The 51,965-nt window shown below is 60.5% G+C and carries 67 protein-coding genes and 2 pseudogenes (2 of these 69 only partly in view); 40 read left to right on the forward strand and 29 right to left on the reverse strand.

What is annotated here, in order from left to right; genetic code table 11:
• The 9 genes in view from ACP7DW_RS07400 to ACP7DW_RS07440 are tightly spaced (at most 56 nt apart) and all read left to right on the forward strand, a layout consistent with a single transcriptional unit that may run on beyond the window.
• Positions 1 to 937, forward strand: partial view of a phage tail protein gene (locus ACP7DW_RS07400; RefSeq protein WP_426054712.1) — the 3' portion only. The gene continues 692 nt to the left of window position 1, outside the view; the window shows 937 of its 1,629 coding nt (coding positions 693-1,629); its start codon lies off the left edge, out of view; the stop codon is at positions 935 to 937.
• Between the two features lies 1 nt (position 938).
• The gene (locus ACP7DW_RS07405) at positions 939 to 1,454 is read left to right on the forward strand and encodes a hypothetical protein (RefSeq protein WP_426054711.1); all 516 of its coding nucleotides are present in this window, start codon (positions 939 to 941) and stop codon (positions 1,452 to 1,454) included.
• A gap of 33 nt (positions 1,455 to 1,487) precedes the next feature.
• A complete protein-coding gene (locus ACP7DW_RS07410) occupies positions 1,488 to 2,663 on the forward strand; it encodes a phage tail sheath protein (RefSeq protein ID WP_426054710.1) in 1,176 nt (391 codons plus the stop codon).
• A 56-nt stretch (positions 2,664 to 2,719) separates the two neighbouring features.
• The gene (locus ACP7DW_RS07415) at positions 2,720 to 3,229 is read left to right on the forward strand and encodes a phage major tail tube protein (protein ID WP_426054709.1); all 510 of its coding nucleotides are present in this window, start codon (positions 2,720 to 2,722) and stop codon (positions 3,227 to 3,229) included.
• A gap of 39 nt (positions 3,230 to 3,268) precedes the next feature.
• Positions 3,269 to 3,577, forward strand: coding sequence for a phage tail assembly protein (locus ACP7DW_RS07420; protein WP_426054708.1), 309 nt, complete (start codon positions 3,269 to 3,271; stop codon positions 3,575 to 3,577).
• 8 nt (positions 3,578 to 3,585) lie between these two features.
• The gene (locus ACP7DW_RS07425) at positions 3,586 to 3,699 is read left to right on the forward strand and encodes a GpE family phage tail protein (protein ID WP_071650284.1); all 114 of its coding nucleotides are present in this window, start codon (positions 3,586 to 3,588) and stop codon (positions 3,697 to 3,699) included.
• Positions 3,700 to 6,570, forward strand: coding sequence for a phage tail tape measure protein (locus ACP7DW_RS07430; RefSeq protein WP_426054707.1), 2,871 nt, complete (start codon positions 3,700 to 3,702; stop codon positions 6,568 to 6,570). It begins immediately after the preceding gene.
• 17 nt (positions 6,571 to 6,587) lie between these two features.
• Positions 6,588 to 7,196 carry a phage tail protein gene (locus ACP7DW_RS07435; RefSeq protein WP_426054706.1) on the forward strand — a complete coding sequence of 203 codons (609 nt, stop codon included), beginning with the start codon at positions 6,588 to 6,590 and terminating at the stop codon, positions 7,194 to 7,196.
• On the forward strand, positions 7,193 to 8,428 hold the full coding sequence (locus tag ACP7DW_RS07440; RefSeq protein ID WP_426054705.1) for a phage late control D family protein: 1,236 nt from the start codon (positions 7,193 to 7,195) through the stop codon (positions 8,426 to 8,428). The genes ACP7DW_RS07435 and ACP7DW_RS07440 overlap by 4 nt, the downstream gene beginning before the upstream one ends.
• Before the next feature lie 144 nt (positions 8,429 to 8,572).
• On the opposite strand, the gene ACP7DW_RS07445 is transcribed toward ACP7DW_RS07440, so the two are convergent.
• From ACP7DW_RS07445 to ACP7DW_RS07455, 3 genes are all read right to left on the reverse strand, one after another.
• Positions 8,573 to 9,226, reverse strand: coding sequence for a hypothetical protein (locus ACP7DW_RS07445; protein WP_426054704.1), 654 nt, complete (start codon positions 9,224 to 9,226; stop codon positions 8,573 to 8,575).
• 220 nt (positions 9,227 to 9,446) lie between these two features.
• Positions 9,447 to 11,621 (reverse strand): KAP family P-loop NTPase fold protein, encoded by a 2,175-nt coding sequence (locus ACP7DW_RS07450; RefSeq protein WP_426054703.1) that lies wholly within the window; start codon positions 11,619 to 11,621, stop codon positions 9,447 to 9,449.
• Positions 11,622 to 12,216: 595 nt separating this feature from the next.
• Positions 12,217 to 12,660 carry a helix-turn-helix domain-containing protein gene (locus tag ACP7DW_RS07455; RefSeq protein ID WP_426054702.1) on the reverse strand — a complete coding sequence of 148 codons (444 nt, stop codon included), beginning with the start codon at positions 12,658 to 12,660 and terminating at the stop codon, positions 12,217 to 12,219.
• A gap of 73 nt (positions 12,661 to 12,733) precedes the next feature.
• On the opposite strand from ACP7DW_RS07455, the gene ACP7DW_RS07460 reads away from it, so the two are divergent.
• From ACP7DW_RS07460 to ACP7DW_RS07520, 13 genes and pseudogenes are all read left to right on the forward strand, one after another.
• Positions 12,734 to 12,937: a hypothetical protein gene (locus ACP7DW_RS07460; RefSeq protein ID WP_426054701.1), complete on the forward strand. Its 204-nt coding sequence runs from the start codon at positions 12,734 to 12,736 to the stop codon at positions 12,935 to 12,937.
• Between the two features lie 10 nt (positions 12,938 to 12,947).
• A complete protein-coding gene (locus tag ACP7DW_RS07465; RefSeq protein WP_035820909.1) occupies positions 12,948 to 13,151 on the forward strand; it encodes a hypothetical protein in 204 nt (67 codons plus the stop codon).
• Between the two features lie 37 nt (positions 13,152 to 13,188).
• The gene (locus ACP7DW_RS07470; protein WP_035820911.1) at positions 13,189 to 13,377 is read left to right on the forward strand and encodes a hypothetical protein; all 189 of its coding nucleotides are present in this window, start codon (positions 13,189 to 13,191) and stop codon (positions 13,375 to 13,377) included.
• A complete protein-coding gene (locus ACP7DW_RS07475; protein WP_071079002.1) occupies positions 13,374 to 13,637 on the forward strand; it encodes an ogr/Delta-like zinc finger family protein in 264 nt (87 codons plus the stop codon). The genes ACP7DW_RS07470 and ACP7DW_RS07475 overlap by 4 nt, the downstream gene beginning before the upstream one ends.
• A 120-nt stretch (positions 13,638 to 13,757) precedes the next feature.
• Entirely contained in the window at positions 13,758 to 14,159 is a 402-nt protein-coding gene (locus tag ACP7DW_RS07480) for a hypothetical protein (RefSeq protein ID WP_426054700.1), read from the forward strand.
• A 101-nt stretch (positions 14,160 to 14,260) separates the two neighbouring features.
• On the forward strand, positions 14,261 to 14,614 hold the full coding sequence (locus ACP7DW_RS07485) for a hypothetical protein (protein WP_034745810.1): 354 nt from the start codon (positions 14,261 to 14,263) through the stop codon (positions 14,612 to 14,614).
• On the forward strand, positions 14,604 to 16,442 hold the full coding sequence (locus tag ACP7DW_RS07490) for a replication endonuclease (RefSeq protein WP_426054699.1): 1,839 nt from the start codon (positions 14,604 to 14,606) through the stop codon (positions 16,440 to 16,442). The genes ACP7DW_RS07485 and ACP7DW_RS07490 overlap by 11 nt, the downstream gene beginning before the upstream one ends.
• The gene (locus tag ACP7DW_RS07495) at positions 16,439 to 16,591 is read left to right on the forward strand and encodes a hypothetical protein (RefSeq protein ID WP_426054698.1); all 153 of its coding nucleotides are present in this window, start codon (positions 16,439 to 16,441) and stop codon (positions 16,589 to 16,591) included. Before ACP7DW_RS07490 ends, ACP7DW_RS07495 begins: the two co-directional genes overlap by 4 nt.
• Positions 16,585 to 16,806: a hypothetical protein gene (locus tag ACP7DW_RS07500; protein WP_426054697.1), complete on the forward strand. Its 222-nt coding sequence runs from the start codon at positions 16,585 to 16,587 to the stop codon at positions 16,804 to 16,806. Before ACP7DW_RS07495 ends, ACP7DW_RS07500 begins: the two co-directional genes overlap by 7 nt.
• A gap of 9 nt (positions 16,807 to 16,815) precedes the next feature.
• Complete coding sequence (locus ACP7DW_RS07505) at positions 16,816 to 17,094, forward strand: excisionase (protein ID WP_426054695.1); 279 nt, start codon at positions 16,816 to 16,818, stop codon at positions 17,092 to 17,094.
• Complete coding sequence (locus ACP7DW_RS07510; protein ID WP_426054694.1) at positions 17,034 to 18,119, forward strand: tyrosine-type recombinase/integrase; 1,086 nt, start codon at positions 17,034 to 17,036, stop codon at positions 18,117 to 18,119. The genes ACP7DW_RS07505 and ACP7DW_RS07510 overlap by 61 nt, the downstream gene beginning before the upstream one ends.
• Positions 18,120 to 18,268: 149 nt before the next feature.
• Entirely contained in the window at positions 18,269 to 19,270 is a 1,002-nt protein-coding gene (locus tag ACP7DW_RS07515) for a hypothetical protein (protein ID WP_426054693.1), read from the forward strand.
• A 484-nt stretch (positions 19,271 to 19,754) separates the two neighbouring features.
• Positions 19,755 to 19,961, forward strand: a pseudogene (locus tag ACP7DW_RS07520) (site-specific integrase); the annotation flags it as partial.
• 9 nt (positions 19,962 to 19,970) lie between these two features.
• Here ACP7DW_RS07520 and ACP7DW_RS07525 read toward each other — a convergent pair.
• On the reverse strand, positions 19,971 to 21,257 hold the full coding sequence (locus ACP7DW_RS07525; RefSeq protein WP_426054692.1) for a hypothetical protein: 1,287 nt from the start codon (positions 21,255 to 21,257) through the stop codon (positions 19,971 to 19,973).
• Positions 21,258 to 21,712: 455 nt separating this feature from the next.
• Here ACP7DW_RS07525 and ACP7DW_RS07530 point away from each other — a divergent pair.
• Positions 21,713 to 22,111, forward strand: a pseudogene (locus tag ACP7DW_RS07530) (IS66 family transposase); the annotation flags it as partial.
• A 95-nt stretch (positions 22,112 to 22,206) separates the two neighbouring features.
• Here the strand turns inward: ACP7DW_RS07530 and ACP7DW_RS07535 are convergent.
• Complete coding sequence (locus ACP7DW_RS07535) at positions 22,207 to 22,563, reverse strand: hypothetical protein (RefSeq protein WP_426054691.1); 357 nt, start codon at positions 22,561 to 22,563, stop codon at positions 22,207 to 22,209.
• A gap of 107 nt (positions 22,564 to 22,670) precedes the next feature.
• Here ACP7DW_RS07535 and ACP7DW_RS07540 point away from each other — a divergent pair, with 107 nt between their 5' ends.
• Positions 22,671 to 22,928, forward strand: a complete 258-nt coding sequence (locus tag ACP7DW_RS07540; RefSeq protein ID WP_426054690.1) for a hypothetical protein — start codon at positions 22,671 to 22,673, stop codon at positions 22,926 to 22,928.
• Between the two features lie 72 nt (positions 22,929 to 23,000).
• On the opposite strand, the gene ACP7DW_RS07545 is transcribed toward ACP7DW_RS07540, so the two are convergent.
• Together ACP7DW_RS07545 and ACP7DW_RS07550 are read right to left on the reverse strand one after the other, a co-directional pair.
• A complete protein-coding gene (locus tag ACP7DW_RS07545) occupies positions 23,001 to 23,387 on the reverse strand; it encodes a hypothetical protein (RefSeq protein ID WP_426054689.1) in 387 nt (128 codons plus the stop codon).
• A complete protein-coding gene (locus ACP7DW_RS07550; RefSeq protein ID WP_426054688.1) occupies positions 23,381 to 23,749 on the reverse strand; it encodes a hypothetical protein in 369 nt (122 codons plus the stop codon). The genes ACP7DW_RS07545 and ACP7DW_RS07550 overlap by 7 nt, the downstream gene beginning before the upstream one ends.
• 229 nt (positions 23,750 to 23,978) lie before the next feature.
• On the opposite strand from ACP7DW_RS07550, the gene ACP7DW_RS07555 reads away from it, so the two are divergent.
• Positions 23,979 to 24,305: a hypothetical protein gene (locus ACP7DW_RS07555; protein ID WP_426054687.1), complete on the forward strand. Its 327-nt coding sequence runs from the start codon at positions 23,979 to 23,981 to the stop codon at positions 24,303 to 24,305.
• A 17-nt stretch (positions 24,306 to 24,322) separates the two neighbouring features.
• On the opposite strand, the gene ACP7DW_RS07560 is transcribed toward ACP7DW_RS07555, so the two are convergent.
• Complete coding sequence (locus ACP7DW_RS07560; protein WP_426054686.1) at positions 24,323 to 24,577, reverse strand: hypothetical protein; 255 nt, start codon at positions 24,575 to 24,577, stop codon at positions 24,323 to 24,325.
• A gap of 17 nt (positions 24,578 to 24,594) precedes the next feature.
• The gene (locus ACP7DW_RS07565) at positions 24,595 to 25,434 is read right to left on the reverse strand and encodes a hypothetical protein (RefSeq protein WP_426054685.1); all 840 of its coding nucleotides are present in this window, start codon (positions 25,432 to 25,434) and stop codon (positions 24,595 to 24,597) included.
• 206 nt (positions 25,435 to 25,640) lie between these two features.
• Between ACP7DW_RS07565 and ACP7DW_RS07570 the strand changes: the two genes are divergently transcribed.
• Together ACP7DW_RS07570 and ACP7DW_RS07575 are read left to right on the forward strand one after the other, a co-directional pair.
• On the forward strand, positions 25,641 to 26,105 hold the full coding sequence (locus ACP7DW_RS07570) for a hypothetical protein (protein ID WP_426054684.1): 465 nt from the start codon (positions 25,641 to 25,643) through the stop codon (positions 26,103 to 26,105).
• A gap of 1 nt (position 26,106) precedes the next feature.
• Positions 26,107 to 26,475 (forward strand): hypothetical protein, encoded by a 369-nt coding sequence (locus ACP7DW_RS07575; protein ID WP_426054683.1) that lies wholly within the window; start codon positions 26,107 to 26,109, stop codon positions 26,473 to 26,475.
• A 202-nt stretch (positions 26,476 to 26,677) separates the two neighbouring features.
• Here ACP7DW_RS07575 and ACP7DW_RS07580 read toward each other — a convergent pair whose 3' ends face one another.
• Both ACP7DW_RS07580 and ACP7DW_RS07585 read right to left on the reverse strand, forming a co-directional pair.
• Entirely contained in the window at positions 26,678 to 27,184 is a 507-nt protein-coding gene (locus ACP7DW_RS07580) for a type II toxin-antitoxin system YhaV family toxin (protein WP_426054682.1), read from the reverse strand.
• Entirely contained in the window at positions 27,181 to 27,510 is a 330-nt protein-coding gene (locus tag ACP7DW_RS07585) for a type II toxin-antitoxin system PrlF family antitoxin (RefSeq protein ID WP_426054681.1), read from the reverse strand. The genes ACP7DW_RS07580 and ACP7DW_RS07585 overlap by 4 nt, the downstream gene beginning before the upstream one ends.
• 148 nt (positions 27,511 to 27,658) lie before the next feature.
• Between ACP7DW_RS07585 and ACP7DW_RS07590 the strand changes: the two genes are divergently transcribed.
• Positions 27,659 to 28,813 carry a sensor histidine kinase gene (locus ACP7DW_RS07590; RefSeq protein ID WP_071079011.1) on the forward strand — a complete coding sequence of 385 codons (1,155 nt, stop codon included), beginning with the start codon at positions 27,659 to 27,661 and terminating at the stop codon, positions 28,811 to 28,813.
• Positions 28,814 to 28,861: 48 nt separating this feature from the next.
• On the opposite strand, the gene ACP7DW_RS07595 is transcribed toward ACP7DW_RS07590, so the two are convergent.
• From ACP7DW_RS07595 to ACP7DW_RS07615, 5 genes are all read right to left on the reverse strand, one after another.
• Entirely contained in the window at positions 28,862 to 29,104 is a 243-nt protein-coding gene (locus ACP7DW_RS07595) for a hypothetical protein (RefSeq protein WP_071079012.1), read from the reverse strand.
• Positions 29,105 to 29,209: 105 nt separating this feature from the next.
• Positions 29,210 to 30,655, reverse strand: coding sequence for an ATPase domain-containing protein (locus ACP7DW_RS07600; protein ID WP_426054680.1), 1,446 nt, complete (start codon positions 30,653 to 30,655; stop codon positions 29,210 to 29,212).
• Positions 30,652 to 31,068 (reverse strand): hypothetical protein, encoded by a 417-nt coding sequence (locus tag ACP7DW_RS07605; protein ID WP_426054679.1) that lies wholly within the window; start codon positions 31,066 to 31,068, stop codon positions 30,652 to 30,654. Before ACP7DW_RS07605 ends, ACP7DW_RS07600 begins: the two co-directional genes overlap by 4 nt.
• A gap of 70 nt (positions 31,069 to 31,138) precedes the next feature.
• The gene (locus ACP7DW_RS07610) at positions 31,139 to 32,509 is read right to left on the reverse strand and encodes a hybrid sensor histidine kinase/response regulator (RefSeq protein WP_426054678.1); all 1,371 of its coding nucleotides are present in this window, start codon (positions 32,507 to 32,509) and stop codon (positions 31,139 to 31,141) included.
• A gap of 163 nt (positions 32,510 to 32,672) precedes the next feature.
• Entirely contained in the window at positions 32,673 to 32,909 is a 237-nt protein-coding gene (locus ACP7DW_RS07615; RefSeq protein WP_426054677.1) for a hypothetical protein, read from the reverse strand.
• A gap of 217 nt (positions 32,910 to 33,126) precedes the next feature.
• Here ACP7DW_RS07615 and ACP7DW_RS07620 point away from each other — a divergent pair, with 217 nt between their 5' ends.
• From ACP7DW_RS07620 to ACP7DW_RS07630, 3 genes are all read left to right on the forward strand, one after another.
• Entirely contained in the window at positions 33,127 to 33,423 is a 297-nt protein-coding gene (locus ACP7DW_RS07620; RefSeq protein ID WP_426054676.1) for a hypothetical protein, read from the forward strand.
• Positions 33,424 to 33,428: 5 nt separating this feature from the next.
• Positions 33,429 to 33,671 (forward strand): Imm32 family immunity protein, encoded by a 243-nt coding sequence (locus ACP7DW_RS07625; RefSeq protein ID WP_426054675.1) that lies wholly within the window; start codon positions 33,429 to 33,431, stop codon positions 33,669 to 33,671.
• 87 nt (positions 33,672 to 33,758) lie between these two features.
• A complete protein-coding gene (locus tag ACP7DW_RS07630; RefSeq protein WP_426054674.1) occupies positions 33,759 to 34,703 on the forward strand; it encodes an SMP-30/gluconolactonase/LRE family protein in 945 nt (314 codons plus the stop codon).
• A gap of 116 nt (positions 34,704 to 34,819) precedes the next feature.
• On the opposite strand, the gene ACP7DW_RS07635 is transcribed toward ACP7DW_RS07630, so the two are convergent.
• The gene (locus ACP7DW_RS07635; RefSeq protein WP_426054673.1) at positions 34,820 to 35,887 is read right to left on the reverse strand and encodes an SDR family oxidoreductase; all 1,068 of its coding nucleotides are present in this window, start codon (positions 35,885 to 35,887) and stop codon (positions 34,820 to 34,822) included.
• A 97-nt stretch (positions 35,888 to 35,984) separates the two neighbouring features.
• Here ACP7DW_RS07635 and ACP7DW_RS07640 point away from each other — a divergent pair, with 97 nt between their 5' ends.
• The 3 genes from ACP7DW_RS07640 (at position 35,985) to ACP7DW_RS07650 (ending at position 39,146) form a co-directional block, all read left to right on the forward strand.
• The gene (locus tag ACP7DW_RS07640) at positions 35,985 to 36,896 is read left to right on the forward strand and encodes a LysR family transcriptional regulator (RefSeq protein ID WP_426054672.1); all 912 of its coding nucleotides are present in this window, start codon (positions 35,985 to 35,987) and stop codon (positions 36,894 to 36,896) included.
• Positions 36,897 to 36,965: 69 nt separating this feature from the next.
• Complete coding sequence (locus tag ACP7DW_RS07645; protein ID WP_426054671.1) at positions 36,966 to 37,997, forward strand: MerR family transcriptional regulator; 1,032 nt, start codon at positions 36,966 to 36,968, stop codon at positions 37,995 to 37,997.
• Between the two features lie 69 nt (positions 37,998 to 38,066).
• Positions 38,067 to 39,146 (forward strand): hypothetical protein, encoded by a 1,080-nt coding sequence (locus ACP7DW_RS07650; RefSeq protein ID WP_426054670.1) that lies wholly within the window; start codon positions 38,067 to 38,069, stop codon positions 39,144 to 39,146.
• On the opposite strand, the gene ACP7DW_RS07655 is transcribed toward ACP7DW_RS07650, so the two are convergent.
• Both ACP7DW_RS07655 and ACP7DW_RS07660 read right to left on the reverse strand, forming a co-directional pair.
• Complete coding sequence (locus ACP7DW_RS07655; RefSeq protein WP_426054669.1) at positions 39,121 to 40,353, reverse strand: D-amino acid dehydrogenase; 1,233 nt, start codon at positions 40,351 to 40,353, stop codon at positions 39,121 to 39,123. The two genes, ACP7DW_RS07650 and ACP7DW_RS07655, sit on opposite strands and share 26 nt — an antisense overlap.
• Positions 40,350 to 40,802 carry a winged helix-turn-helix transcriptional regulator gene (locus ACP7DW_RS07660; protein ID WP_426054668.1) on the reverse strand — a complete coding sequence of 151 codons (453 nt, stop codon included), beginning with the start codon at positions 40,800 to 40,802 and terminating at the stop codon, positions 40,350 to 40,352. Before ACP7DW_RS07660 ends, ACP7DW_RS07655 begins: the two co-directional genes overlap by 4 nt.
• Positions 40,803 to 40,891: 89 nt before the next feature.
• On the opposite strand from ACP7DW_RS07660, the gene ACP7DW_RS07665 reads away from it, so the two are divergent.
• Positions 40,892 to 42,085 (forward strand): MFS transporter, encoded by a 1,194-nt coding sequence (locus ACP7DW_RS07665; protein WP_426054667.1) that lies wholly within the window; start codon positions 40,892 to 40,894, stop codon positions 42,083 to 42,085.
• Here ACP7DW_RS07665 and ACP7DW_RS07670 read toward each other — a convergent pair.
• The 4 genes from ACP7DW_RS07670 to ACP7DW_RS07685 all read right to left on the reverse strand — a co-directional run bounded on the left by ACP7DW_RS07670 (position 42,082) and on the right by ACP7DW_RS07685 (position 45,621).
• Complete coding sequence (locus tag ACP7DW_RS07670; RefSeq protein ID WP_099760312.1) at positions 42,082 to 42,777, reverse strand: Crp/Fnr family transcriptional regulator; 696 nt, start codon at positions 42,775 to 42,777, stop codon at positions 42,082 to 42,084. The genes ACP7DW_RS07665 and ACP7DW_RS07670 overlap by 4 nt on opposite strands.
• A 279-nt stretch (positions 42,778 to 43,056) precedes the next feature.
• On the reverse strand, positions 43,057 to 43,704 hold the full coding sequence (locus ACP7DW_RS07675; protein WP_071079025.1) for a response regulator: 648 nt from the start codon (positions 43,702 to 43,704) through the stop codon (positions 43,057 to 43,059).
• A 38-nt stretch (positions 43,705 to 43,742) separates the two neighbouring features.
• The gene (locus tag ACP7DW_RS07680; RefSeq protein ID WP_298410881.1) at positions 43,743 to 44,975 is read right to left on the reverse strand and encodes a GAF domain-containing sensor histidine kinase; all 1,233 of its coding nucleotides are present in this window, start codon (positions 44,973 to 44,975) and stop codon (positions 43,743 to 43,745) included.
• A gap of 64 nt (positions 44,976 to 45,039) precedes the next feature.
• Complete coding sequence (locus tag ACP7DW_RS07685; RefSeq protein WP_426054666.1) at positions 45,040 to 45,621, reverse strand: DJ-1/PfpI family protein; 582 nt, start codon at positions 45,619 to 45,621, stop codon at positions 45,040 to 45,042.
• A gap of 171 nt (positions 45,622 to 45,792) precedes the next feature.
• Here ACP7DW_RS07685 and ACP7DW_RS07690 point away from each other — a divergent pair, with 171 nt between their 5' ends.
• Together ACP7DW_RS07690 and ACP7DW_RS07695 are read left to right on the forward strand one after the other, a co-directional pair.
• A complete protein-coding gene (locus ACP7DW_RS07690; protein ID WP_426054665.1) occupies positions 45,793 to 46,131 on the forward strand; it encodes a hypothetical protein in 339 nt (112 codons plus the stop codon).
• A 66-nt stretch (positions 46,132 to 46,197) separates the two neighbouring features.
• The gene (locus ACP7DW_RS07695; RefSeq protein ID WP_071079029.1) at positions 46,198 to 46,497 is read left to right on the forward strand and encodes an antibiotic biosynthesis monooxygenase family protein; all 300 of its coding nucleotides are present in this window, start codon (positions 46,198 to 46,200) and stop codon (positions 46,495 to 46,497) included.
• On the opposite strand, the gene pncB is transcribed toward ACP7DW_RS07695, so the two are convergent.
• Together pncB and ACP7DW_RS07705 are read right to left on the reverse strand one after the other, a co-directional pair.
• Entirely contained in the window at positions 46,494 to 47,696 is a 1,203-nt protein-coding gene (gene pncB / locus ACP7DW_RS07700) for a nicotinate phosphoribosyltransferase (RefSeq protein ID WP_298410872.1), read from the reverse strand. The genes ACP7DW_RS07695 and pncB overlap by 4 nt on opposite strands.
• Positions 47,697 to 47,773: 77 nt before the next feature.
• Positions 47,774 to 48,637, reverse strand: coding sequence for a cysteine hydrolase (locus ACP7DW_RS07705; RefSeq protein WP_426054664.1), 864 nt, complete (start codon positions 48,635 to 48,637; stop codon positions 47,774 to 47,776).
• 71 nt (positions 48,638 to 48,708) lie between these two features.
• Between ACP7DW_RS07705 and ACP7DW_RS07710 the strand changes: the two genes are divergently transcribed.
• Complete coding sequence (locus ACP7DW_RS07710; RefSeq protein ID WP_426054663.1) at positions 48,709 to 48,948, forward strand: TIGR02450 family Trp-rich protein; 240 nt, start codon at positions 48,709 to 48,711, stop codon at positions 48,946 to 48,948.
• Here the strand turns inward: ACP7DW_RS07710 and ACP7DW_RS07715 are convergent.
• Positions 48,930 to 49,184, reverse strand: a complete 255-nt coding sequence (locus ACP7DW_RS07715) for a hypothetical protein (protein ID WP_099760320.1) — start codon at positions 49,182 to 49,184, stop codon at positions 48,930 to 48,932. The two genes, ACP7DW_RS07710 and ACP7DW_RS07715, sit on opposite strands and share 19 nt — an antisense overlap.
• Before the next feature lie 429 nt (positions 49,185 to 49,613).
• Positions 49,614 to 50,219 (reverse strand): FMN-dependent NADH-azoreductase, encoded by a 606-nt coding sequence (locus ACP7DW_RS07720; protein ID WP_426054661.1) that lies wholly within the window; start codon positions 50,217 to 50,219, stop codon positions 49,614 to 49,616.
• A gap of 134 nt (positions 50,220 to 50,353) precedes the next feature.
• On the opposite strand from ACP7DW_RS07720, the gene ACP7DW_RS07725 reads away from it, so the two are divergent.
• Positions 50,354 to 51,268, forward strand: a complete 915-nt coding sequence (locus tag ACP7DW_RS07725) for a LysR family transcriptional regulator (RefSeq protein WP_298410866.1) — start codon at positions 50,354 to 50,356, stop codon at positions 51,266 to 51,268.
• A 59-nt stretch (positions 51,269 to 51,327) separates the two neighbouring features.
• Complete coding sequence (locus ACP7DW_RS07730; protein WP_141172049.1) at positions 51,328 to 51,555, forward strand: hypothetical protein; 228 nt, start codon at positions 51,328 to 51,330, stop codon at positions 51,553 to 51,555.
• Between the two features lie 3 nt (positions 51,556 to 51,558).
• Here ACP7DW_RS07730 and ACP7DW_RS07735 read toward each other — a convergent pair whose 3' ends face one another.
• Positions 51,559 to 51,870 carry a MerR family transcriptional regulator gene (locus ACP7DW_RS07735; protein ID WP_071079037.1) on the reverse strand — a complete coding sequence of 104 codons (312 nt, stop codon included), beginning with the start codon at positions 51,868 to 51,870 and terminating at the stop codon, positions 51,559 to 51,561.
• Positions 51,871 to 51,873: 3 nt separating this feature from the next.
• Positions 51,874 to 51,965, reverse strand: the final stretch of a protein-coding gene (locus ACP7DW_RS07740; RefSeq protein ID WP_298410865.1) for a DnaJ C-terminal domain-containing protein. It continues 829 nt past the right edge of the window; 92 of the gene's 921 nt are visible here — the last part of the coding sequence; the start codon falls outside the window, past its right edge; its stop codon occupies positions 51,874 to 51,876.

The raw sequence follows: 51,965 nt of genomic DNA on the forward strand, positions 1-51,965 counted from the left end.
CCAGCAGCTGGCCAAGCACCAGGCTGCTGTCGATCCGCACCCGCTGCTGGCGAAGGTCGCCTATGTCGATCAACAGGACACCAGCGCACGCGCCTATGGCGATCAGCAACTGGCCAAGCACCAGGCTGCCGCAGACCCGCACCCGCTCCTGGCCAAGGTCGCCTATGTCGACCAGCAGGACACCAGCGCACGCACATATGGCGACCAGCAACTGGCCAAGCACGCAGCGGCTGCCGATCCGCACTCGCAATACAGCAAGAAAGATGTGGAGACACCAGCGAAATTTGACGCATCGACCAAGCTGGCCAACACCGATTTTGTCCAGCGCGCGCGCGGTGGCATGGTGGGGTACGCTCGTGTGGATGCCGACCGTGCGCTCACCGCTGATGACACGGGTTCCGTTCTCTTGCTTGGTTTTGCCGCAGCGACGCTCACCATTCCAACGCCGCAGGCCCTGAATGTCCCTTACACCGCCGGGGCGTGCGTTCACCTGCATTGCACCGGCCCCTATGAGGCGCAATTGGTCGCCGGTGTCGGCACGTCGCTCACGGCCCCGGACGCCACGGCAAGCATCACGCTCAAAAAAGGGCAGTCACTTACCTTGATGGCGACCACCAACCAAATTTGGAGAGTCATCGACTCGACCGCCGAGCTATGGCGCAATGCCGATTTTTCGTCAAAGTTGGCTACAAGTAGCGGCCATCAAAAATTGCCGGGTAATTTCATCATGCAATTTGGTGATGCCACAGCGACGCCAGCGGGCAATTCAATTGCATTCGATATCGCCTTCCCTGTGGAGTGCTTCGGCGTCTGCCTCACCGGAGCCAATAGCGACGCAGTCAATCGCCTGGGAACCGGCAAGCCATCCAGGACGGGCTTTACTGCGTACTCGTCCGATTCCACGCCAGCCACTCGTTACATCGCTTTCGGAAAATAATATGACGATCTTCTATTCCAATACCACGCGGGGGTTTTATCCCGAGGATATGCGTGCCGACTACGAGCAGGCCGGCACTTGGCCGGCCGATGGCGTCGAGGTGACGCCCGACGACGAAGCCATGCTGCGCGAGGCAATCACCGCCGGCGCAACCATCCGCAAGAAATCCGGCGGCAAGTGGAGTATCACCGCACCACCGCCGCCACCGTTTGCCGTTCTGGCCGCCCCGATACTGGCCAGCGTGCGCCAGGCGCGCGACGCGATCCTCAACCGCCTGGCCGGTATCGGCTTTGCCGCCATGGCCGACGGCGACGCCGACACCGTTCAAGCAATCACGGCGGCGCGCGCCTGGCTGCTCGACATCACCATCTGCCCGACGGTTGCCGCCGCGCAGGACATCGAGGCGCTGCAAGCGGCCGTCAACGCCGAATTCCAGCGCATCGCCGACGCCTTGCCGGATGAGGCACGGCGAGCCTTCGCCGATGCCGGTATGGCACCGGCCGCCATCAGCCAGTAACACCCGACATTCACCACTCACCAGGAGAGCCCTATGCCCACCGACTACCACCATGGCGTGCGCGTCATTGAAATCAACGAGGGTTCGCGCCCCATCCGCACCGTGTCCACCGCCGTGCTGGGCCTGATCGCCACGGCCGACGATGCCGACCCGGCCGCCTTCCCGCTCGACACGCCCGTGCTCGTCACCAACGTGCTGGCCGCCATGGGCAAGGCCGGCAAGACGGGCACCTTGTATCGCAGCCTGGCGGCCATCGCCGCGCAGACCAAACCGCTGACCATCGTGGTGCGCGTGGACCAGGGCGAGACGGAAGCGGAAACCACCAGCAACGCCGTGGGCGGCGTCTCGCCCGATGGCAAGTACCTGGGCGCCCAAGCGCTGCTGGCGGCACAAAGCAAACTGGGCGTCAAACCGCGCATCCTGGGCGCGCCGGGGTTGGACACCCAGGCCGTCACCAATGCCATGGCCAGCGTGGCGCAGCGCCTGCGCGCCTTCGTGTATGCATCGGCATATGGCTGCGCCACCGTCACGGCGGCCACCACCTATCGCGGCCAGTTCGGCCAGCGCGAAGTGATGGTCATCTGGCCCGATTTCGTGAACTGGGATACCGCCACCGACGAAGAGGCCAGCATTTCCGCCGTCGCCTACGCCATGGGCTTGCGCGCCAAGATCGACGAGGAAACGGGCTGGCACAAGACGCTGTCGAATGTCGTCGTCAACGGCCCGACCGGCATCACCAAGGACGTGTTTTTCGACCTGCAAGACCCGGCCACCGATGCCGGCGTGCTCAACGCCAAGGAAGTCACGACCCTGATTAACATGGGCGGCTACCGCTTCTGGGGTTCGCGCACCTGCGAGGCGCCGGGCGGCTTCTTCTATTTTGAAAGCTACACGCGCACGGCCCAGGTGCTGGCCGACACCATCGCCGAAGCGCATTTCGCCTTTGTCGACCTGCCCTTGCATCCGTCCCTGGTGCGCGATCTGCTGGAAAGCATCAACGCCAAGTTCCGCGACCTGAAATTGCAGGGCTACATCATCGACGGCCACGCCTGGTATGACGAGCAATACAACGACAAGACGGCGCTGAAAGACGGCAAGCTGGCCATCGATTACGACTACACGCCCGTGCCGCCGCTGGAAAACCTGAAATTCCAGCAGCGCATTACCGACCGCTACCTGGCCGACTTCGCGTCGCGCATCGCCGCGTAATCGCTATCACCAACCTGCCCGCGCCAACGCGGGCACATTGAAATACTGGAGAAATTATGGGCCTGCCCCGCAAACTGAAAAACTTCAACCTGTTCCAGAACGGCGTCTCCTTCATGGGCATGGTGCCCGAAGTCACCTTGCCGAAACTGAGCCGCAAGATGGAAGAGTACCGTGCCGGCGGCATGAGCGGCCCCGTGTCCGTGGACTTCGGCAACGAGGCGCTGTCGCTGGAATGGAGCGCAGGCGGCCTGATCGCCGAAGCCCTGAAACAGTACGGTGCGCACGCCCACGGCGCCGTGCAACTGCGCTTTGCCGGCGCCTACCAGGAAGACGATGACGGCACCGTCGCGGCCGTCGAGGTCGTCGTGCGCGGCCGTTACAAGGAAATCGATATGGGCGGCGCCAAGATGGGCGACGACACCACCCACAAATACACGATGGCTTGCAGCTATTACAAGCTGATGATCGACGGCGCCACCGTCATCGAACTGGACTTCATGAGCGGCACCGAGAACTTCGGCGGCGGCGACACGAATGCCGCCATCCGCAAGGCCATCGGCCTGTAATCCCCTTTTCACTTACCAACACCCTACCAGGACAACACCATGCACAACGATACCCAAAACCAAGCTGTCATCGAACTGGACGAGCCGATCAAACGCGGCGACACCTTCATCACCTCGCTGACCGTGCGCAAACCCAAGGCGGGCGCACTGCGCGGCATTTCCTTGATCGAGCTGGCCAACCTGAACGTGTCGGCATTGCAGATCGTGCTGCCGCGCATCACCGAGCCGACCTTGACCGCGCACGACATCGCCAACATGGACCCGGCCGACCTCCTGGCCGTGGGCGCCGAGGTTGCCGGTTTTTTGGCGAGCAAAGCCGATCGCCTTTCGGTATCCCCGGCGAAGTAGAAGACGCCATGGCCGACATTGCCGGCGTCTTCCACTGGACGCCGGCAGCGATGGACGGCTTTACGATTGATGAACTGATGGCCTGGCGCGAACGCGCCCGGCAACGAAGCGGAGCGGAATAGATGGCTGGTCGGGATTTGAAGTTACAGGTAGTGTTTGCAGCGCTGGACAAAATCACCGGCCCGCTGAAAAAGATCATGGGCGGCTCCAGCGATACGGCCAAGGCGCTGAAAGCGACCAGCGACCGCCTGCGCGACTTGAACGTCCAGCAAAAGAACATCGCCAAATTCCGCGAGTTGCATGGCGGCCTGGATGCCACGCGCGCCAAGCTGGAAGCAGCGCAACAGAAAGTGGCCAGCCTGGCCGTCAAGATGAAACAGGCGGAGGCGCCCACGCGCGCCATGACGCGTGAGTTTAACGCCGCCACCAAAGCGGCCGGCGCCCTGAAGACGGCAGGCCAGCAGCAGGCCCAGCAACTGCAGGTCATGCGCGAGCGCCTGGGCGCCGCCGGCATCGGCACCAAAGACCTGGCCAACCACGAGCGCACCTTGCGCCGCGAGATCGAGGCCACCAACAAAACCATGACGCTGCAGCAGCAGAAGCTGGCCAACGCGGCCGCCAAGCAGCAGCGCGTCACCAATGCCACCCAGCACGCGGACAAGCTGCGCAACAAGGCGGGCAATCTGGCCATGGCCGGCGCAGGCGCGACCGCCACGGGCGCCGTCATCGGCGCGCCCGTCGTCAAGGGGCTGAACGAGGCCAAGCACTATCAAACGGAAGTGGGACGCGTCAACGCGCTGGGCCTGGGCGACAAGGTGTCAGCCGAGGCCGTCGCCTTCGCGCGCAACATGAAAACCTACGGCACCAGCCAGCTCGACAACCTGCAGTTGATGCGCGACGGCATGAGCGCCTTTGCCGATGTGCACCACGCGGAAATGGTCGCCCCTACCCTGGCCAAGATGAAGTTTGCCAATCACGCCTTCTTTGGCGAGGCCGAAGGCGCCGACAACGAACGCAAGTTCATGGACATGCTCAAGGTGATCGAGCTGCGCGGTGGCCTGGAGAGCAAGGAAAAGTTCGAAGCCCAGGCAAATATCGTGCAGCAGGTCATCACCGCCACGGGCGGGCGCGTCGGCCCGAATGAATGGCTGAACATGATCAAGACGGGCGGCATCGCGGCCAAAGGCTTGAAAGATGATGCCTTTTACTACCAGATGGAGCCGCTGGTGCAGGAAATGAGCGGCAACCGCGTCGGCACGTCCCTGATGAGCGCCTATCAGAACTTGTACCAGGGCCGCACGACGAAGCGTTCGGCCAAGAAGCTGGAAGAGTTCGGCCTGATCGGCGACAAGAGCAAGGTCAAGCACGACAAGGCGGGGCAAGTCTCGTTCCTCGATCCCGGCGCGCTGCTGGGCGCGGAACTGTTCCGCGAAAACCAGTTCGAATGGCTGGAAAAAGTGCTGTTGCCGCAACTGGCCAAGAAGGGCATCACGGAAAAGAAACAGGTGCTCGACGCCATCGGCAGCATATTTTCCAACCGCACCGCGTCGAACCTGTATTCGCAGATGTACTTGCAGCGCGTGCAGATCCACAAAAATGAAAAACTCAACCGTGGCGCTGCCGATATCGGCCGGCTGGAAAAGCTGGGGCGCGACTCGGCGGCCGGCAAGGAACTGGAGGCACAGTCCAAGCTGGCCAACTTGAAACTGACCATGGGCGAAAAAATCCTGCCGCTGTACGCGCAAGGGCTGGAGCTGGCGATTTCCGCCGTTACGCGCCTGAATGGCTTCATGGAGCGCAACCCGACCGTGGCCAAGGTCATGATTACCGCTTTTGCCGTGCTGGCCGGCGTACTGCTGGTGCTTGGCCCGCTGATGCTGGGCATTGCCGCCCTGATCGGCCCGTACGCCATGCTGCACGTCATGTTCGCCAAGATGGGCGTGAAGGGCGGCGTGCTCACGCCCATCTTGCGTGGCCTGGGCGGCGCCTTCATGTGGGCGGGACGCGCTGTGCTGTGGCTGGGCCGCGCCCTTCTGATGAACCCGATCGGCATCGCCATCACGGTCATTGCGGGCGCCGCCTATCTGATCTATAAATACTGGGAACCGATCAAGGCGTTTTTCACAGGCATCTGGTCGCACATCAAGACAGCCTTTGCTGGCGGCATTGGCGGCGTCAGCGCCTTGATCGCAAATTGGTCACCGCTGGGCCTGTTCTATCGTGCCTTCGCGGGTGTGCTGGGCTGGTTCGGCATCACGCTGCCGGCCACGTTCACCGACTTCGGCGCCAGCATACTGCAGCGCATCACCGCGTCCTGGGCGCCTATTTCCACCTTCTTTGCCGACATCTGGGCGCGCCTGCGCACGGTTTGTGCCGGCGGCATGGGCAGCATCACGGCCCTGATTATCAACTGGTCACCGGTCGGCGTGTTTTATCAGGCGTTTGCTGGCGTGCTGAGCTGGTTCGGCGTCAAGCTGCCGGCCCAGTTCACCGAGTTCGGCGCCAACATCCTGCGCGGCCTGGTCAACGGCATCACCGGGTCCATGGGCGCCGTCAAGGACGCCATCAGCAATGCCGGTTCCAGCACCATTGCCTGGTTCAAGGAAAAGCTGGATATTCACAGCCCGAGCCGTGTGTTTGCCCAGCTGGGTGACTACACCATGCAGGGCTTGGCCTTGGGCCTGGACCGCAGCGAGGGCGCGCCGATTGCCAAGGTATCGGGCCTGGCGCAGCGCCTGACGCAATTGGGGGCCGGCATCGCCATCGGCACGGCCACGGCATTACCCGCAAGCGCCTTCGACACGCGCGCCCCGCTGCCCGTGGGCGGGTTCGGCGCCGGCATGACGATTCAGGGCGACAAGATCGAAATCACCTTCCACGTGCAGGCCGGCACCGATCCCCAGGCCATCGCGCGCGCCGTGAGCGTGGCGCTCGATCAGCGCGACCGCGAAAAGGCGGCGCGCATCCGCTCGTCCCTGCGCGACCACGATTAAAGAAAGAACAGCACACCATGATGATGATTTTAGGAATGTTCGTTTTCAGCCTGCCCACCCTGGCCTATCACGAGCTGCAGCGGCAAACGGAATGGAAGCATGCCAGCACGGCCCGCGTGGGCCTGCGCGATGCCCACCAGTACGTGGGGCCAGGCGACGACACTATCACCCTGTCGGGCTGGGTGGCGCCGGAACTGACCGGCTCCCTGTACTCACTCGATGCGCTGCGCATGATGGCCGACACCGGTAAATCGTGGATTCTGATCCAGGGCACGGGCCGTATTCTCGGCTCGTACCGCATCACCAGCATGACGGAAGGCCGCACCATCCTCGACGGCAGCGGCGGCGCGCGCCGCGTCGAGTTCTCGATTGCGCTCAAGCGCGACGACGACAGCGTGCTGGCCATGGTCGGCCTGGGCGACATCGGCGACCTGAAAAACATGCTCAGCATCGACGGCATGACCAGCAGCATCGCGGGCGCGGCCAAAAATGCCGTGGGCAGCGTGGTCGGCAATGTGGTCGGCGGCATCACCTCGAAATACGGCGGCGTGGTCAGCGAGATGAAAGACAAGATCGGCGGCAGCATCAGCGGCGCCATCGGCAGCGCGGCGGACAAGTTCAAATGAGCGAGCATATCCCCGCCTTCAAGGTCAGCATCGAAGACAAGGATTTGACCTCCATCGTTTCACCGCGGCTAATCAATCTGACCTTGACCCTGTGCCGTGGCGACGAGAGCGACCAGCTCGACATTTCCCTGGACGACAGCGACGGCAAGCTGGCCTTGCCGCCGCGCGGCGCGCAGATCGCCCTGGCGCTGGGCTGGCAAGCCACCGGCCTGGTGGACATGGGCAAGTTCACCGTCGACGAGGTGGAGCACAGCGGCGCACCCGACACCATCACCCTGCGCGCCAGGTCGGCCAACCTGATCGACACGTTTAAACAGCAGCAGGAACACAGCTTTCACAAAACCACCCTGGGCGCCATCATCGAGGCCATCGCCTTTCGCAACGAGCTGGCGTCGGGCGTGTCGGCGCGCCTGCGCGACACCGTCGTCGAGCACATCGACCAGACGCACGAGAGCGATGCGGCCTTCCTGCGCCGGCTGGGCAGGAAATACGACGCGGTGGCCACCGTCAAGAATGACACCTTGCTCTTCATCCCCATCAACCAGAGCCGCACCGCCAGCGGCAAGGCGCTGCCTGTCATCCCCATCACGCGCGCCCTGGGCGACGGCCACCGCTACCACAGCGCCGAGAGCGACGCCTACACGGGCGTGCGCGCCTTCTGGCACGACGAGCGCTATGCGCGCCGCCGCAGCGTGGTGGCCGGCGTGCCCGGCAACAGCAAGCGCCTTCGCACCACCTTCGCCAACGAAACCGACGCGCGCGCGGCGGCCGTGGCCGAATGGCAGCGCATCCTGCGCGGCCTGGCCACCTTTGAAATGAGCCTGGCCCTGGGCAACCCGGCCGTGTTCCCGCAATCGCCCGTCACCGTGCAAGGCTTCAAGCCCGAGATCGACGCCACCGAATGGCTATCGGTCAAGGTCACGCACAGCCTGGGCGGCAACGGCTTTACCACGCGCGTGGAGTTTGAAACGAAAACGGAAGCGGTCGAGGCCGAACGTGAGGACGAGAAAGACCCGGATGAAGGCGTCACGGGCGTGGTGGCGAAGTGGAAGGATGTGGCGGCGAAGAAGAAAAAATCGGGACAGGAGCAAGTTGGCGCCACGGGCACGCTCAAGACGCTGGAGCACACTTACAAGAGCAAGCAGGCCGCGAAGCGGGCGGCATTGAATACGTGGAAGCGTATTGAAGAAGTGCGGGATATCATCCGCGAGAATAACGAGGTACCACTGTAGTTTGAGCAAGTGAGGGTTAAAAAAGAAATAGTATGAACTTCAACCCTTACCTCAAGCCTACATTGTCACGCCAAAGCAACATTCGAATCATTATGCAAATGGAAATTCTACTTATAGACAAGAATCATGCTCAAGATGAATACTTCAATGCAGTTTTCTAAATATCTCTAAAATATCCTTCCAATTACCTAAAAATACGGAAATCAATGTTGAAACAAATATACTGATAATTGCCCACTGGACGGTTGCTTTGACTCCTGATTGACCCTCAAGTTGAACCGGACGAATGATATTTTTATACACATCCTCATACTTGTCGGCCACTGCAGCAACACCGTGAAAATGTTTCTCAATGCTTGATATTTGCGGAAGAAGTGGCTTAAGTAGAGGACTCTCTTCTGCCAACCTTCGCGCACTTTTAATCTGCGCTTCTGCACCGGATATTTCATTCTTTAACCGCTCCGGATCGAAGGTTAAAATTTCAGCCAAACGGCGCCGCAAGTCTTCCATATCTTCATCTATTTCCTGAAGAAGTGTAGCTAGATGCTCATGAGTACGTTCGGTACATCCAACCATGATAATCGGCGCAAATCCATCTTCTCCAATTTCATCGTAGTCGACAATGCGCTCATTGTTCAACTCAAATAGTTGCTGCACAAGAACGTTCCCATTCGAAAAAAGTTGTCCAATTTCGGCAAAGAACTTTTCTTGGTCGACGATCTCTCCCTTTCCATGAGAGTGAAGAATGAAAGAGCCGAGCAGCCGCGCTTTCTGTGTCTTGCTGATTTTTTTTATCATTTTTAGGTTCTCTCTTTGCACTCGCAAGCACCGCTGAACATCTGTTAGGAAATCGATTCTAGGTTCATTATGGAGCGATAGGCGGCATGTCTCCAGAACCATGAATATTTCTTGAAAGTTATTCGGTCATGCTCACGAAATCTTTTTTCGCACTTAAGTAGACAGCACACGGCTTTGCTTAATCTAGGCATTTGAAACATGAAAAAGGTGTCGCTATCTCTTAGCCAAGCCAGTCTTTAAGGAAACCTCGCAACGTTGTTAATGCCTCCTCGTGCTCGGGAAATTTTTTAGGGTCTATCGAATCGCACCTAGTCTTCGCCGCGTCAATACCAATTAAGTCTTCGATCGTCGTTCTGTTGAATATGTTATTCGAAGTGCTGACATGATCATCCATCGAATGACTTGTGCTCTTACCCATCAAGCGCGAAGACATCTTTGCGAAGCCCTCGTCCGTCTGGATCGCCCCCACCACCCAATCACGCGCTTCATCTAACGAACCCGAGTAATCTTTCCATCGGTAGAGCAGGGATAGAAGATCCTGTTCGGCGATCAATGTGGCCCCATCTGCGGCCTGGAGCCTCATCAATCGCAACCATTCGACTTTCATTGCAATAACGGTGTTATGGTCGAGCGTCGGCTCAAAGACGTCGCCCTGCCTCTGATCGGCGGGATCGTTCAAATGGATCAAGATCGCAGCGACGGACAGTGCTTTGGTCTGGCGGAGTGCCTCGATTGCCAGAGCACCTCGGAGACCTTCCGGGATCCGGGTCAGAAAACAGCTCGTCGCACGCCATGCTGAATACCACGATGAATCGAAAGGACCGAGGTCATTCCGGCCTGCGAGCTTCTGAGCAATTCCAAACATGCCGGGCAGCAGCACGGCAGCATGCTCTACTGGCAGGCGTTGAAAAGACTCATCGAGCCTCGCGACGAGCGAGTGCAAAAGGTCCTCGGCCTCAACGGCAGCGATTGCCGCAACTAGCCCGGCTTCGGTACTCGTCGCCTCGAGAAACGAGACAAAACGATGCTCCGACAACTCGCCGGCAGCCGTCTGGAGTTCGAAATAACGCGGGAAGTAGCGCGCGGTGCAAGCCCGTTTTTCAGTCAGCCACGCAGCACTGAAGCCATCTGAGTAGTTCGCCCCCCCGTATGCCCATTCGAGTGGCGGGAAGAGGTTCTTGAGTAACTTCTGGACTACGATGCAGCGTTCCTCCGATGCTAACTTGAGAAGCTGTTCGGCCGCCGCCTTGTCCTTCTCATCCGCGTTGCGATATCCTGAACTGCGATGTTCTTGGAGAACCAGCTTTCTTTCTGTAAATAATGATTGATGGAGGTCCGGCTCGAAGACCCGAAGAGTCTCCAGAAGAATAAAATCAACTACGTTCACCTCAAAAACGTCACCGGCCACATGTAATGGCAAGTGCACGGCAATAGACGAGATCAGTCGGCGCGCGTCCCGCACGTTGCGCAGCATGGGCTGGATGCAGCCGACGAAGGCGTTTCCCCAGCGTTTCATTGAGAACCCGTTCGCCTCGTTCGCATAGGGATCAAGGAGTTCGGAGAGCTCCTCGGCGAAGATGCGGTGCACAATCGACACAGGAACCGCCGGTAGGTCGAAGTTAGTCTGCACTATCTTTTCAAGGAAGGCACGTCCGTCGTCATCGGCGACCGGATCAAGTGCCCGTTCTACGATGCTGGGCTGAAACATAAGCACAAAAACGATGTTGGGTAAGTTCGCGTTCGCCTTAACCTGCCGGAGAAGTATTCTGATCTGCTCAGGCTCAAGCCGGTCGATATCGTCGACAAAGACAACAAGCGGCCGGTCGAGTTCGCGAAGGCGACACTCCAGCACTTCTCGCACCTTGTCGAGCGGCTCTCCGCTGCGGTCTCGTCCGAAATGTGAAAGTACGCGTCCCAGCAGGGACGCACCTACCGAGAGAACGGCAAGAGAAGCCGCCACCTTCGCTACATTCGGGAGATCGAAACCTATGGCCGAAGCGACGGCGACCACCGACACGCTCGTCAGTACCGTCAAGATTTGGTCACTCGATCCCCCAGCCTCCTTCAGTGGCGCGCTAGCCCCTGTAAGTATCCCGCCATAGCGTCGCAGTGCCTCGGCGCGCTCAAGCGCTGCCTTCGAATGTTCGCCCCCTAGGCGATCCGCCATCTGGCTGAAGAGCGCACGGGCGATCGCGTCGCCGTCACCCCACTGCCAAGGATTAAAGTCAACCCAGTCCGCTCCGTCATTCCTTGCTACAAGCCTCTCGGTGATTAAGTTCTTAAGAGAGGACTTTCCGAAGCCCCAGCCACCACGGATTGCGAATACTCTGCCCTCACGCAGGCTAAGCTCCGAGAGCACACTGGCTATGCGCCCAGCGAAATCGACCCTCCTCATGCGATCCTCTGACGCACTTCGGATTGGCGCCTCCGCCCCAATCCCGACGTCAGGACGTTCCGTCCTTTGTGCGTCAGCTTGGCCCCTCACGAGATGGGCAAGCCACGCCGAAAAACGGGCCACCTGCCGCTTCACCACGCAATGGCTCCCATATAGCCGCCAGCGCCCACTAACCGGCGGCGCGGAAGAGTCGATGCAGGATGTGACGCCTCATGCATCGAGATAAATACTTTCGAATATCCCTGGCCATCTATATCTCCGTGACCACCCCGAACGCTTTTTCGACACATATCAATATTCCTACTAACACTCAAGTTAACTCAGGCGAGCCTCAATCCAGCTAGCCGCAGTATCCCTGGAAGCGGAGCACTCACATCTAGTGCCTGGCGCCGTTTCGATGACAATGCCGACCGTATAAGCTTTACCATCGTAAAGACAGGTATTTCTTAGTAGCAAGGATAATAAGTCAATCTCAGTGCTACATTTGTAAAGCGGCCAGCCAAATAAAAACGCGCACATGATGACATGTATAAAACTCCACGTTAGAGCTCGCCCAGTTCGGGAGTGCTTATCCCCCCTCGACCAAGCGCGTCGCTCATTTTTTTTTACGGCCAACGTGAATCGTCTGAGGGGCGGTTATGTTCCCATGGATCTGCTGACCAATCTCACCATGAACTATGACCTGAGTGTGCCGTTTTACAGGCTTCCCAACCGGGCTAGCTGGCAGATCGGAAATGCCTTCTACGACACCCAGCACGCGCGCTTTTCCACGCAAATCTAATCGCCGATAACCTACCAGCAACTCATTCTCATCATCAGTCAAAGAATTACTTGTGGGAACGCCAAGCATCACATATGCGATATCTACCCCCACGCCTGCCAATGCGACCAAGTAGCCGGCATCAGGTAAGGTCTTTCCCTGTTCATAGTTAATCTGAGCGAGTTTTTTCACGCCACCGATTGCCGCGAACGCTTCTTGTGTAAGGCCAAGCCGAGTTCGCTCCTGCCTTAATCTATCACCAAAAATATTTTTATCCATACATCTATGTTGACAAGTATGTTTTTGCATACTATAGTTACGCCATCCTGTAGCGATTACACATCATAACATTATGAAAAACGTATCCAAAACCGGGCGCACTACCAAGGGCGTCACTTCGCAACCTCTGGGCGTCCGCTTGGCGCCTGATGAAGTGCTGGAAGTTGAAGCGTTTGCAGCTGCGCAACAACGATCCCGTGCATGGTTCTTGCGCTTCCTGATCCTGCGCGGCCTCGCCGACTACAAGCGAGAACTCGCCTCCAAACCCACCCACTAAGGACAACGTCATGTACCCCGATGCAAAACGTATCCGCAGCCACCGCGTCATGCTGCGCCTGGACGATTACGAGCACCAGCTCGTTTCCTCGATCGCCAATTACCAGGGCGAAGAGCTTGCGGTACTGGTGCGCCAGATCGTGATGCGCGAAGCCCTGGCCGTGATCGCCTTGGATGACGCCACCATCGACAGCGTACAGCGTCGCAGCGTTTAAACCGAGTCACTTTTGAGCAACTCTAAAGTTACAGAAAATGCCAGACCATCAAATTAACCTCAATGACGAAGAGCGCGCGGTGCTGGAACTCGTGCGCCAGCGCCAGGGGCTGGCAAGTATCGATCAGGCAGCTGAATGGCTCGTCAAGTCGCGCTTACGCAAGCAGTCAAAAAACATGACGGGTCGCGGTCGCGCCCTGTACCAAGTGGAAAGAAAGCTGAAATGAGAGTCATCGGCCTGCCCTGCCCGCATTGCGAATACACCGTCCGCGCCGTCAAGAGCCGCACGATGTCCGCCATGTTCAAGGAAATCACCTACATGTGCCAGAACCCCGACTGCGGGCACTCCTTCGTGGCAGGCCTGGAAGTACTGCGCACCCTCTCGCTGTCCGCCATGCCCAAGCCGGATATCCGCATCCCGATGTCCCAGCATGCGCGCACGGCAGCCACCAGCCAGCTGGCCCTGGACCTGACTGCGGGCTGCTGATGACTATCCCGATCCTCGCGCCGCCGTAACCCGGCCGCCGTAACTCCCCTCTTTTGCTGTGCCCTGCTGCGCTCTTTTTTGAGCGCGCGGGATTCGTTCAACCTGAAATAAGGAAAACCGATGGAAAACACGCTGCACGCCACCAGTCATGCCGACAAATCCATGGCATCAAGCACGATCCGCCCGACCTTGCAAAATTGTATTGTCCCCGTGGCACCAACGTGTTTTCTGCTGCAAACCAGCGCGGGCATCAGCATCGCGGCGCTGACCGCCCACATCCATGAGATTGCCAAGACCTATCACGCCTACGGCGCGGCCAATCTCACCTTCATCATCAGCGATCTGCACGCGCTGCAGCATGGCGGTTTCTTCTTGCCAGACAGCCAGCGTGCACTGGTCGGTAATCTGCCCATCGAGCTGCGTTACCTGTTCGCCAGCGAATCGGGCGTCGTGCAATGCACCAGCTCGTCGCGCACGCTGACCTACTGGGCAAAGTATTTCGCCAAGGAAGGGGCACGCTGATGCTGCGTCTGGCCAAAACCTGCGGCATCTGGCTGCTGTCGCTCCTTATCGTCCTTGCCCCCGGCGTGCTGCGGGCCATCGGCGCCATCAAGGACTGAACCATGCCGGCGTCCCTTATCGACAATCACCTGTCCTTCCAGCCTGCCGCCGAGATTCTGGCGGCGCGCGACAAGGACATGCCGACGCCACCGGGCGCCGGGCATGCGCTGGCCGCCATTGCCGAAGCCAAGGCCCAGCTGCGCAGCATCAAGCCGCGCAACCTGGCGCCCTTCATGGCCCAGGCGTGGGGATTGTCGCCGCGTGGCGCGCGCCGTTCCGTGTTGATCGCCGCAGGCATGGACGCCGACCGCTGGGAGTCGCCCATCCACTCATTTACAGAGGAAGAGCGCATCGAGCTGCGCGCCGCCACCTCTGCCGCTATCCGTGTGTACGAAAGACTGTTGAATGCAATCTAAACAAATCCTGCTGCCTGACGCCCAGCGTCACGAAGCCTTCTTGCGATCCGCCCAGTTCGCGCCCGAGCTGGCGCGCATCCCGTTCAAATGGCGCAACCGCGTCATCACGGCCGCCCTGGCCAAGATGGCCTGGTCGTCCTGGTACAAAGTCTATGAGTCCGTCGCCACCGGCTTTGTGCGCGAGTTCGCCGAGCAGTACGTGCCGGCCGGCGTCGACTTGTCGCAGAGCGACGCCGACATCGTGACCACCGCTGAACGCGCAGCGGCCGGCGTCACCAAAATGCTGTGGATGGCCGTGTCCGACACGCACGCCCTGCAGATAATGGAAGACGAATGCGCCTCGTATGGCATCGAGCTGCCCGAGTTCGACGCGCTGGGCGACACCATAGCCCGTCTGGTGGACGCGCGCTGGTGGCGCCGCCAGTTGCGCAAGCGCGTCAAGCGCGCCTTTGAAGCGGGCAATATCCGCCTGGGCTACGTGAACTATCGCGCCGAACCCTACGCCAGCAATGACGCCGTGCTGTCGCGCCTGGCGCAAAACCGCCGCAACGCGGCAGCACTGGCCGCCACCCTGGTGCAAAACGAAAACGGCCAGCAATTCAGTATCGCCGAGCTGGCCGAGAAGACCACCGCGAATAAAGCCATCCGGCGCGGCGAGCTGATGTTGCGCATCAACGGCTTTGAGCAGATCGCCCGCGAATGCGGCGACCAGGGCATTTTTATCACCTGGACGTGCCCATCGCGCTTCCACGCCATGCAGCACAGCGGCAAGCCGAACGACAAGTTCGACGGCTCCACGCCACGCGAGGCCAACGCCTACCTGGGCAAGATGACGTCGCTGTGCCGCTCCGCGCTGGCGCGCCGTGGCATCGGCCTGTACGGCTTTCGCATCGCCGAGCCGCACCACGATGGCTGCCCGCACTGGCATTTGCTGCTGTTCGTGCGTCCGACCGCGAAATACAAGACAGTCCACCTGCAGGACGTGGCCGGCCGCGCCATCCGCATCATGAAGCGCTACGCCTGGCGCGTGGACCGTGGCGAACCGGGCGCCTTCGCGCGCCGCCTGGACGTCAAGCGCATCGACTGGGCCAAGGGCAGTGCCGCCGGCTACATCGCCAAGTACGTGGCCAAGAACATCGACGGCGTGGCCGAGCACAAGACGAAAGAAGGCTATGTCGTCACGGCCGACACCGAAGGCGATGTCGAGCTGACGCCATCGGCGCGCGTCGAGTCCTGGGCCGCGTGCTGGGGCATCCGTCAATTCCAGCAATGGGGCGGCGCGCCCGTCACCGTCTGGCGCGAACTGCGCCGCATTGAGGAAGGCATGCTCAACGAAGCCCCGGCCGCCATGCGCCGCGCCTGGGACGCCGTGCAAAAGATCGACGGCGAAAAGCGCGCCTGCTGGGCCGAATACCTGCGCGCCCAGGGCGGCGCCCTGGTGCCGCGCAAGGAACTGGTCGTCACCTTGGCCAAGGACGAAAAAACCGTCATCGGCCGATACGGCGAAACGCTGCGCACCACACCCTACGGCGTGCGCTGCAGCGACCTGATCGGCGTGGTCTTCAAGTCCGTGCGCCATACGTGGACGCCCGTACAGGCCACAGGCGGGCGCGGGGTGGCTGTTGGGGTTGCCGTTCCTCGGACTCGTGTAAATAACTGTACGCACCCCGACCGCCCCACCCCGTCCACGCCGCCAGCGGCACCCGCGCCTGACCTGCCCGACGAGGCAAAAACAGCCTTGATTGCCGCCTGGGCGGCCGTCAACGCCTGCCCGTATCCCCGGCTGATTGTTCCTGACACCCCACCCCATAAAGGAAATGGCACATGAGCACCTATGCCGTGACCGTTCGCACGCAAACCGAACGCTTTGAATTTTTTGAAGTTGCCGCATCCAGCGGCGACGTGATCGACGCCGCCATCGACCGCTACGGCGTGTGCGGCGTTACCGCCAAACTGAAAGGAGCACCGCAATGCTGAACACACTGACCAATTCGCCGCGGCAAATCGCCCTGGGCGACCGCGTGACATTCGATACCGATGAAGGCTACCAGGCCGGCACCGTCAACGACCTGCGCCGCGACGTGGGCAATGGCGAGCTGCACGCCTGGGTGAAACTGGACCACCAGTGGCCGGGCATGTTCCGGGCCGTGCCGCTGGGTTCGATCATTGGCACAACGCACGCCAGCATTTAGGAGGTGCCCATGCTGCGCTACATGACGATACCGAAATTCTCCATCGAATCAGGCTATACCCCTGATGCGATCAGAACAAAGATCCGGGATGGGATCTGGCCGAAAGACGCCGTCTGGATCAAGGCGCCAGACAATCGAATTTTAATTGACGTGAAAGGGTATGAATCATGGGTAGAGACGGGCGAGGTGTTAAAGCTGCATCGGAAAGCAGCATCGAAATCACCTTCATGTATCGCGGCACCAGGTGCAGGGAAAGGATCGCGCTCAAGCCCACCTCCGCTAACCTAAAACGTGCCGAGAACCACCGGGCGGCGATCCTGCACGCGATTGCCACCAACAGCTTTGACTATACGGCCACCTTCCCGCAATCGTCCAATGCGGTCAAATTCGCCGACCAGGTGGGCGATGTCCAGACCGTCGAAGCGTTTCTGGACAAGTGGCTGGACAGGCAGAAAAAGCACCTCAAGGCCAGCACGTACAACGGCTATCGCAAGATCGTCGTTGGCCAGCTGATCCCCTGGTTCGGCACCATCATGCTGTCGGCGCTGCGCAAGAAAGACGTGCGGGCGAAGATGGAGCCCATGAACGCGACCAACAAGACCATGGCGAACATCCAGAGCGTACTGCGCAAGGCACTGGACGACGCGATAGAGGACGAGCTGATCGAGGTCAATCCGCTGGCGCGCTGGTGCTATTCCAAGGTCGAGGCGCCGCAGTCGAAGGACGATATCGACCCGTTCACGAAAGAAGAACAGTCAGCGATTCTCGCGCAAGCAACCGGCCAGGGGCGCAACCTGCTGCAGTTTGCCTTCTGGACCGGCTTACGCACCTCCGAATTGGTGGCCCTGGATTGGGCCGACGTGGACTTCGTGCGGGGCGTCGTGATGGTGACGCGAGCCCTCACGCAGCATTCAAGGGTGGCGGAGAGCACCAAGACAAACGCCGGCCGCCGAGAAGTCAAGCTGCTGGAGCGCGCCATGCATGCGCTGCAGGAGCAAAAGGCATTCACGTGGGCAAAGGGCGAGGAAGTTTTTCAAAATCCTCGCCTGGAGCGGCGCTGGGAGGGGGACCAGCCGATCCGCAAGACTTTATGGACCGGCATCCTGCAAAACGCTGGCGTGCGGTATCGCAACCCTTATCAAACGCGGCACACCTACGCCAGCATGATGCTGTCGGCCGGGGAGCACCCTATGTGGGTCGCAAAGCAGATGGGGCATGCGGACTGGACGATGATTGCGCGAGTATATGGGCGTTGGATGCCTGATGCTGACCAAAATGCGGGATCAAAGGCAGAAAGCGTCTTCGGCATTTAACGATTGTAACTAATGTCAGACTGTCATAAACCTCGTCGATCCTAGTAAGGTTGAAAATGTCCAAAAAAGCGAAGTTGGAGGTGTTTAATTTGGTGCCATAATGCGACGTCACGAAATTTCACTGGCCTTAAATCATTGGGGGACACCATATGCCGCTGCAGCTTAAAGACATCGCCAAACTGAACCAAATCATTGAACGAATACAAGCCGGCAACTTCGATGAAAATGATGTCGACAACCTGCTGATGAAGCTTCGTGCTTATGCTGGGAAAAGCACTGTCTTTCTTGAAGTGGCGCATTTCGTCGCGCATTCGGATGCGCGGGATCGCGGCATAGCACACCAGTCCATCACTGCGATCGTTGATTCAATACAGTATTTCCGGGAATTCCTGTCTGTAGAACGTCAGTTAAACGTTAGCAAACCTTTTCCCGCCTACATTTACCGCTTATTTCTTTCCCAATCTCGCCTGACGGACGAGCGGCAATTGAGGGAAAAGTATAAGATGAGCCGCTCAACACTCATCAAGAAGATCGAAGCTAGTTTTCTGTTCGACAAGAAAACGAACACATATTGTCTACGCGGTAATAAAGGCGGTATTGAATTATTGGAATCTCTACATTTCATCACCAGTTTCATCCATGCAAAGCCAGCATTTCACATTCGCGACTTCCACAAGGAGCTGAAGGATGTCATGCGAACGCAAAAGGTTATTTTCGACGAGGCCGCTTGGGATGCGCAGGCCGCCACAATCTCACTAGCAATTTTGTGCCTTGTATCGAATACCGAATTCGCACTTGACAACGGAAACAAGGCAAGTTGTAAGATTGAGACAGAAAATCACTTCAGGCTTATAAGTGGGCAGCGTAGGTTGCCCACAGGTCTCATGAGCTCCGAACCCACCAACTTCGGGACATTGAGAATCTTGGGTAAAGCAACGATCAACAGTACCAACATTGCCCCTGTGTCGATCATGTTCCCGTTGATCGACACAGACCTTGACCCGCGCGAGCACTGCGATCCTTCACTTTTCTTGAGGGACAAAGCACCAGAGGATTTCGGTGACGGCATTGTCGAAATCATCAACTTTGCTGCAGATATGTCGCTAACAAATGACTTCAGGCTCGTGCAGACTCAATCGTTAGTTCAGTGACGGGTACCTTGAGAGCTGGCGTGGAAGAGTAATAATTTCCTCCCATAACGTAAATAGTCACAAAAATCCCAAAAAAACCAGCTAGTATTCCCAGAGTAGCATCTGCTCGTAAACCACTTTGGCAAAGTGTCAGTATTTTGACAGCAAAAACCCTTACATGCCTAAGAAGCCTCAGTTTACGGTAGGTTCGATTCCCGCCGTCTCCACCACTGAATAAATAAAAAGGGCTTCCCCGTTTTGGCGGGGAGGCCCTTTTTATTTATTCAACGCATGCAGAGCGCGGGCGTCGAATCCGCGTCCGGTACGGACGCGGGGGTTTTGCGGGACTTCGGCGAGCGCAGCTCGGCGCCGCAAAACCGGGTTGCGCTTGCAAGCGCAACCCTCTCCGATTCGTCTGACTAGCTCTTGCGCCGCAGGCGGTTTTTCCAAGCGACAACATAAGCTGCTCAGGCCGTGTACGAACGGCGGACCTGACCCTCGCTCCCAAAACGCTGGCGTGCGGTATCGCAACCCTTATCAGACTCGGCATACATATGCCAGCATGATGCTTTCAGCAGGCGAACATCCGATGTGGGTGGCGAAGCAGATGGGGCATGCTGATTGGACCATGATAGCGCGCGTTTATGGACGTTGGATGCCAGACGCAAATCAATACGCTGGCTCAAAAGCAGAGGCAATTTTCGGTTCTTGAGTTGCTTCCTCAGATGGGCATTTCAGGAAACAATTTATTCATAATAGCCAAAGAATACTTTGCAGTAAATTCCTCCGATTTCAATATTTCCATTTTATGCAAGTTATACTCAACTTCAAGAAAAACTGGAAAACTCGGTTGATGAGGCAAATTTTCCGCCAACGTTATATGTATAAACGAGGCACCGTAAAGCCTCACGAACATTGACAACTTGTTGGTGCCATTCTCCATCGGCACCAGCATTATGGATACAAAATGCTTTGTTTTTGGAACAACATCAAACATTTTCAGAAATACAGGTGAGCTCTCATCCACTATAAAACTCTGCAAAGCAATTTCGTCCTCTCCATACACAATCTTTCTTTTTATTTCAGAAAAACCATCATGGCAAACAACATTTCTCCCGGAAGAAAAAGCACATAGATTTACTCCAATTTTGGCCAAAACTCTAGCTCTTGCATCCAAATTTGATTGAATAGTAAGAGAAACCAATGGATTAATAACAGGTTTGCTTTCTGTCTTATTATCAGCTATCGCCTTAAACGTGACAATATTCCTTCGTAATCTTTCAAACAAATCGCATAATTCATCTTCATGTTTAACGCGAACAAGAGTATGACCATTCGAGTTTCTCACCAATTCCGTTCGCCTCTTCGCCTCTGGTTCAAGTTCCCCTTCGGAGCACTCTACCCAAACGCATTTTTTGGGAGCTTTTTTCAAAATAGAAGAAGATGAAAAAATGTATTTATTGCAATAAAACCTATAAGTAGTAACGCTATACGTCGCGCCACTGGCCGCATGCACCTTCCTGGTAGTCACCAATTCATCAGCGGAAAGGAAAGAAATTACCTCGTGACAGAAGGCTGCACGATCTTCCGGCTCCGCAGCCCTACTATCCAACCGCTCGCCACTCAAGATAAACTTGGGCAATATCGATACAGTCCCTCCTCGTCCGAACACTGCCTCTGCAGGCTCATCGCTATCTGGTAGAAGAATGCTTGCCGTGCGGCACTGAAGCAGTGGAGCCTCAGTGTTTCTCGCTCTCCCGCTTCGCTTACGGCCGTGATTTTGTATAAAAACACGTCCTATTGCCTCAGGTGATGTGCGAAGAAACGCTGCCTCCAACGGCGAAAAAATTTCCTCATTGCACTTTTTACAAACTAGCTCACGCAGTAAAAAAGTATTATCATCACCTCCGAGACCTGCACAAAACACATGTTCGTCGGTGAAGGGGCCTGGGCGGCTGCAGTAGATGCAGGTATCCGGCATCTGGCTTTCAAATTCGACTTTTGTCATTGGTAGGAGTTAGTTAATCGTCTTTAGATTAGGTACTAGGTAGTCCGCGCAGGCCATTGTTCAAGATCGTCGCTAAGGCAACTTTGATCCGTGTATGACAGCATATTGACAGCTTTTTAGCCAAAACTGCCATCAAATCGTCGTTTACGGTAGGTTCAATTCCCGCCGTCTCCACCACTGAATAAATAAAAAGGGCTTCCCCGTTTCGGCGGGGAGGCCCTTTTTATTTATTCAACGCATGCAGAACGCGGGCAGCGCATCCGCGTCCGGTACGGACGCGGGGGTTTTGCGGGACTTCGGCGAGCGCAGCTCGGCGCCGCAAAACCGGGTTGCGCTTGCAAGCGCAACCCTCTCCGATTCGTCTGACTGGCTCTTGCGCCGCAGGCGGTTTTTCCTAGCGGCAATATCATCCGCTCAAGTCGTGTACGAACGGCGGACCTGCCCCTCGCTCCTCCCTCTCGCGCCCACTGCTCGACGACCTGGAGCGCTGGCTGCGCAGCATGCTCGATACTTTATCGCGCAAGTCCGACACAGCGGCAGCAATCCTGTACGCGCTCAAGCTGTGGCCCGCGCTGCTGCGCTATTGCGACGACGGCGCCATCGAGATCGATAACTCTGCGGCCGAACGCGCCTTGCGTGGCGTGGCCATCGGCCGCCGCAATTACTTGTTCGCCGGCGCCGACAGCGGCGGCAAGCGCGCCGCCGCGATCTACTCGCTGATCGGCACGGCCAAGCTGAACGGTGTCGACCCCGAAGCCTGGTTGCGTCACGTGCTGACGCATATCGCCGATCATCCCGTCAATAGGGTTGATGATTTCTTGCCCTGGAACTGCAACCTGCCAGCAGCCCTTTAAGATCACGCCGCTTCCCAGCGGTGTGACGCCATCATCGATCAAAACGCCCCTGCACTCAATAAGGTGCTGAGTGGACGCTTACGCTGATCTGGACATCAAAAGCATGAATTCTGGTTGAACCGCTTGCCAACCGATCGCACCAAGCCGGTAGAAGGTTCGATATTAAACACCACGTAGCGGCGCTGCGGGCAGACCAGTTCCAGCGACTTCTTGCTGCATTCGAGCATGTCGGTCTTGCGCGTGCCTTGCGGGGTAGATACCGAGACGTCCCGGTTGATGTACGGACTGCACTCGAAGCCCTGTTCCGTGGCGACCTTTCTGGCCGCGTCCATGGTCAGGCCGACCGCGTGCAGCTGGTCCACTTCGGCCGCCAGCGTGGCGTCGGAAACGCGGGTGAGGGCGCAGCCGGCCAGTAACGCGCAGGCCAGCAGTGGCAACATGAAACGTAACATCGTCTTTTTTCCTGGCTTTGTAGTCGAGCTACGCAGTGTACTGGAAGAACCCTCGCACTGTACGCCGCCGTACCGTGCGCCATCGTCGCGTATTCGATAGTGATGGGATGGATATCAAGAAAACTCCGCGCACCGATGCCCGCCATGCGTCGATCGTGCGCCAGGGCCTGGAATGGGCCCTCACTTACGGCCAGCGCAGCGCCGCTGCCTTTCTGCTGGTGCGCAAGGTGCCGCGCCCGGTGGTCGAACGCATACCCATCAGCATGGACGGGCGCGGACGAGCACTGGTGGTGGTCAGACAGTCTAGACGGCGCTGGGAAGACGCTTACCTTGCAAGCGCAACCCCCTCCGATTCGTCTGACTAGCTCTTGCGCCGCAGGCGGTTTTTCCTAGCGGCAATATCAGCCGCTCAAGCCAAATAAAGATACCGCCTCAAGCTACTCCTCACACACCACCCCACCCACCGCTCCACCAATACTCAACCCCGTCGACAAATCAAAACCAAAATCACAGCGGTAACCATCTTTTGGCCGGTGCCGGCACAGCAGCATGTCACGATTGCGAATGCGTATGTGCGGATCGGGGCAGCCATCGCGCATATCCGGCCCGATGGCTTCAAACATGTCTTTGGCAGCGGGTCCCGTCAAACGAAACGCGACTTTGGTATCGCCCGCAACCGGGGCTACGGCTTCGTCAAGATAACCGCCATAGATCGCGTACGAAGCTGAAAAACTCCTCTCTGCAAACTCCCATACGGCCCGGGCCTGGTGCGCCAACAGCAAGCACAGTAGCGCGACGAATAGCAGGCTGGCTCGTCTCAGCATACGGAGCCGCCGATGCGGCGCCCGGTCAGAAGATCAAAGCCGAAGTCGCAATGATGGCCATCGCGGGGATGGTAGGAGCAGCTCACTTCCGCCCGCTGGCGCAAGCGATACTCGCCATCCACACCACAGGCATTGCGCAAGTCCGGGCCCATCGCATCAAATAGCTGTTTCGCCGCCTTGCCGTCGATCCAGAACGCGATGCGTTTGTCTTTCCTGGTCGGCGGCTGCGGATCACTCAGGCTTCCGCCATAGATGGCATAGCGGCCTTTGAATGACTGATAAGAAAATAGCCATTTGGGGGCGGATTGGGCCATGGTCGTAGCCAAAACAAGGAGCAGAAAAACAGCGCGAAGGCGTTTCATATCATCTTCCCCGCTACTTGATCGTGACGTGAAAATGGTCGTCGTGCCGTATCAGCGGTCTTATGCGGGGGATAGTAGGATCATTAAAATAAATAACGTGGACAAAGCTGAATTCAAAAAATATGCGGATTAACTGGGCCGTGGCATCGCGATGCAGACTGCCTGTCAATCCTTTTAACGCATTTTATTGACAATGCCTCGCGCCACCGCACTTGGCGGGCATCCCCACATGATCGCCAACAGATACACGCTCGATGATTTTTGCCGCAATGCATTTCGGAAGCATTGCGAAGGATCAAATCCCTGTACGTTAATGGAGTTATCGCTAGTTACAGCCATGACATTGAACCAGCACAAGGTCGCCCCGCACCACTTTGAAATTAACGAACATCCCCACTTAAATACCCCATCGCCCTTCGATACTTCTCCCCCTCTCCAGATCCTTCTGCGTCGGTGCCTCTATCCTCGACAAATCGCTGTTCTCGGCCAGATCAGCCAGCTTGACGGCCTTGCCAACCGGGTTCAAGGCCGCGCGGGAGATGAAATCCTCGTATGACTCGCCTTCGATCCTGCTCACGGCGCGCACGCCGTCGATGATTTCCTGGGAAAATCCTTCGCGTGCCAGGTCGTCGAAGGTGATTTTTCATCGCTTTCTTCCACCACATCATGCAGCACGGCGACAATCTGCTGGGTGCCGGGCGCCACGCGCAGCATCACGCGCAGGGGGGGGCAGTATGTACGGCGCGCCGCCCTTGTCCGTCTGGCCGGCATGGGTGGCGGCGGCGATTTCAATCGCGCGCTCCAGGGTGCCGCGGCTTGCGTGTTCACTCATGTTCACTCCTTGTTCAGTCCACTTTGATTGATGTGTCGGTTGCACGCCAGCCGCGGCGCTGCAAATGGCAAACGCTGCTGCACAGCAAGGCTGGCAGCAACAAATTGAGAACCGGCACGAGCATTAGCAGACACAGCAGCAGCCCCAGGGCAAAAATCGCCGGGCGCTGCTCGCGGCGCAACGCCGTTTGTTGTTCCACGCTGAGCACGGCTTCGGCCGCAGCGCCGTAGATCATTTGCACATTCCAGGCCAGCAAGTACGAGATCAGCACGCACATCGCCCACACGGGAATCAGCAGGGAAAGCAACAGCAACAGGCGCTTGCGCCAGGCGGGGCGCGCGGCGGAGGCATCCAGTCCGGTTGGCGCTTGCCAGGCAACATAGCGGCGTGCCGCCACGGCCTTGGCGCGCTCCAGCAACAACCAGCGTAGCGGCAAGCGCGCCGTGCCGATGGCGCCGACGATAAAGACCATCACGTAGAAAAAAGCTGCCAGCGCCAGCAGCGCCAGGGCGATCTGGCCGATCGACAGCAGGGCCTTGGCGGCACTGCCCAGGCCGCCGGCGATATTGCCCATCTGCGAAACGGTGGCCGGCCCGTTGGCGAGTGTCCCGACGCCATCCATCACGCCCAGGCCCAGCAAGCCGGTGACAGCCACCAGCGCCAGCATGGCGCTCAGCTCGACGAAGAAGCGGCCGAAATAGCCATACAGTCCCAGCCACAGCGCCACGACCGCCATGCACCACAGCGCGGAGCGCCACCACAGGCCCGCATGACGCGCATCGCGCAGTCCCAGGCCGATGCACGTGAAGGCCTCCCGCCAGGCCAGCAGCCAGGTTTGCAATGTTTGTGTCACGCTAGCGCGTACTCCGCAATGAAGGGGCGGATACATCGATCCGTATGTTGCCGATTCTACATGGACAAGGCTGGCGCACGCGCCGCCGAGAGCGATGGACAAATCCGACCCCAGCTCGCCATTGTTTGCGATACCGCAATTCCCGGATGGAAAGAAATACGAAACAATGCCAGTCCCCCCCACCGTTGCGCCTGGCGGAGTCAACCATGCTTGAAGTTCAGCCCAGAGACAAGCGCGGGTTTTTCATCCTGCCCCAGGCTCCGGAAGATGCCGGGTATTACGTCTATGGCACTCCCGGCAGGGGGGCGGGCCAATATGCGCACCCAAACATGATGATGACACTGCTGTATGTCGAGCGTGAATGGCAAGCGTCGGATACGCGGAAATTTGGCATCGGCAACATTAGCCTGGCTAACGGAACCGCGTATGGGGAACACTCAACGCACAAATCCGGTCTGGAGGTGGACATTCGTCCACTGCGCAGGGACGGCCTTCAACTCCCTGTTTATTGGTACGACAAAGAATACGATCAAGCCGCGACGGCAAAGCTCATCGCACTTTTTCGCGCCCATGCCAGTGTGCGCCGGGTGCTGTTTGACGATAGCGGCATTCCATTCGTGACGCCATTCAAACATCACGACCATCACTTTCATCTGGAACTGAGAGCTTGACATGAAAAGGCAGTGGGCTCTGGCGTGGGGCGCCTTCACCCTGTTTTCACTGGCTTATGCGGCTAGCGACAGCGACTGGGGCGAATACAAACCGTTCAAGGGTTCTTATCTGATGTATTCAAATACCTTGGGCGAGCAACAGCCACCCACACCGCATGACCGCAAGATTTCTTTCATGGTCACGGGGAGCGTGGCCAAGGACATGTTTGACTCCATGGGGCCGGACTCGAAAGAGCGCTGCAGTTTGCAGAAAGGCCATCGGCAGCGCGACAAGGAAAATGTTTCCTGTGTCCGCGATCATGACGGCTATAGGTGCCACTTCGGCTTTAACCTGCGCAGTGGCAAAAGCATTGCGGGATCGATTTGCTAAGTAACCCTCGGGAAATTATTGTGAATTTATGACGAACAGAACCGGATGCTGTGCAAGGCGCCCGCTGCGACGCAGTGCGAGCACTGCTAGCAGCGGGCAACACCGCACAGCGCCGGTTATGGAAGTCAGAAATCACAATAATTTATTGGGGGTTACTTAGATCGCCTGAAGTGACCGGGGCCTTAGCCCAGCCAGTCCTGCACTACTCCCCAGTGCCTGCAACCAGGCTCCGCAGGCGCGCGTCCTCCGCCCTGGCCTCCGCAAGCAACATATCCCAATCATCGGGCGGGTGCCCGCCCTCCAGCATCTTGCGGAACACCCGGTAAGCGTCATCGCTGCTCTCATAGGCACGCTTGCTGTCGTCGTCATTGACCCATGCAAACACGAGTACCTTGGCAGCTGCGTGATAGCGGAAGAACAGTCTGTATTGCTGGAAAAACTTGGCCCGGAACCAGTGTTTATGCGCATCGCCGAGAGTACCGCCTTGCCGATACTCGGGGCGTATGGGATCTTGTGGAATGACATCGAACGCCAACTTGGTGATAGCGGCCAGCCGCTTGCTGGCGTTCTTCTTCACGTAGCCGACCGGATCCTTCTGCTTGAGCGACTCGACCTGCAGAATCAGCGCCTCAATCTGCGCAAGGAATAGAGGATGGACAAAGACTGTCCATCCATGAATGACCAGCGGCGCAGTCTTGTCCGTGCTCATTCATCGTCCGCCGTCAAGGCAGTATCGAGCTCGACTTCGACATCCCCTACCAGTGATCGCAGGCGCTGGACGAGCGCAGCATCCACAGCCATCAGACGTTCCGGATGACTGGCAAGGTCGCGTGTCAGGAAGCCCAGGAACTGCCCCAGCACCGGGTCATCGCCTGCAGAAGCGTCGGCGCGCGTCATGACCACTTCGCCATTCGGGCGAACGGCGTAGTGGATCTTGTCCCGCTTGCCCAACCGCAAGGCGCGACGCACGGTTTCCGGCACAGTGGTCTGGTAGCGGTCGGTCAGCGTGGATTCGATGTCGTGGGTAGCGGACATGATGCTCTCCGGTTAAAAGGGATGCTCATATGGTAATGCGAGTGCATTACCATGTCAATGCCCTTGACACCCGGAGCAGAACCCAATCCCCCATCCCTCACATCAACAGCGTACACTGGCTCCTCTACCATCAACGCATCGGTCCATCGTGAAACTATCGTGCTTTATTACCGACCATCTGGAGCAGATCCTGGTGGAGTGGGAACTCTTCGCCAGCTCGCTTCCCATTCCTGGAGCCGCCATCTCGAAAGCCGAATTGCGCGATCATGCAAAGCAGATGCTGGAAACCATCGTGCGCGACATGGATGTCATCGAGAACGCGGCGCAGCGGAAAAAGAAATCGACCACGGGCGTGTCAGAAATAGAAGGCAAGGAAACGGCAGCGGCCACGCATGGCTCGCTGCGCCAGCAGATCGGCTTCACGCTGCCGCAGCTGACGGCGGAATTTCGCGCGATGCGGGCCAGCGTTCTGCGCCTGTGGATGGCACAGGTGTCGGTGGCGTCGAAAACGGCAACGCAAGACATCCTGCGCTTCAATGAAGCGATCGACAAGGCGTTGCAGGAATCGGCGATACGCTACTCGCAGCAGAGCGACCGCACCCGCAATACCTTTCTCGCCATTCTCAGCCACGATCTGCGCAGCCCGCTGAGCACGATGACGATGGCCGGCGCGCTGCTGAGCAGGCCGAGCGCGAACCCCTCTTCCACGGTAGAGATCGGTGCACGCGTTGCCCGCAGCGCGGCCGCCATGACAACCATGGTCAACGATCTGCTGGAATTTGCCAGGACGCAGCTGGGCGGACACATGCCCGTCTCCCCCTCCCTGGGCGATATCGGGGAAATCTGCAAAACGGCCGTCGAGGATGCCTCGGCCGCTCACCCGAAATGCAAGTTTGAACTGAGCACCACGGGCGAAATGATCGGCGACTTCGATGCGCCCCGCCTGGCCCAGCTGTTTTCCAATTTGCTCAACAATGCTGCGCAATATCGCACCGACGACCAGCCAGTGAGCATCACGGCCTGCGGCGATGCCGATATGGCCGTGGTGCAAGTGAAGAATTTTGGCCGCCAGATCCCGGAAGCCTCGCTGAAGACCATATTCGATCCCCTGGTACAGCTGGCCATTTCTGACGAGTACAAGTCGCCAAATGCCACCAGTATCGGCCTGGGTCTGTTTATCGCGCGTGAAATCGCCTGCGCGCACGGCGGCACCATCGGCGCCGAGTCCAGCCTGGAATGCGGCACGGTATTTACCGTGCGCCTGCCCAGGGTAGCGCTGAACGCGGGCGCGAACGGCGGCTAGGGGCGGCTCCCGGCAAAAGACGAGATCCCCTGCCGGGACAGGCTCGCCCTACCTGCGGCTGAGCGGCACATACTCACCCGGCAAGCTGGCCGCTTCCAGCGCATCGGCAAAGGCCAGCAGGAACTTCGCCGGGCCATGCTCCGACACCAGCAGGGAAGCGCCCTTGTGGCGCAGCAGCTTCAAGACTTCCTGCTGGTGCGCCTGGTATTCCTGCGCATGGCCGTAGAAGGTCTGATACATTTCCAGCGTTTCCATGGCTTTCACGGCCAGGATGAATTCGGGTTTGTCCATCATATCTCCTCTTGATCGGCTCGGAAGCACAGCAGACGCATCTGCCCCCTGTGCGCGCGGCCATCGCCGTCGGCATGGCCGCACTTCCATCATACGCCTCATCGCCTAAGCCCGGTAAGGCTCGCCCGACAGGATGCCCTGATACTGGCTGAGGGCGGCGCCGATCTTCATGCCCTCGGCGTCGATATCGTAGAAGCGGATATCCTTGCTGTGGCCGCTGCCACGCACCTTCACCACCGATACCACGCGCTTGAACTGGCCTTCGAGCTCGATGTAGCGCTGCATGACGATGGCATCGGCCAGGAAGGCGTTGCCGTAGGAACTGAAGCGCAGCATGGTGTACTGGTCTTCCAGCTCGGCCGTCATCAGCACGGACACGCCCATGTCCGTCAAGGCCGCCACCAGGCGGTACAGCGATTCGCGGAAATCCTCGCGAAACATCGAGGCCAGCGCCATTTCAAAGCCGGACAGCGAGTCGATCACCACGCGCTTGGCCTTCATGCGCGTGATCATGCTCACCAGGTCGTGCAGGATTTCATCCAGCGACAAATCCAGGGTGCGCGTGTTGATCACGCCGATCTGGCCGGAATCGACGAGGGCATTCAGCTGATGGCTGAGCAGCTGGTTCGGACTTTTCTCGAAGGCGGCGATCACGCCAGGTTCGCCGCAGCGCACGCCTTCGGCGAGAAATTGCGTGGCCAGCACGGTCTTGCCGGAACCGGACGGCCCCACCAGCAGCAGTGAGTAACCTGCCGGCAAGCCGCCGCCCATCATGGCGTCGAGTTCCGGCACGCCCAGCGACAGGCGCTCACTACCGGAAATGCTGACCTTGCCCATGCCGCTGGCCTTCAGCACGGCGCGGGAAAAGATTTCCACGCCATCGTCATTGATGCGGAAGGTATGCGCGCCCAGGCTTTGCGACTGGCCGCGCATCTTGACCACCTGGATCTTGCGCACCATGGCGTCGCGGTGCACGAGCTGCGACAGCCACAGGATGCCGTCGGCCACCGTGAACACGGCGCTCGATTCGGCCTCGGGCGCCAGGTACTCGCCGATCAGGAAAGTCGTGGCCAGCCAGCTGGTCATTTGCGCGCCCAGCTGCTGCACGAAATTCTGCAGGCCGGCAGCGCCCGTGTCCATGGCCTTGGCCGACTGCACCACGGAGCGGAAGGAATCGACGAAGACCAGGCTGGGCGAGAACGCTGCCACTTCTTCGGCGATGCGCGCCAGCACGCGGTCGAAATCGCCTTCCAGCAAGTCGGCCGACAGATTGACGAACTTGATCGACTGGTTGATCTTTTCCACATCGAAGAAGGGGAACTGCTGCTGGTAGCGCAGCATCTTCAGCGGTGGCTCGCCCAGGACCGTGAAAAACAGCGCCTTGCGCTCGGGCGTGGCGAGGGAAAACATGATCTGGTGCGCCAGCGTCGTCTTGCCGCTGCCGGGCGTGCCCGCCACCAGGTTGAAGGAAAATTCCGGTATTCCGCCGCCCAGCAGTTCGTCCAGCCCCGGCACGCCAGTGGCCAGGCGGTGGATGGTGACTTTATTCATTCGTTCGGCTCCGTTCCAGCATTATTCACAACGTCATCACCCCAGGCTTTGAGGAGGATGCTATTCGTTAAGAGTTCGCCAATTAATAAAATAAGGGTATTGATGAAGTGCATCAACATCGCCGTGCTCGCCGCGCAGGCGACGCTGTCCGCCTGTCCTTGCAAACTGGCGCGCAAGGCGGTCATGGCAGCTGCCAGCGCTTGCGGCGGATGGGGCGTCAGCCAGCTGAACTGTTTCTGACTCTGGTGCAGGCTGCGGGCATACATCGACTCCACGCCCCGCTCACCAATGATCTGGTTCAATTCAGTGGCCAGCCGCTCCCACAGGCGAATACTGACGTCTACCACCGCACCTGGGTCGCGTAACAGCGCGTGTTCTATCCTGCGCTGCCGCTGTTCATGGACTGTGGCCATAATCGGATCTTTTCTCTGCGGTTTCGGTGCATGGACCATGTTAATGAAAGCATCGGAACTCCCTCGCCTGTCAGCGGGGAGCCTTTGCCGTGATTATTTTCGACAAAGCGTCGATATTGATGGGCTTTACCAGGTAATGGTCAAACCCTGCCTGGCCGGCGCGGTCAAACTCGCCAAGCTGGCTGTACCCTGACGCGGCGACAAAGCACGGCAGCGGCGCCGGCAAGGCCGCGCGCGCCGAACTGATGACCTGGAAGCCATCCATGCCCGGCAAGCCGATATCGCACACGATCACATCGTAGGGCGCATCGAGCGCGGCACGCAAGCCGCTGGGGCCGTCGTTGCGCACGTCGACATGGTGGCCGTCCTGCGTCAGCAGCAGCGCCAGCATTTCCGCCGCATCGGCATTATCCTCGATCAGCAATATGCGGCGCGGCAATGGGTGCGCTTCCCGTTCCGGGTCAATACCGGGGGTGGGCGGCGCCAGCGATGACAGGGGCAGCTGCAAGACAAACTGGCTGCCAAAGCCGACCCCGGCGCTGAAGACATCCACGGTGCCGCCATGCAACTGGGTAATGATGCGCACCAGCGACAGGCCGATGCCCAAGCCGCCCTGCGCCCGTTCCAGCGAACGGAAGCCCTGGGTAAACAGGTCGAAGATGAAGGGCTGGATATCGAGGGCGATGCCGGCGCCATCGTCGCTGACGGCAATTTCCACCAACTCATCGTGGCGCCTGACGACGATGTCGATGTGGCCAAACTCGTGCGTAAATTTGCTGGCATTAATGAGCAAGTTCGCAAACACTTGCGTCAGGCGCACCAGGTCCCCTTCGATCACCAGGGCTTCCTTCGGCAGGCTCACGCTCAGCACTTGCTGGCGTTGGCTGATGCTGGCCTGGCCAACTTCCACGGCACTGGCAATGATGTCGCTCAGCAGGATGGGCGCCAGCTGCAAGGTGATCTTGCCGCTGCTGACGCGCGAAGCGTCGAGCAAATCGTCGATCAGGCGCGCCATATGCGCCACCTGGCGGCCGATCACGCCATGCACATCCACCAGTTGGGGATCGAGGTCGACCTTCTTGGCCAGCAAATCATTGGCCATCGCCAGCGGCTGCAAGGGATTGCGTAACTCATGCGCGAGCATGGCCAGAAATTCCGTCTGGCGCACGGTTGTCGCTTCGGCGGACGCCTGCATATCCTGCGCGCCGAACGTCGCCAGCACCAGGTTTTGATTGGCTTCGCGCAACTGCATGATCAACATGCCAAAGGCGTCGGATTTATCCTTTTCCTGCAACTGCATCTTGGCCATGATCAACAGTTGATTGATCGTCTCGCGCAGCAGTTTGACTTCGCGGTTATGCAATGCCTGCAGATTGTGCTCGGAGGACAACTGCTGGGCGGGCGCATCCTCAGGATCCGGCGAGAGTGCTGTGTATTGCATGGTGACGGTGTGCGGCCTGTGGGGGCCGGCCTCAAGGACAACTCTTCGTTCCGCGGCGTTCACTCAGACCTCGCCGCGCACGCCAGCTCTATTGCTGCATACGGTGTATTACTTTCTAGCTGAGCACGATACTCTATTTTCCTTACGAAATGAAAGCATTCGATTACTTATCGTCAACAGTGCGCAGGGGTAGCACGTAATTGGCGAGCTGCCAGCCCATGGCCAGGGCCGATTGCTCCGCCTCGTGCTGCGTGCCGCGATTTTCCAGATTGGCTTGCCGCACATCTGCAAAGCCGCACTTGCTCAGCACCAACTGTCCCTGCCAGCATCCCTCGGGCAGTTCGCAGGCGTAGGCCGTGATCAGGAAGCCATTGTGGGTGGTGGGGTTCGCATAAGACATGAGGCCTCCGGGGAATTGCCAGCTGCGTAGTGAACAAGCACCACGTTTATCATTGCAGTATAGCCAGACTTAGTGCAACCGCAATGCGGCCCGAATCGTATTGAAATCAAGCACATACGCATCAGGCCGCCTGACGGAACAGTCATGCGCGCGCGTTGGCAATATGTTGCATTCCGTGCAAAAATTCGCCTGTCGCAACCCGCCCCCGCATTGCCATATGGACCAATACCATTTCCTCGTCGGCGAATTCAGCAAGAATAGCCCCTTCCATCCCACTGCGGCCAGCGCACAGCTGTTTGCCTGGTTCGCGCAGATCGGCGAGCGCGTCGAGCGCTACGGCAACAAGCGCGGCAAGATCGTCAAGTTCTCACAGCGCAATTACGAGAAGATGCTGTTCGCGCCAGAGACCAACGGCATCGGACTGCTTTCGCCGCGCATCGTGCCGCCCGACGAAGCTGACGAGGCCGTCAACTGCGACGCGCAGGCCATGCTGGGCGCCTACATCAACAATTGATCTCCATGACCCCACACTTATCGCTGCACTGCTACCTGCAAGACGAGGCCGCCGAACGTCCGCTGCCCTGCTCCGACGTGACCATCCACGCCGACCCGGCCACCCTGCGCGCCATCGCCCGCTTCCTGCTGGCCAGCGCGGACACGTTTGAGCAGGCGCAAGACCGCGCCGGCATGCACGCCCACCTGCAAGACGAATGGGACGACTGGCAGGACGACTTCCCCGACCTGATCGTGGTGGCGGCCTGAGGTGAGGCTTGGGGTAAGGCATACAATGGCGCCCCGCTTGCTGCGCCTCGGGTACCATACGCCACCTTTGCCATCCAGAGATCCCTGATGCCCGATACCCGAACCGCCTTGCCGGCGCTGCGCACCGCCGTACTGGCCGCCGCGTTGGCCAGCCTGTCCGCCTGCGCCAGCCCGCCCGCGCACGAAACGCTGTTCCTCACCACCACCTTCACGCCCGCGCACTCGTTCACCAAGGGCATCGAAGGCCCGGCCGTGGATGCGGATGGCAATATCTACGCCGTCAACTTTGCGCGCCAGCAAACCATCGGCAAGGTGCGTCCCGATGGCAGCGGCGAGGTGTGGCTGACCCTGCCCGGCACCAGCATCGCCAACGGCATTCGCTTCGGCAGCCGCGGCCAGATGTATCTGGCCGATTATATGGAACACACGATTTACCTGGTCGATCCGGCCACGCGCGCGCTCACCATCCACGCGCGCGAGCCGCGCATGACGCAGCCGAACGACATCGCCATCGCGGCCGACGACGTACTGTATGCGAGCGACCCGAACTGGAAGGAAAACACGGGCCGCGTGTGGCGTATCGCGCAAGACGGCACGGTGACCCTGGCGCTCGACACCATGGGCACGGCCAACGGCATCGAAGTGAGCCCGGACGGCAAGATCTTGTATGTGAATGAAAGCGTGCAGCGCAATATCTGGATGTATGACATCGCCGCCGACGGCAGCCTGAGCGGCAAGCGATTGCTGATCAAGTTTGACGATTTCGGCATGGACGGCATGCGCGTGGACGTCGACGGCAACCTGTACGTGACGCGCTATGGCAAGGGCACGGTGGTGAAACTGTCGCCGCAGGGGCGCATCCTGCGCGAGATCAGCGTGCCCGGCGCCAAGCCCAGCAACATCACCTTCGGCGGCCCCGACGGCCGCACGGCGTATGTGACGGAAGTGGTGCAGGGACGCATGCTGCAATTTCGCGTCGACCGCCCGGGCCTCGAGTGGCAGCGGGCGCAGGAGCGGCGCAAGGCCGAATAGCAGGATGTCGGCTTACGCGCTTGCGCGCTAAGCCGACCTACGCATTACCACGATGGCCCGGTAGGTCGGCTTAGCCGGAACGGCGTAAGCCGACAACATCGTTGGCGGCGACCGGGTCAGCGCGGAATGACGCGCTCCGCCTTCAAGCGCTCGAACAGGGCAATGAAGGCATCCTGCGTATCCTGGTAGTCGAGGAAGCCCGCCTTGCGGCTCTTGCCCATGTCCGTCATCACTTCCATCGGCCGCCCCAGGTCGGCATCCGTATGCCACCAGGAAGCCAGGCGGGCGATGTCCGCTTCGGCCAGATCATGCTGCTGCGCGATGGCACGCCATTGCGCGGGCGCCTCCTGCATGCGCTCAGCCAGCGGCGCCATCGCCTCGGGCAGATCCGCCGCCTCGATGCCGAAGTAGGCGGCCAGGCGCGGCCACAGCCACTTCCAGCGGAACACGTCGCCATTGACGATATTGAAATCCTCGTTGCGCGCGCAAGGGCTGTCCGCCGCCCACGCCAGGTGGCGCGCGATCTGGCCCGCGTCCGTCATGTCGGATAAACCATGCCACTGCGCGGGTGAACCGGGAAAGACGAAGGGCGCGCCGCTGGCCTTGCACAAATTCGCGTACACGGCCAGGGTCAGGCCCATGTTCATGGCATTGCCCAGCGCATAGCCGATGATGGTGTGCGGGCGGTGCACGCTCCACGTAAAGCCGTACTGCGCGGCCGCTTCAAACAGGCGGTCTTCCTGCGCATAGTAGAAATTCTCGACATCCTGGCGCCCCTGCTCTTCGCGAAATGGCGTGACGGGCACTGTTCCCTTGCCATACGCATCGAACGGTCCCAGGTAGTGCTTGAGGCCCGTCACCAGCGCCGCGTGGCGCAAGCGGCCGTTCGGCCCCAGCGCGGCCAGCACATTGGCCACCATGGCGCCGTTGACGCGGATGTTTGCCTGCTCGTTTTCCTGGCGCGCCCAGGCCGTGAAGAAGACGTGGCTGGCGTCCAGGCCCGCCAGCGCTGCGGCGACGGCGGCGCCATCCGTCGCATCGAGTGGCAAAGCCGTGCAGCCAACGGGAACCGGCGTGCGTCCGCGCGAGACGCCCGTCACCTGCCAGCCTTGCGCCAGCAAGTGCGTGGCAAGGTTGCTGCCGATGACGCCGCTGGCGCCGATGATGAGGGCGTGTTTTTGCATGACAGAAAACCTCTAAAAGAAAAGTCCATCATATCCGCGACTGAAATTCTTATCCGCGATACTATTTCACCTCATTCATGAATTGAATTCGCGAATCATGTTTTCATCGGAACATTTAAAGGGCCTGACGCCCTTCCTCGCCACGGCCGACGCGGGCAGTTTTACGAAAGCGGCCGAGCGCCTGCACCTGAGCAGCTCGGCCGTCAGCAAGAGCGTCGCGCGCCTCGAAGAACGGCTGGGCGTGCTGCTGTTCGAGCGCAGCACGCGCCGGCTGAAACTGAGCGACGCTGGCCGCGCCTACTACGCCACCTGCAAGCGCGTGCTGCAGGAACTGGCGGACGCGGAAGACGTGCTGGCCGAACACGCGACGGCACTGGCGGGCAAGGTGCGCATCGGCGTGCCCGCCGCGTATGGCCGGCTGCGCGTGATGCCGGCGCTGCTGGAACTGTGCGCGCAGTATCCGCGCCTGCAGCCGTCGATCGCCTTCAGCGACCGCTTCGTCGACCTGTTCGAGGAGCGCATCGATATCGCCGTGCGCATCGGCGCGCCCTCGCACTGGCCGGCCGCGCTGGGACAGATGCACCTGGGCGACGAGCAGCTGATCCTGTGCGCGGCGCCCGCCTACCTGGCGCGGCGCGGCACGCCCGCGTCCATCGCAGATCTGGATGGCCACGACTGCATCGCCTACGGTCGCGGCGACGGCTCGCCCATGCCGTGGCTCTTCCCCGGCGATAACGGCGGGCAGGTGGAATACCGCCTGGCGTCGCCGCGCATGACGGTGGGCGACGCGGAAGCGCGCACGGCCGCCGTGCTGGCGGGCCTGGGCGTGGCGCAGCTGGCCACCTGGCTGGTGCAGGAATACCTGGCGACGGGCGCCATCGTGGCAGTCATGCCGCAGCTGGCCACGCCAGGCTTGCCCCTGTACCTGGCCTGGCCGCTGGCGCGCCAGCTGACGCCGAAAACGGGCACCCTGCTGCAGGAATTGCGGCAGCGGCTGAGCATCAACTGAAAATAGGGCTTGACCCTGACGTTACGTCAGGATCGATGCTGTCCGTACGCACCAGGAAAGGAGTACGCCATGCTGTTGAAAATCGGTGAACTGGCCAAGATGACAGGCTTGAGCATCCGCACCCTGCACCACTACGACAGCATCGGCCTGCTCTCGCCTTCGGCGCGCACACCCGCTGGCTACCGCCTGTACCAGCACGGCGACATGGACCGGCTGCACCGGATCATGGCGCTGCGCAAGTTCGGGCTGTCGCTGGCCGATATCGCCAACGCACTCGCCGGGCCGGATCTGCCGCTCTCCTCCATCGTGGCGCGGCAGATCGCCATGCTGGAGCGCCAGATCGCGCAGGCGTCCACCCTGCGCGCACGCCTGTGCAGCTTGCAGGCGCAACTGGCGCAAGGGCAGACGCCGGAACTGGCCGAGTGGCTCACCACTATGGAGTTGATGACCATGTACGACAACTATTTTAGTCACGAAGAACTGCAACAACTGCCGCTGCTGACAGATAGCGCCGTGGAACAGGAATGGAAGGAACTGGTAGCGAGAGTGCGCGCCGCCAAGGACGCGGGCGCCGGCCCCGGCGATGCGCAAGCGCAGGCGCTGGCCACGCAATGGATGGTCAAGCTGGTGCGCGACACGGGCGCCCATCCTGGCCTGTTCACGCGGCTGAACGCCATGCACGCGCAGGAGCCATCGATGCAGGCGACGACCAGCGTCGATGCGGAGGTGATGCAATTCATCATCGCCGCCTTCAATGCCTCGCGCATCGCGCTGTATCGGCCTTTCCTCAACGAGCAGGAATATGCGCACCTGGCCGCCAATTACGGCAAGCGTTCGGGCGAATGGCCGGCCCTGATCGCCGCCGTGCGCGCCGCCATCGATGCGCGCACGCCGCCCACCGACCCGGCCGTGCTGCAACTGGCGCGGCAGTGGCTGGAACTGTTCCGCGCGTATGCGGGCACGGACCCGGCCACGCAACTGAAATTTCGCCAGGCGCACCAGCAGGAACCGCGGCTGATGGAAGGCAGCTTCGTCGATAGCGCCATGCTGCACTATCTGGGCGCGGCGATGGCCGTGGTGGCGCAGGAAAAGCCAGCGTAAAAGTTGGCGTACGGCATATCCAGGCGATGGCCATGTAGAATCGGCCATCGCCAATCACAGGAAAAACCGATGCGCCGCTTTCTGTTCGCTTGCATGACCCTGCCCGCCTTGCATATCGCCATGGCTGGCGATGCGCCCGTGCAAGGGGTGTGGCAGGGCACCTTGGGCAAGGCCAATATCGTCGCCTGCTTCAACCAGCCCAGCCCCACGCAAGGATCTGACCGCAGCGGCAATTACTACTACACGCGCTACAAGACGCCGATCATGCTGTCCATGCCGAACGGCAAGAGCGACTGGAGCGAATCCGATGCCAAGGGCGATACCACGGGCACGTGGAAACTCAATGCACCGCAGGGCGGCAAGCTCATCGGCACCTGGACGGAGCCAAAAAGCGGCAAGACCCTGCCCCTGGCCTTGACCCTGCTGGAAGCGGCGGGCGACCGCGAGCATCCGTCCTGCGCCAGCGACGCCTACAACCTGGCGCTGGAAGAGTTTCCCAGCCTGAAATCGAGCAAGCCGATCGCCTTCGAAGGCAAGCAATACCGCAACCTGCAAGTGGGCGACACCATCACCGTGGAACTGATCGCGCCCGGCGATGGTGTGGCGAAAATCAACACGCAACTGCGCGCCGTGCTGGCGAAGAACAAACAGGATCTGGCCGATTTCTATGCCACGCGCCGCGAATACCTGGGCCGCAACGGTTTCACGACGGAAGACGAAGTGTATGCGGAGCCCACCTACTGGTCGCCGCGCTGGGTGACGATCAAGTTTTACCGCTGGCCGGCCGGCTATGGCGCCAGCGGCATCTCCATCCGCTTCCGCACCTGGGACGTGAAAACGGGCCAGGAAACGGACGTGTGGAACTGGTTTGGCGCCAGCGCCAGCGATGGCGACGACAAGGCCGAATTGCCCGACCGCCTGCGCCAGGCCCTGTTCAAGGACGTGACAATCGACGCCGAGTGCAAGGGCACGGATTACGACGGCCGTGGCCGCTTCCACCTGTCGCTGAAACCCGACGGCGTGTCGTTCTGGGAAGATTCGAACGGCAGCGGCTGCGAAAACGATTTTTTACTGCCGTACAGCAAGGTCGGCCCCTTCCTCACCGTCAAGGGCCGCGCCGCGCTCAGCGACTTGTTGCCGAAGAACTAGCCACTACCACCTCGGCCACCATCTCCGCCGTCGCCGCCGCCAGGGTCCAGCCCAGGTGGCCGTGACCCGTGTTGTAGTACACGCCCGGCGCCTTGCCCGGCCCCACCTTCGGCAGCATGGCCGGCAGCATGGGGCGCAAGCCCGCCCACGGGATCACCTTGCGCGTATTGATGCCGGGAAAACATTGCTCCACCCAGCGCACCAGCGGGCGGATGCGGTCGGCACGGATATCGTAATTGATGCCATTGAATTCCGCCGTGCCCGCCACTCTTAACCGGTCTTCACCGAGGCGGCTGCTGACCAGCTTGGTGGCGTCGTCGAGCAGGCTGACCTTGGGCGCGGCAGCCTGGCTGGCGGCGTCATCGAGCTGCACGGTAATCGAATAGCCTTTCACGGGATACACATTCACGTGGTCGCCCAGCATTGCCGCCATGGCGCGGCTGGCCGTGCCCGCGCAGATGACGACGGCGTCGAACAGCACACTGTCCTCGCCCTCGCCGTCTCCCACGCTGACGCGCACCTTGCCGTGCTCGCGCGCCAGCGCCGTCACCTGCGTGCCAAAGCGGCACACCACGCCCAGGCGCACGCAGGCGTCGGCCAGGCCGCTGGTGAATTTATGGATGTCGCCCGTGGAATCGCTGTCCGTGTAATAGCCACCGTAAAAGTCGCCCTGCAAGGTCGGTTCGATGGCGCGCATTTCCAGCAAGCTCACGGCGCGCCGCTGCAAGCCGCCCTTGGCCAGCAGGCGCGAGACGCCGGCCGCCCGCTCGAAGCCGGCCTTGTCCCGATACACGTGCAGGATGCCGGCGCGGCGATGATCGAATGCGATGTTTTCCGCTTGCGCCCAGGCAAACAGGTGTGCGCGCGCGGCGATCGCCATGCGCGCCGTGGCGATGGTGTTGCGCTCATAGTCCGGCATGGCGGCGAGAAACTCGGCAAACCAGCTCAGCTTGTGCCAGCCGGGAGTCGGATTGAGCAGCAGCGGTGCATCGCGCCGCGCCATCCATTTCAGCGCGTTCCATAGCGTCGCCTTGTGGTTCCACACTTCCGCGTGCGAGGCCGACAATTGCCCGCCATTCGCATACGACGTTTCCATGGCCGCGTAGCGGTGGCGCTCGATCAGGGTGACATTGACGCCCCGTTTCGCCAGCGCGTAAGCGGTGGTGACGCCCGTGATGCCGGCGCCGAGCACGGCCACCCGCGTCATGGTGGCGACACCTTGTGCACGACGGTATCGCCCGCCTGCAGTACGCGGCCATCCTCGCCCAGCACGTCGATGCGGCGCACGGGCAAGCCAGAAGCGCGCTGCAGCAGGGTGGAGTGCGCCTCGCCTGGTTCAAACAATTGCGCCTCGCTCCACTGGCGCAAACCGACGACGACGGGGAACAGCGCCAGCCCCTTGGGCGTGAGCACATATTCCTGGTAGGCCGTGCCGTCCGAAGCGGGCGCAATGGTAAAAATGCCCTCTTCCACCAGCGTGTGCAGGCGATCGGCCAGGATGTTCTTCGCCACGCCCAGGCTTTTCTGGAATTCCCCGAACCGGCGCATGCCGTCGAAGGCGTCGCGCACGATCAAGAGCGTCCAGCGCTCGCCGATCACGTCGAGCGCGCGCGCCACGGGACAGGGGTCGGTTTTCAGGCTCTTGCGCTTGGCCACGGGTGTCTCCTTGATTGACTGGTTGCATTTTAAAACTTCCCGGCGTAGACTCCAACTGGTTTTAATTTGCAACCACATAGGAACACCCCATGCGCGACACCACTTCCGACCTCCCCCTGGCAACCCTTGCCCCCACCCTCGTCTGGCTGTTTGCCGCGGCGGCCGGCCTCAGCGTGGCCAATGTGTATTACGCCCAGCCTTTACTCGCCACCCTGGCGCGGGAATTCGGCATGACGGACGCCGCCAGCGGCATGGTCATCACGGCCACGCAGCTCGGCTGCGCGCTGGCCCTGCTGCTGCTCGTGCCGCTGGGCGACATGCTGAACCGGCGCCGTCTGACCCTGTTCCAGCTGGGCCTGCTGGCCGTCACGCTGGCGGCGCTGGGCTGCGCCCGTTCCACGGCCGCCTTGCTGGGTGGCATGCTGCTGGTGGGCTTGCTGGGCACGGCCATGACGCAGGGCTTGATCGCGTATGCGGCCAGCGCGGCGGCCAGCCACGAGCGGGGAAGAGTCGTCGGCATGGCGCAGGGGGGCGTGGTGATCGGCTTGCTGCTGGCGCGCACCCTGTCCGGCGTGGTGGCCGATCTGGCCGACTGGCGCGCCGTGTATTTCGTCTCGGCGGCCATCGCCTGCGCCCTGCTGTTGCTGCTGTGGCGCAAGTTGCCGCCGCCCAAGCCACAAGGCCAGAAGCTGGCGTATGGCGCGCTGCTCGCCTCGATGCTGGACATGCTGCGGCACAACAAGGTGCTGCGCGTGCGCGGCATGCTGGCCCTGCTGATGTTTGCCGTCTTCAATATTTTCTGGAGCGCCCTGGTGCTGCCACTGACTGAGCAAGGCTATACGCACACGGCCATCGGCGCCTTCGGCCTGGTGGGCGTGATCGGTGCGCTGGGCGCGGCGCGTGCGGGAGCACTGGCCGACAAGGGCCGCGCGCAGTGGACGACGGGCGCGGCGCTGCTGCTGTTGCTGGCCGCGTGGCTGCCGCTCGGCTTTGCGGGCGTGGCCCTGTGGCCCCTGGTCATCGGCATCATCGCGCTGGATCTGGCGGGCCAGGCCATCCACGTGACGAACCAGAGCCTGATTTTCCAGGACGATAGCGACGCGCACAGCCGCCTGGTGGCGTGCTACATGCTGTTTTATGCGGTGGGAAGCGGTGTGGGAGCGATTGCCGCCACCAGCGCGTATGCGCTGGCGGGCTGGCATGCGGTATGCGCGCTGGGCGCGGCGGTCAGCTTGCTCGCCCTGCTGTTCTGGCGGCTGACCTTGCCTGCTGAAAAAACTTAGTTCAAGAGCGCCGTGGCGGAGCCGTGACGATACGTCTTTAAAGCATCGGGCTGGATCTGGATCAGCGAACCGCTGACTTTGATCAGGTGCAAATCCGTCAACTGGTGCAGCACGCGCGACAAGGTGGCGGGCGCCAGGTTCAGGAACGATGCCAGCAGACTCTTCTTCAGGTCCAGCTTGACCTCGTTCGAACGCTGCTGGTCCGATGCCTGCAGCAGGTACTCGACCACGCGCTGGGTGGCGTTTTGCACGGAGCAGCGTTCCACGTTGCGGATGAAACCCATCAGGTGGTGCGACAGGCTGTTCATCATCTGGCGTGCGATACGCGGCGACTGGTCCAGCAGGCGCAGCAGCGCGTGCGGCGGGATGCGCAGCAGCAAGCAGTGCTCGAGCGCTTCGGCGCAGAACGGGTACGGTTCATCGAGGAAAATCATGGCTTCGCCGAAGCTCTGGCCTGGACGGATCAGTTCCAGTACCTTGTCGGTACCTTCCATGGAAAACACGCTCAGCTTGACGAGGCCGAAGACCACCACATAGGCGCCTTCAGGCACTTCGCCCTTGCGGAACAGCACTTTGCCTTTTTCCACTTCGACGCGCACGACATCCTGGCGCAATTGCTCTAATTGCGAAGGGGAAATATGGCGGAACAGAGCCTGGCTCGATAGCAAGCCATCGACGTTGACCTTATGCATGACACTCTCTTATTAGATTAGCGAATGACTAAGAGTGTAATGCGCAGGCATCGTCAAGGCCATACGTCAAAGGAACTAGGGTTGTCTAGGCCGGAACGCCATGCAGATCAAACAATCGCGCATTTTTTGCCGTTTATTTGCGCATTTTTTGATTTTTAGAGTGCCTGGCAGAACCGTAGCGAGCGGCAGCGAGTTGCGACAGAGAAGCGGAACTGTGCTTGAGCACAGTGAGCATCGGAGGTCGCAAATCGCGACGCGCAGTAGGTTATGCAGGTACTCTTATTTACCCAGTTCGCGCTCGACCGCATAGACGGCGATCTGCACGCGGCTGCTGAGCTTAAGCTTTTTGAGGATGTTTTGCACGTGGATTTTCACCGTGCTTTCGGCCACGTCCAGCTGGCGTGCGATTTCCTTGTTGCTCAGCCCTTGCGCCAGGCAGGCCATGGCTTCGCGTTCGCGCGGCGTCAATTTGTCGTAGTCGGCCTGGGGCGCGTTCTGCCCCGCGCGGAACTGCGACACCAGCTTGGCCGTCATGGCGTCGGCAATCACGGACTCGCCGGCGGCGGCGCGGCAGATGGCCTGGCCCAGCTGCTCGGCCTCGATATTTTTCAGCAAGTAGCCGCGTGCGCCCGCGCGCAGGGCCGCGCCCAGGTCGGCCGCGTTTTCGGACACGGTCAGCATCAGCACCACCATCTGCGGCATGTCCTGCAGAATCAGCTGCAGCGCCTCGACGCCCGTTACGCCGGGCATGTTCAAGTCCATCAGCACCACGTCGGGCAGCAGCTCGGCCGTCAGGCGCACGCCGTCGAGTCCGTTCGATGCCTCGCCCACCACCTGGAATAGAGGATTGCGCTGCAGCAGCAGCTTGACGCCGCTGCGCAGCAAGGTGTGGTCGTCGACCAGCAGGATTTTGATTGGAGCGTTCACGTATTTGTATCTTTTACCTGGTAAGAATGAATCTTCTGTTACGCGGCCTGGCGCCGGGCTGCCGGCAAGGCCAGCGAGATCGTCGTGCCGCCGCCGGGCGTGCTGTCGATGGCAAATTGCGCACCGAGCCGCTCGGCTCTTTCCTGCATGATACGCAAACCGATCTGCAATTCCGTTTTCTTGTCGCGCAGGTTGGCGGCGAAGCCTTCGCCATCGTCGCGCACCTGCAGCGCAAAATCGCGCCCGTTGACCACGCGCAGGGCCACGTTGCTCGCCTGCGCGTGCTTGCGGATATTCGACAGTGCTTCCTGCACGATGAACAGGATCTGCAACTGCTGCTCCGGCGCCAGCGGCGCGCCATTGCCGCTCATGTCCAGGGTGCCGGCGACGCCCGTCTGCAGCTCGAACTTGGCCAGCACTTCGGACAGTTTGCTTTCCAGGTCGCTGCCATGCCAGCGCGTGCGGAAATTGACCAGCAATTCGCGCACGTCCTGGTAGCTTTGTTCGACACCCATGCGCATCAGCGGCAGCACTTCGGCCGCTTCGTCGAGCTGGCCCCGGCGCACGGAATCGTCGAGCATCTGGACTTGCAGGCTGATGAAGTTGAGGCTTTGCGCGATGCTGTCATGCAAGCCTTCGGCCAGCAGGCTGCGCTCGCGCGCCACGGCAAACTCCTTCTCGCGCGCGATCAGGCGCTGGTTTTCAATGGCGATGCCCAGGCTCTGGCCCAGCGTTTCCAGCCAGCCCTGCTGCTGCGCATGCACCGCTTGCGGGCCCGCGAAGTGCAGCGAAAAACTGCCCACCACCTGGTCGCGCGCGAGGATGGGAAAGACGGCGATGGCAACAAAACCTTCGTCCTGGCAGCGGAAGCGCTGCAGCGCTTCGACCTGGCGGAAATCGCGGATCTGGATCACGCCCTGCGCCACGGCCGCGCCGCACAGGCAATCGTTATTGCGGATGCAGTGTTCCTCTTCCACCATGGCGTCCGAAATGCCCTCGTGCACGATGATGTGCACGGTATCGTGCTGCGGATCGAGGATGCGCACGGTACCGCCTTCGGCTTGCGCGAACTGCATCACATGGTGCAGGAAGCCACGGCATAGCGCATCGATGGCGTGCTGTCCCGCCAGCAGGGTGGAAATCTCATGCAGGGTGGCCAGCTGGCGCTCCTGCGCCGCGCTCAGGCCCGATGTGGCTTGCGCCAGGCGGCGCTGGCGCCAGCGCGACGCTGGAAGTTGTTTGCGGGAAGGTTGACTGCGCGGCGCATGCATGAAGAACTCGAATCTGAAAAGTGGGGCGCCCGGCAAGCGCTGCGGCCTGCCGAGCTGGTGAAGGTTACAAATGAATCTGGGTACCGAGCAGCTTGACGAACTGCGCCAGCCAGGCCGGATGCGCGGGCCAGGCGGGGGCCGTGACGAACTGGCCATCGGTGACGGCGTCCGTGACGGCGATGTCGGCATACGTGCCGCCCGCCAGTTTGACTTCCGGCGCGCAGGCCGGATAGGCGGAAATGCGCTTGCCACGGATGACATCGGCGGCGGCCAGCAATTGCGCGCCATGGCAGACGGCGGCGACAGGCTTGCCCGCATCGGCAAAATGGCGCACGGCGGCGATGACTTTCTCGTTCAGGCGCAGGTATTCGGGCGCGCGGCCGCCGGCGATCATCAGCGCGTCATAGTCGGCCGGATCGATCTCGTCGAAGCTGGCGTTCAGGGTGAACAAATGGCCCGGCTTTTCCGTGTAGGTCTGGTCGCCCTCGAAATCGTGGATGGCCGTCTTGATCGTCTCGCCGCTTTTCTTGCCGGGACACACGGCATGCACGGTATGACCGAGCATCAGCAGGGCCTGGAATGGCACCATCGTTTCATAATCTTCCGCAAAATCGCCGGTCAAAAACAGAATTTTCTTCGCTGCCATTTAGTTCTCCTATGAAAGATTGATCGCGCAAGGCGTATCTTAGCGCGACTTGGCGGCCATACTGGATATTTATCAAATTTTCACGCCTTGATCGAGGATTTTACAGGCTGAGACAGAATTTCTTGCAGGCTCGCAGGTCAAATTCGGATACCCCTCCCTGAAAGCCTGGCCATGAACACCTCCACCAGCCCCCTTGCCAACCCTCTTGTCGCTGCGGCCCTGATCCGTATCTTCGACCATTTCAGCGATGCGCAGCAGGCCCGCAGCGCCCTGCTCGACGCTGGCTTCGCCGCGCACGCCGTGCAGCTCGACACGGTCGACGACGAAGCCGTGCCCGTACAGGGCAAGGCGGCGTGGCGCGGCATGTTCCGCCTCGTCGTGGCCATCGGCACGCCACAGGAGCGCGAGCGGGCGCACGCCATCGTGCAGGCCTGCAACGGCTGCGATATCGAACAGCGCACGGTCAGGCGTGCAGACACCGGTGCAGGCAAACACGCGCAGGCGGGCTGACACCCTCCCCCGCGCGGCCAAACTATGGCAAGATCGAGCTTCCTTCATTCCACAGTGGAACTTGCCATGATTTATGAAATTGCCCACATCCAGATCAAATCGGCCACGCATGACGCCTTCGAAGCGGCCGTCGCCAAAGCCGTGCCCCTGTTCCAGCGCGCGCGTGGCTGCGAATCGATGCGCCTGGAGCGCTCGATCGAAAATGGCGATGCCTACCGCCTGGTGGTCGGCTGGAGCACCCTGGAAGACCACACCGTGCATTTCCGCGGCAGCGACGACTTCCAGGCATGGCGTGGCCTGGTGGGCGAATTCTTTGCCGCCCCGCCCCAGGTCGAGCACATGAACACGGTGCTGACGGGGTTTTAGTCAGGCACCTGCACTGCAGGGTGGTGAAACACCTGGCGCAAATACGCGAGGAAGGTTTCATCCTTGCACAGCGTCTTGCCCGGCGAATCCGACAGTTTCGCCACCGACTGGCCATTGCAGCGCACCAGTTTCATGACGATGTTGAGCGGCGTCAAACCCACGTCGTTGGTGAGATTGGTGCCGATGCCGAAACCCGTCATGATGCGGTCGGCGAAATGCCGGTACAGGGCGAACGCCTTGTCCAGGTCCAGGCCGTCGGAAAACACGAGGCGCTTGGTATTGGCGTCGATGCGCAGGGCCGCGTAATGGGCCAGCGCCTTTTCGCCCCATTCGACGGGGTCGCCCGAATCGTGGCGCAAGCCGTCGAACAGCTTGGCAAAATACAGGTCGAAGTCGGCCAGGAAGGCATCCATGCCCACGACGTCCGTCAGGGCGATGCCCAGGTCGCCGCGGTATTCCTGCACCCAGTCTTCCAGTGCCGCCTTTTGAAAGTCGCGCAGGCGCACGCCGAAGGACTGGAATGACTGCATGTATTCATGCGCCATGGTGCCGATCGGCACGATACCGAGCTTTTTCGCCAGGTACACATTCGACGTGCCCTTGAAATATTCGGGTACTTCCTGCGCCAGGCGCTGCACCACCTCGTCGTGCCAGGCGCCGGAAAAGCGCCGGCGCACACCGAAGTCGGAAAATTCAAACGGGTGTTTACGCCGCGGCAGCTTGCCGAATTCCTTGACGGCCGCCACTTTCAAGCCCAGGCGGTGGCGCCCTTCGCGCATGGCCGCATCGAGGTCAAAGCGGCGGAAATACAGTTCGTTGATGATGTACAGCACGAAAATCTCGAAGCCCATCACGTGCACCTGCGGCCCGGCCGCGTGCACCAGCAGGGTGTCGCCATCGGTGCTGACGTCGATGAACTTGCGCTGGAAGCGGAACACCGTCAAAAAGTCGACGAAATCGCTCTTCATGAAGCGCAGGGTGCGCAGATAGGCCAGTTCGTCGTCGGCAAACGACATTGAGCACAGATGGTCGAGCTGTTCTTCCAGCTCGCCCTTCAGCTCGGCCAGGGGAAAGGCGGTGGCGTTGCGGCAGACAAATTCGTATTCGGTATGGGTATTCGGATGACCGTGCAGCAATGCTTGCCACATTGTAAATTTATACAGATCGGTTTCCAGCAAACTGCGCACTATCGGGGTCATGTGTGTTTTCTCCAACTTCCTGAAGCCAGAATAGTACGCCACTGCCAGCATTTCAGCAGGGCACGCTCGACAATGGCTCAGGCCAGCGCATTGGCCAGCAATTCCGGCAAGACCTCGGCGGACGTGGCCAGCCGCGCGCCGCGCTCGCGCATGGCGGCCAGGAAGTCGCGCTGCTGCGCTGCGAAACCCGTGACGGGGCTCATGCAGTCCGTCAGCAAGACCAGCCGTGCCAGCGCCGGTTTCCCCTGCTGCGCTTCCAGGTAATCGGCGATATGCTCGGTGCTGGCTTTCACGCAGTGGCTGCCCGCTTCGCCGCAGAGGTAGAGTTGCTGCGCCGGCAGCAAGGTGTCGAGGAAGGCACGATTGAGCTGGGTGGCCGCATCCTGCGCGTCGGGCACTTCCGCCATGACGGCCGAGTAATGCTCGGTCCATGGATTCGAACCCTTGCTCAGCTTGGCCACCACTTGCAAGTTGGCCACTTCCCAGGCGTTGTAGGCGGCGCGCACGGCCGCGTGGATATTCTGGCCCCAGCTGCCGATCTCGCAATGCACGGGCCACACCATCAATTGATAGCGCCCCGCTTGCTGCAAGGCATCGAGGTAGGCCAGCACACGCGGCAAGGCTCCGCTGGCGGCGGGCAGAAACAGGCGGTCACGCACCTGCTGCGCGCTGATCTGCGTAAACGGCGCGACGGGGCCGCCATCGCCCGTGCGCCAGAAGGCGGGATGGGCGATGTCGTAGCGGTGGTGGGCGTCGAGGGTCACGCTGATCTGCGTCAGCCCGCCGCCCCCTTCGCGGATCAGCTGCGCCACGCGCAGCATGTCGGCGTGGGCGCCGGGCACGGGCAGGGCCGGCGCCGCATCCTGCGGCAGCCAGGCGGGAGATAAATCGCAAAAATCGTTTTGCGGGTCGATGACGAGCAGGTGCAGCTGGCGTTTCATGGCGGTCCTCGTGCGTGGCGGGTATTGCATGATAATGGCAACATCACCATCACGCCAATCCGGGAGCCGCCATGAACCTTCTCAAGCGCAATAACTTGCGTCCGAACAAATTACTCAACAGCAAATGGACGGCCGTCACGCCAGCCAACAAGGAAAAACACTTCCTCGTCATCAAGCTGTGCGCAGCTGCCACGCCCGATGCGCCCGTCACGCACGTGGAACTGGAGGCCGTGCATTCCGGCCGCGTGCAGATTCTGCCCTGGCGCGCGCTGCAGGATGCGGCGCAATGGCATCAGGGGTGGAAGACATAGCGGCGCCGGCGCCGCTCGACCAGCTTGACGGCCACCTCGCCCGCTTCCGCCATGGCGTCCGCTTCCGTGGTAAACGGGTGGTCGGCCGACACCCGGCGCTTGCGCAGCAGATTCACCCGGTGCATGGGGTTGGACGAGGGGGCATAGATGGCGACGTACGCGCCCCATAGTTTGCAGCCCCGCAAGCGCTCTGCCGTGTAATTTACTTCATAAAAATCAACATACTTTATCGGCACGATGTGCGCTCCAAAAATGACATGGCCGGACAGCTTGTCTCTACGGACTGACGCGGTGAGGGTAAAACCTTGCGCTCGCGATTGCTCAGGCTACTCAATTCAGCTCTCTTTTTATCACGCGGCACAGGAGAAAAGGATGAATGACTACATCATCTGCATGCATGACGACACGCAAGTATCTGCTTGCAACGGCCAGGCCGGTGCAGGCACACTTGTCGGGCTATCTACTTGTGCAAGCTGAAAGTATAGACGATGCGAAAAAATTATTGCAGGGCAACCCTGTACCGAACGCGGGGGGCATGCTGGAGTACGCTGTGATTAGCGCTGGATGAAGTTGTCATGGAGAACCGCTCGCCAGGCTGACACGGGGCGTGCCGCCGGCAAGCTGATGTCAACCATGGCAGAGTGGCACCGCTCTGAAGGCCTGGTTCAGGCTGCCAGTGCTTCGATCGAAGCGCGGCCCTTGGCGATCGCGCTGGCGACGGCATCCTCGCCCATGGCCACGCCTTCGGCCTGCACGAACTCGATGTCGGTGATGCCGATGAAGCCCAGCGCCGTGCGCAGATAGGTGCTCAGGTAGTCATACGCGGCGCCCGGGCCTGCGCTGTAGACGCCGCCGCTGGCCGTGAAAATAACCGCTTTCTTGCCCGTGGCCAGGCCGACGGGTCCCGTCGCCGTGTACTGGAAAGTGCGGCCCGCGCGCGCCACGTGGTCGATCCACGCCTTCAGGGTCGAGGGCACGGAAAAATTGTACATGGGCGCGGCCAGCACCAGCACGTCGGCGGCCAGCAATTCGTCGACCAGGGTATCGGACAGCTGCACGGCGGCGGCCGCTTGCGCGCTGCGCTGCTCTGCCGGCGTGAAGAAGGCGCCCATCACCTCCTCCGTCAGGTGCGGCACGGGTTGCGCGGCCAGGTCGCGCTCGACCACGCTGGCGCCTTGCGCGGCCAGTTTCGCCACGAATTCGCCGGACAATTGGCGCGACAGGGAACCGCTGTTGCGCACGCTGCTATTGATGTACAAAACCTTGCTCATGAATTGCTCCTGTGGAAATGGATGAGGGGATGGGCCACGTCGCAGCCCTTGCACACAGCATAGTTCGGGTCTACCATCGATGAAACCGTATAAATATCAATGGTTAGCATCGAATTTTTAGATAGGGAGTTTCCATGAGAGAACCGGGCCAGCCTTCGCTCGACCAGTTGCGCGTGTTTGTCGCCGTCATCGACGCGGGCGGCTTCGCCCATGCGGCGCGCCAGTTGCACCGCACGCAGTCGGTGATCAGCTACACCATCGCCAACCTGGAAGAACAACTGAATGTGGTGCTGCTCGACCGCGGCAAGCGCAAGCCCACCCTGACGGACGCGGGCAAGGCCCTGCTGGCCGATGCGCGCGCCGTGGCCCTGAAGGTCGATGGCATGCGCGCGCGCGCCAAGGCGCTGGCCGGCGGGCTGGAGGCGGAAGTGTCGGTGGTGGTCGACGTGATGTTCCCCACCTGCGTGCTGGTGCGCGTTCTGGAAGCGTTCCAGGCGCAGTTCCCCACCGTCGCCCTGCGCCTGCGCATCGAAGCCATGGGCGCCGTGGCGCAGCTGGTGATGGATGGCAGCTGCCACCTCGGCCTCGGTGGCTGGATGACGGCCACGGCCAGCGTCTTCGAGCGCCTGGCCGTCGGTCACGTGCGCCTGATTCCCGTGGCCGCGCCCAGCCACGCGCTGGCGCAGCTGGCAGGCCCGATCGCCTCCATCGTGGCGCGCGAACACGTGCAGCTGGTGCTCAGCGACCGCAGCGACCTGACGCAGGGCCAGGATTTCGGCGTGCTGGGATTGCGCAACTGGCGCCTGGGCGACCTCGGTTCCAAGCACGCCTTGCTGCGCGCGGGCCTGGGCTGGGGCAACATGCCCGAAGCGATGGTGCGCGAAGATTTGACGCAGGGACGGCTGGTGCACCTGCCGCTGGCCGTCGACAAGGGCGAGAATTATCCGATTTACCTGATCCAGCGCGCCGACACGCCGCCCGGCCAGGCGGGCAAGTGGCTCACCGAGCGCTTTGCGGAGCAGTTGCCGCTGCTGGAACAAGTCTTTTAGATGCGCGCGCGGGCGGGTATCATGCGCCCACACATTGATCAGTATCAAAAGGAACCACCATGGCCGGCATCGACGACTTCGTCAACAAACAAAAACCTGGCGCGCGCTTCGTCATCACGGCGCAGATGCTGCGCATGACGCCGCAGCAGTTCGACTCGCTGGCGCTGGAATGGATGGAAGACGGCGGCCCCGGCTTCGACGTGGCCGGCATACCGCACCGGGTGGTCATCGACGGGCAGTTTTATATCGGCAGGATCACCGTGCAGCGGCACGGCGACCCGGCCTGAGGGTTACTCGACGCCCAGCACGTGCAGGCGGCGGCGCAGGCGCGCCACTTCTTCCGACAGATCGACCACCAGCGCGGCCAGTTCGGCGTTCGCATCGAACACGGATTCGATTTCGTGCAGGCGGCGCGCGCGCACCAGATCCAGGCTGGTGAAGCGCCAGGCCGTCAGTTGCCCCGCCGGCGGGCCATTTTGCAGCAGCACGCCCGTCTGCACATGCCGCACCACCCAGTCCGGCTCCACGGCGCAGGCGCGCGCCAGTTCCTCCAGGCTCAGGGCACGATCTTCGAGCAGTTCGCCAATTACCTTGTTTGTCATGATTTACCCTCCCAGCTTCTGGCGCGGATTGAAAGCCATCTCGCGCGCCATGGTTGCATACAATTCGCGCGCCTTGTCATCGTTCGCCGGCGGCA

The sequence above is a fragment of the Janthinobacterium sp. PSRC1-1 genome (genome assembly GCF_049897525.1).
GTDB classification, from domain to species: Bacteria; Pseudomonadota; Gammaproteobacteria; order Burkholderiales; family Burkholderiaceae_D; genus Janthinobacterium; species Janthinobacterium tructae.

Excerpts from the sequence above, each read along its gene's own strand:
- ACP7DW_RS07405 (WP_426054711.1), top strand. The coding sequence starts at position 939 with ATGACGATCTTCTATTCCAATACCACGCGGGGGTTTTATCCCGAGGAT.
- ACP7DW_RS07410 (WP_426054710.1), top strand. The coding sequence starts at position 1,488 with ATGCCCACCGACTACCACCATGGCGTGCGCGTCATTGAAATCAACGAG.
- ACP7DW_RS07415 (WP_426054709.1), top strand. The coding sequence starts at position 2,720 with ATGGGCCTGCCCCGCAAACTGAAAAACTTCAACCTGTTCCAGAACGGC.
- ACP7DW_RS07420 (WP_426054708.1), top strand. The coding sequence starts at position 3,269 with ATGCACAACGATACCCAAAACCAAGCTGTCATCGAACTGGACGAGCCG.
- ACP7DW_RS07425 (WP_071650284.1), top strand. The coding sequence starts at position 3,586 with ATGGCCGACATTGCCGGCGTCTTCCACTGGACGCCGGCAGCGATGGAC.
- ACP7DW_RS07430 (WP_426054707.1), top strand. The coding sequence starts at position 3,700 with ATGGCTGGTCGGGATTTGAAGTTACAGGTAGTGTTTGCAGCGCTGGAC.
- ACP7DW_RS07435 (WP_426054706.1), top strand. The coding sequence starts at position 6,588 with ATGATGATGATTTTAGGAATGTTCGTTTTCAGCCTGCCCACCCTGGCC.
- ACP7DW_RS07440 (WP_426054705.1), top strand. The coding sequence starts at position 7,193 with ATGAGCGAGCATATCCCCGCCTTCAAGGTCAGCATCGAAGACAAGGAT.
- ACP7DW_RS07445 (WP_426054704.1), bottom strand. The coding sequence starts at position 9,226 with ATGATAAAAAAAATCAGCAAGACACAGAAAGCGCGGCTGCTCGGCTCT.
- ACP7DW_RS07450 (WP_426054703.1), bottom strand. The coding sequence starts at position 11,621 with ATGAGGAGGGTCGATTTCGCTGGGCGCATAGCCAGTGTGCTCTCGGAG.
- ACP7DW_RS07455 (WP_426054702.1), bottom strand. The coding sequence starts at position 12,660 with ATGGATAAAAATATTTTTGGTGATAGATTAAGGCAGGAGCGAACTCGG.
- ACP7DW_RS07460 (WP_426054701.1), top strand. The coding sequence starts at position 12,734 with ATGAAAAACGTATCCAAAACCGGGCGCACTACCAAGGGCGTCACTTCG.
- ACP7DW_RS07465 (WP_035820909.1), top strand. The coding sequence starts at position 12,948 with ATGTACCCCGATGCAAAACGTATCCGCAGCCACCGCGTCATGCTGCGC.
- ACP7DW_RS07470 (WP_035820911.1), top strand. The coding sequence starts at position 13,189 with ATGCCAGACCATCAAATTAACCTCAATGACGAAGAGCGCGCGGTGCTG.
- ACP7DW_RS07475 (WP_071079002.1), top strand. The coding sequence starts at position 13,374 with ATGAGAGTCATCGGCCTGCCCTGCCCGCATTGCGAATACACCGTCCGC.
- ACP7DW_RS07480 (WP_426054700.1), top strand. The coding sequence starts at position 13,758 with ATGGAAAACACGCTGCACGCCACCAGTCATGCCGACAAATCCATGGCA.
- ACP7DW_RS07485 (WP_034745810.1), top strand. The coding sequence starts at position 14,261 with ATGCCGGCGTCCCTTATCGACAATCACCTGTCCTTCCAGCCTGCCGCC.
- ACP7DW_RS07490 (WP_426054699.1), top strand. The coding sequence starts at position 14,604 with ATGCAATCTAAACAAATCCTGCTGCCTGACGCCCAGCGTCACGAAGCC.
- ACP7DW_RS07495 (WP_426054698.1), top strand. The coding sequence starts at position 16,439 with ATGAGCACCTATGCCGTGACCGTTCGCACGCAAACCGAACGCTTTGAA.
- ACP7DW_RS07500 (WP_426054697.1), top strand. The coding sequence starts at position 16,585 with ATGCTGAACACACTGACCAATTCGCCGCGGCAAATCGCCCTGGGCGAC.
- ACP7DW_RS07505 (WP_426054695.1), top strand. The coding sequence starts at position 16,816 with ATGCTGCGCTACATGACGATACCGAAATTCTCCATCGAATCAGGCTAT.
- ACP7DW_RS07510 (WP_426054694.1), top strand. The coding sequence starts at position 17,034 with ATGTATCGCGGCACCAGGTGCAGGGAAAGGATCGCGCTCAAGCCCACC.
- ACP7DW_RS07515 (WP_426054693.1), top strand. The coding sequence starts at position 18,269 with ATGCCGCTGCAGCTTAAAGACATCGCCAAACTGAACCAAATCATTGAA.
- ACP7DW_RS07525 (WP_426054692.1), bottom strand. The coding sequence starts at position 21,257 with ATGACAAAAGTCGAATTTGAAAGCCAGATGCCGGATACCTGCATCTAC.
- ACP7DW_RS07535 (WP_426054691.1), bottom strand. The coding sequence starts at position 22,563 with ATGTTACGTTTCATGTTGCCACTGCTGGCCTGCGCGTTACTGGCCGGC.
- ACP7DW_RS07540 (WP_426054690.1), top strand. The coding sequence starts at position 22,671 with ATGGATATCAAGAAAACTCCGCGCACCGATGCCCGCCATGCGTCGATC.
- ACP7DW_RS07545 (WP_426054689.1), bottom strand. The coding sequence starts at position 23,387 with ATGCTGAGACGAGCCAGCCTGCTATTCGTCGCGCTACTGTGCTTGCTG.
- ACP7DW_RS07550 (WP_426054688.1), bottom strand. The coding sequence starts at position 23,749 with ATGAAACGCCTTCGCGCTGTTTTTCTGCTCCTTGTTTTGGCTACGACC.
- ACP7DW_RS07555 (WP_426054687.1), top strand. The coding sequence starts at position 23,979 with ATGATCGCCAACAGATACACGCTCGATGATTTTTGCCGCAATGCATTT.
- ACP7DW_RS07570 (WP_426054684.1), top strand. The coding sequence starts at position 25,641 with ATGCTTGAAGTTCAGCCCAGAGACAAGCGCGGGTTTTTCATCCTGCCC.
- ACP7DW_RS07575 (WP_426054683.1), top strand. The coding sequence starts at position 26,107 with ATGAAAAGGCAGTGGGCTCTGGCGTGGGGCGCCTTCACCCTGTTTTCA.
- ACP7DW_RS07580 (WP_426054682.1), bottom strand. The coding sequence starts at position 27,184 with ATGAGCACGGACAAGACTGCGCCGCTGGTCATTCATGGATGGACAGTC.
- ACP7DW_RS07585 (WP_426054681.1), bottom strand. The coding sequence starts at position 27,510 with ATGTCCGCTACCCACGACATCGAATCCACGCTGACCGACCGCTACCAG.
- ACP7DW_RS07595 (WP_071079012.1), bottom strand. The coding sequence starts at position 29,104 with ATGGACAAACCCGAATTCATCCTGGCCGTGAAAGCCATGGAAACGCTG.
- ACP7DW_RS07600 (WP_426054680.1), bottom strand. The coding sequence starts at position 30,655 with ATGAATAAAGTCACCATCCACCGCCTGGCCACTGGCGTGCCGGGGCTG.
- ACP7DW_RS07605 (WP_426054679.1), bottom strand. The coding sequence starts at position 31,068 with ATGGCCACAGTCCATGAACAGCGGCAGCGCAGGATAGAACACGCGCTG.
- ACP7DW_RS07610 (WP_426054678.1), bottom strand. The coding sequence starts at position 32,509 with ATGCAATACACAGCACTCTCGCCGGATCCTGAGGATGCGCCCGCCCAG.
- ACP7DW_RS07615 (WP_426054677.1), bottom strand. The coding sequence starts at position 32,909 with ATGTCTTATGCGAACCCCACCACCCACAATGGCTTCCTGATCACGGCC.
- ACP7DW_RS07620 (WP_426054676.1), top strand. The coding sequence starts at position 33,127 with ATGGACCAATACCATTTCCTCGTCGGCGAATTCAGCAAGAATAGCCCC.
- ACP7DW_RS07625 (WP_426054675.1), top strand. The coding sequence starts at position 33,429 with ATGACCCCACACTTATCGCTGCACTGCTACCTGCAAGACGAGGCCGCC.
- ACP7DW_RS07630 (WP_426054674.1), top strand. The coding sequence starts at position 33,759 with ATGCCCGATACCCGAACCGCCTTGCCGGCGCTGCGCACCGCCGTACTG.
- ACP7DW_RS07635 (WP_426054673.1), bottom strand. The coding sequence starts at position 35,887 with ATGCAAAAACACGCCCTCATCATCGGCGCCAGCGGCGTCATCGGCAGC.
- ACP7DW_RS07640 (WP_426054672.1), top strand. The coding sequence starts at position 35,985 with ATGTTTTCATCGGAACATTTAAAGGGCCTGACGCCCTTCCTCGCCACG.
- ACP7DW_RS07645 (WP_426054671.1), top strand. The coding sequence starts at position 36,966 with ATGCTGTTGAAAATCGGTGAACTGGCCAAGATGACAGGCTTGAGCATC.
- ACP7DW_RS07650 (WP_426054670.1), top strand. The coding sequence starts at position 38,067 with ATGCGCCGCTTTCTGTTCGCTTGCATGACCCTGCCCGCCTTGCATATC.
- ACP7DW_RS07655 (WP_426054669.1), bottom strand. The coding sequence starts at position 40,353 with ATGACGCGGGTGGCCGTGCTCGGCGCCGGCATCACGGGCGTCACCACC.
- ACP7DW_RS07665 (WP_426054667.1), top strand. The coding sequence starts at position 40,892 with ATGCGCGACACCACTTCCGACCTCCCCCTGGCAACCCTTGCCCCCACC.
- ACP7DW_RS07670 (WP_099760312.1), bottom strand. The coding sequence starts at position 42,777 with ATGCATAAGGTCAACGTCGATGGCTTGCTATCGAGCCAGGCTCTGTTC.
- ACP7DW_RS07680 (WP_298410881.1), bottom strand. The coding sequence starts at position 44,975 with ATGCATGCGCCGCGCAGTCAACCTTCCCGCAAACAACTTCCAGCGTCG.
- ACP7DW_RS07685 (WP_426054666.1), bottom strand. The coding sequence starts at position 45,621 with ATGGCAGCGAAGAAAATTCTGTTTTTGACCGGCGATTTTGCGGAAGAT.
- ACP7DW_RS07690 (WP_426054665.1), top strand. The coding sequence starts at position 45,793 with ATGAACACCTCCACCAGCCCCCTTGCCAACCCTCTTGTCGCTGCGGCC.
- ACP7DW_RS07695 (WP_071079029.1), top strand. The coding sequence starts at position 46,198 with ATGATTTATGAAATTGCCCACATCCAGATCAAATCGGCCACGCATGAC.
- pncB (WP_298410872.1), bottom strand. The coding sequence starts at position 47,696 with ATGACCCCGATAGTGCGCAGTTTGCTGGAAACCGATCTGTATAAATTT.
- ACP7DW_RS07705 (WP_426054664.1), bottom strand. The coding sequence starts at position 48,637 with ATGAAACGCCAGCTGCACCTGCTCGTCATCGACCCGCAAAACGATTTT.
- ACP7DW_RS07710 (WP_426054663.1), top strand. The coding sequence starts at position 48,709 with ATGAACCTTCTCAAGCGCAATAACTTGCGTCCGAACAAATTACTCAAC.
- ACP7DW_RS07720 (WP_426054661.1), bottom strand. The coding sequence starts at position 50,219 with ATGAGCAAGGTTTTGTACATCAATAGCAGCGTGCGCAACAGCGGTTCC.
- ACP7DW_RS07725 (WP_298410866.1), top strand. The coding sequence starts at position 50,354 with ATGAGAGAACCGGGCCAGCCTTCGCTCGACCAGTTGCGCGTGTTTGTC.
- ACP7DW_RS07730 (WP_141172049.1), top strand. The coding sequence starts at position 51,328 with ATGGCCGGCATCGACGACTTCGTCAACAAACAAAAACCTGGCGCGCGC.
- ACP7DW_RS07735 (WP_071079037.1), bottom strand. The coding sequence starts at position 51,870 with ATGACAAACAAGGTAATTGGCGAACTGCTCGAAGATCGTGCCCTGAGC.